At 69.6% G+C, this 57,671-nt stretch carries 36 protein-coding genes (2 of these 36 cut by a window edge); 21 read left to right on the forward strand and 15 right to left on the reverse strand.

The window, feature by feature from the left end:
- The 5 genes from ACH4SP_RS18065 to ACH4SP_RS18085 all read left to right on the forward strand — a co-directional run.
- Window positions 1-503 carry the 3' portion of a DUF262 domain-containing protein gene (locus ACH4SP_RS18065; protein ID WP_398415893.1) on the forward strand. The gene continues 2,089 nt to the left of window position 1, outside the view, so the window shows 503 of its 2,592 coding nt (coding positions 2,090-2,592); the start codon falls outside the window, past its left edge; its stop codon occupies window positions 501-503.
- 129 nt (window positions 504-632) lie between these two features.
- Entirely contained in the window at window positions 633-1,136 is a 504-nt protein-coding gene (locus ACH4SP_RS18070) for a DUF4365 domain-containing protein (protein WP_398415895.1), read from the forward strand.
- The gene (locus tag ACH4SP_RS18075; RefSeq protein WP_398415897.1) at window positions 1,133-2,320 is read left to right on the forward strand and encodes a hypothetical protein; all 1,188 of its coding nucleotides are present in this window, start codon (window positions 1,133-1,135) and stop codon (window positions 2,318-2,320) included. The genes ACH4SP_RS18070 and ACH4SP_RS18075 overlap by 4 nt, the downstream gene beginning before the upstream one ends.
- 149 nt (window positions 2,321-2,469) lie before the next feature.
- A complete protein-coding gene (gene drmD, locus ACH4SP_RS18080) occupies window positions 2,470-5,745 on the forward strand; it encodes a DISARM system SNF2-like helicase DrmD (protein WP_398415900.1) in 3,276 nt (1,091 codons plus the stop codon).
- The gene (locus tag ACH4SP_RS18085) at window positions 5,742-9,962 is read left to right on the forward strand and encodes an Eco57I restriction-modification methylase domain-containing protein (RefSeq protein WP_398415902.1); all 4,221 of its coding nucleotides are present in this window, start codon (window positions 5,742-5,744) and stop codon (window positions 9,960-9,962) included. Before drmD ends, ACH4SP_RS18085 begins: the two co-directional genes overlap by 4 nt.
- Window positions 9,963-10,040: 78 nt before the next feature.
- On the opposite strand, the gene ACH4SP_RS18090 is transcribed toward ACH4SP_RS18085, so the two are convergent.
- Window positions 10,041-10,262, reverse strand: coding sequence for a DUF397 domain-containing protein (locus tag ACH4SP_RS18090; protein ID WP_398415904.1), 222 nt, complete (start codon window positions 10,260-10,262; stop codon window positions 10,041-10,043).
- Window positions 10,259-11,149: a helix-turn-helix domain-containing protein gene (locus ACH4SP_RS18095; RefSeq protein WP_398415906.1), complete on the reverse strand. Its 891-nt coding sequence runs from the start codon at window positions 11,147-11,149 to the stop codon at window positions 10,259-10,261. The genes ACH4SP_RS18090 and ACH4SP_RS18095 overlap by 4 nt, the downstream gene beginning before the upstream one ends.
- 170 nt (window positions 11,150-11,319) lie before the next feature.
- Between ACH4SP_RS18095 and ACH4SP_RS18100 the strand changes: the two genes are divergently transcribed.
- Genes ACH4SP_RS18100 through ACH4SP_RS18110 form a run of 3 tightly spaced genes read left to right on the forward strand, consistent with a single transcriptional unit; the run spans window position 11,320 to window position 13,667 of the window.
- Window positions 11,320-11,829, forward strand: a complete 510-nt coding sequence (locus ACH4SP_RS18100) for an ATP-binding protein (RefSeq protein WP_398415908.1) — start codon at window positions 11,320-11,322, stop codon at window positions 11,827-11,829.
- Between the two features lie 50 nt (window positions 11,830-11,879).
- Complete coding sequence (locus tag ACH4SP_RS18105; RefSeq protein ID WP_398415910.1) at window positions 11,880-13,190, forward strand: AAA family ATPase; 1,311 nt, start codon at window positions 11,880-11,882, stop codon at window positions 13,188-13,190.
- A gap of 3 nt (window positions 13,191-13,193) precedes the next feature.
- Window positions 13,194-13,667, forward strand: coding sequence for a hypothetical protein (locus ACH4SP_RS18110; protein ID WP_398415913.1), 474 nt, complete (start codon window positions 13,194-13,196; stop codon window positions 13,665-13,667).
- Here the strand turns inward: ACH4SP_RS18110 and ACH4SP_RS18115 are convergent.
- A complete protein-coding gene (locus ACH4SP_RS18115) occupies window positions 13,579-17,730 on the reverse strand; it encodes an Eco57I restriction-modification methylase domain-containing protein (RefSeq protein WP_398415915.1) in 4,152 nt (1,383 codons plus the stop codon). The two genes, ACH4SP_RS18110 and ACH4SP_RS18115, sit on opposite strands and share 89 nt — an antisense overlap.
- 366 nt (window positions 17,731-18,096) lie before the next feature.
- Between ACH4SP_RS18115 and ACH4SP_RS18120 the strand changes: the two genes are divergently transcribed.
- The 4 genes from ACH4SP_RS18120 (at window position 18,097) to drmC (ending at window position 26,972) form a co-directional block, all read left to right on the forward strand.
- Window positions 18,097-20,352: a hypothetical protein gene (locus tag ACH4SP_RS18120; protein ID WP_398415917.1), complete on the forward strand. Its 2,256-nt coding sequence runs from the start codon at window positions 18,097-18,099 to the stop codon at window positions 20,350-20,352.
- A gap of 88 nt (window positions 20,353-20,440) precedes the next feature.
- Window positions 20,441-24,301 (forward strand): DISARM system helicase DrmA, encoded by a 3,861-nt coding sequence (gene drmA / locus ACH4SP_RS18125; RefSeq protein WP_398415920.1) that lies wholly within the window; start codon window positions 20,441-20,443, stop codon window positions 24,299-24,301.
- Window positions 24,298-26,208 (forward strand): DrmB family protein, encoded by a 1,911-nt coding sequence (gene drmB, locus ACH4SP_RS18130; protein ID WP_398415922.1) that lies wholly within the window; start codon window positions 24,298-24,300, stop codon window positions 26,206-26,208. The genes drmA and drmB overlap by 4 nt, the downstream gene beginning before the upstream one ends.
- Window positions 26,205-26,972, forward strand: a complete 768-nt coding sequence (gene drmC / locus ACH4SP_RS18135) for a DISARM system phospholipase D-like protein DrmC (protein ID WP_398415924.1) — start codon at window positions 26,205-26,207, stop codon at window positions 26,970-26,972. The genes drmB and drmC overlap by 4 nt, the downstream gene beginning before the upstream one ends.
- 37 nt (window positions 26,973-27,009) lie before the next feature.
- Here drmC and ACH4SP_RS18140 read toward each other — a convergent pair whose 3' ends face one another.
- The gene (locus tag ACH4SP_RS18140; protein ID WP_398415926.1) at window positions 27,010-30,471 is read right to left on the reverse strand and encodes an AAA domain-containing protein; all 3,462 of its coding nucleotides are present in this window, start codon (window positions 30,469-30,471) and stop codon (window positions 27,010-27,012) included.
- A 235-nt stretch (window positions 30,472-30,706) separates the two neighbouring features.
- Between ACH4SP_RS18140 and ACH4SP_RS18145 the strand changes: the two genes are divergently transcribed.
- A complete protein-coding gene (locus tag ACH4SP_RS18145) occupies window positions 30,707-35,773 on the forward strand; it encodes a DUF3320 domain-containing protein (RefSeq protein WP_398415928.1) in 5,067 nt (1,688 codons plus the stop codon).
- Window positions 35,774-36,310: 537 nt separating this feature from the next.
- Window positions 36,311-38,104, forward strand: a complete 1,794-nt coding sequence (locus ACH4SP_RS18150) for a hypothetical protein (protein WP_398415930.1) — start codon at window positions 36,311-36,313, stop codon at window positions 38,102-38,104.
- On the opposite strand, the gene ACH4SP_RS18155 is transcribed toward ACH4SP_RS18150, so the two are convergent.
- The 5 genes from ACH4SP_RS18155 to ACH4SP_RS18175 form a co-directional block, all read right to left on the reverse strand.
- A complete protein-coding gene (locus tag ACH4SP_RS18155) occupies window positions 38,063-39,862 on the reverse strand; it encodes a CDP-glycerol glycerophosphotransferase family protein (protein ID WP_398415932.1) in 1,800 nt (599 codons plus the stop codon). The genes ACH4SP_RS18150 and ACH4SP_RS18155 overlap by 42 nt on opposite strands.
- A 146-nt stretch (window positions 39,863-40,008) precedes the next feature.
- Window positions 40,009-41,451 (reverse strand): MFS transporter, encoded by a 1,443-nt coding sequence (locus ACH4SP_RS18160; protein WP_398415935.1) that lies wholly within the window; start codon window positions 41,449-41,451, stop codon window positions 40,009-40,011.
- 117 nt (window positions 41,452-41,568) lie between these two features.
- Window positions 41,569-42,243 carry a DUF2293 domain-containing protein gene (locus ACH4SP_RS18165; protein WP_398415937.1) on the reverse strand — a complete coding sequence of 225 codons (675 nt, stop codon included), beginning with the start codon at window positions 42,241-42,243 and terminating at the stop codon, window positions 41,569-41,571.
- Between the two features lie 93 nt (window positions 42,244-42,336).
- The gene (locus ACH4SP_RS18170; RefSeq protein WP_398415939.1) at window positions 42,337-42,735 is read right to left on the reverse strand and encodes a MerR family transcriptional regulator; all 399 of its coding nucleotides are present in this window, start codon (window positions 42,733-42,735) and stop codon (window positions 42,337-42,339) included.
- Window positions 42,736-42,778: 43 nt separating this feature from the next.
- Window positions 42,779-43,657 carry an SDR family NAD(P)-dependent oxidoreductase gene (locus tag ACH4SP_RS18175; protein WP_398415942.1) on the reverse strand — a complete coding sequence of 293 codons (879 nt, stop codon included), beginning with the start codon at window positions 43,655-43,657 and terminating at the stop codon, window positions 42,779-42,781.
- 98 nt (window positions 43,658-43,755) lie between these two features.
- Between ACH4SP_RS18175 and ACH4SP_RS18180 the strand changes: the two genes are divergently transcribed.
- Complete coding sequence (locus tag ACH4SP_RS18180) at window positions 43,756-44,400, forward strand: uridine kinase (protein WP_398415944.1); 645 nt, start codon at window positions 43,756-43,758, stop codon at window positions 44,398-44,400.
- Window positions 44,401-44,455: 55 nt separating this feature from the next.
- Here ACH4SP_RS18180 and ACH4SP_RS18185 read toward each other — a convergent pair whose 3' ends face one another.
- On the reverse strand, window positions 44,456-44,755 hold the full coding sequence (locus ACH4SP_RS18185; protein WP_398415946.1) for a GlsB/YeaQ/YmgE family stress response membrane protein: 300 nt from the start codon (window positions 44,753-44,755) through the stop codon (window positions 44,456-44,458).
- Window positions 44,756-44,927: 172 nt separating this feature from the next.
- Here ACH4SP_RS18185 and ACH4SP_RS18190 point away from each other — a divergent pair, with 172 nt between their 5' ends.
- Both ACH4SP_RS18190 and ACH4SP_RS18195 read left to right on the forward strand, forming a co-directional pair.
- A complete protein-coding gene (locus tag ACH4SP_RS18190; RefSeq protein ID WP_398415948.1) occupies window positions 44,928-45,419 on the forward strand; it encodes an SRPBCC domain-containing protein in 492 nt (163 codons plus the stop codon).
- Window positions 45,406-45,777: a cupin domain-containing protein gene (locus tag ACH4SP_RS18195; protein WP_398415950.1), complete on the forward strand. Its 372-nt coding sequence runs from the start codon at window positions 45,406-45,408 to the stop codon at window positions 45,775-45,777. The genes ACH4SP_RS18190 and ACH4SP_RS18195 overlap by 14 nt, the downstream gene beginning before the upstream one ends.
- 33 nt (window positions 45,778-45,810) lie before the next feature.
- Here the strand turns inward: ACH4SP_RS18195 and ACH4SP_RS18200 are convergent, their stop codons facing one another.
- The 3 genes from ACH4SP_RS18200 to ACH4SP_RS18210 all read right to left on the reverse strand — a co-directional run bounded on the left by ACH4SP_RS18200 (window position 45,811) and on the right by ACH4SP_RS18210 (window position 48,985).
- Window positions 45,811-47,082 (reverse strand): MFS transporter, encoded by a 1,272-nt coding sequence (locus ACH4SP_RS18200; RefSeq protein WP_398416320.1) that lies wholly within the window; start codon window positions 47,080-47,082, stop codon window positions 45,811-45,813.
- 310 nt (window positions 47,083-47,392) lie between these two features.
- A complete protein-coding gene (locus tag ACH4SP_RS18205) occupies window positions 47,393-47,950 on the reverse strand; it encodes a methylated-DNA--[protein]-cysteine S-methyltransferase (protein WP_398416322.1) in 558 nt (185 codons plus the stop codon).
- A 162-nt stretch (window positions 47,951-48,112) separates the two neighbouring features.
- Window positions 48,113-48,985: a glycerophosphodiester phosphodiesterase gene (locus ACH4SP_RS18210; RefSeq protein WP_398415952.1), complete on the reverse strand. Its 873-nt coding sequence runs from the start codon at window positions 48,983-48,985 to the stop codon at window positions 48,113-48,115.
- 278 nt (window positions 48,986-49,263) lie between these two features.
- On the opposite strand from ACH4SP_RS18210, the gene uvrB reads away from it, so the two are divergent.
- The 4 genes from uvrB (at window position 49,264) to ACH4SP_RS18230 (ending at window position 55,643) form a co-directional block, all read left to right on the forward strand.
- A complete protein-coding gene (uvrB, locus tag ACH4SP_RS18215; protein WP_398415954.1) occupies window positions 49,264-51,393 on the forward strand; it encodes an excinuclease ABC subunit UvrB in 2,130 nt (709 codons plus the stop codon).
- A gap of 169 nt (window positions 51,394-51,562) precedes the next feature.
- Entirely contained in the window at window positions 51,563-52,141 is a 579-nt protein-coding gene (locus ACH4SP_RS18220) for a TerD family protein (protein WP_398415957.1), read from the forward strand.
- 160 nt (window positions 52,142-52,301) lie between these two features.
- Entirely contained in the window at window positions 52,302-54,371 is a 2,070-nt protein-coding gene (locus ACH4SP_RS18225; RefSeq protein ID WP_398415958.1) for a TerD family protein, read from the forward strand.
- Window positions 54,372-54,629: 258 nt separating this feature from the next.
- Window positions 54,630-55,643, forward strand: a complete 1,014-nt coding sequence (locus ACH4SP_RS18230; RefSeq protein ID WP_398415960.1) for a TerC family protein — start codon at window positions 54,630-54,632, stop codon at window positions 55,641-55,643.
- 291 nt (window positions 55,644-55,934) lie between these two features.
- Here the strand turns inward: ACH4SP_RS18230 and ACH4SP_RS18235 are convergent, their stop codons facing one another.
- Both ACH4SP_RS18235 and ACH4SP_RS18240 read right to left on the reverse strand, forming a co-directional pair.
- Window positions 55,935-57,218 (reverse strand): MFS transporter, encoded by a 1,284-nt coding sequence (locus ACH4SP_RS18235; protein WP_398416325.1) that lies wholly within the window; start codon window positions 57,216-57,218, stop codon window positions 55,935-55,937.
- A 106-nt stretch (window positions 57,219-57,324) separates the two neighbouring features.
- On the reverse strand, window positions 57,325-57,671 hold the 3' end of the coding sequence (locus ACH4SP_RS18240; protein ID WP_398415962.1) for a carcinine hydrolase/isopenicillin-N N-acyltransferase family protein. The gene runs 700 nt beyond the window's last position; 347 of the gene's 1,047 nt are visible here — the last part of the coding sequence; its start codon lies off the right edge, out of view; its stop codon occupies window positions 57,325-57,327.

A 57,671-nucleotide genomic window follows, 5' to 3' on the forward strand; every position in this document is an offset into this window, starting at 1 on the left:
CACCGGCCCCGAACGGCGAGCCGCAGCCAGCGGCAGCCCGCTTCGAGACCCAGCTCCGTGACAACCAGACACCGGCAACCGTCCAGGGTGTCCTGTCGGTCCTGCGCTTCTGGGAGCAGCAGGGCGGCTACCGGGCCTACGGCCGGGCGAGCGAAACCAGCTGCTTCCCCACCCTGGATGCGGGCGACGCCTTGCACACCCGCACCCTCTGGCCCCTTGCCCTCTACCCCGTCACCGGCACGGTCGAGGTCGTCTTCCAACACCTCAAGCGCCGCCCGCCCTTCGACGACGAACCGCGCCGCCGCGAACTGATGGCCCGCCTCAACGAGATCGACGGCATCGAACTCGCCGAGGCGAAGCTCGACCTCCGCCCGTCGTTCCCGATTGAGACCTTCGCCGAACACAGCGACGAACTGGCCGCAGTGCTGGAGTCGTTCGTGCACACGGTTGCGCTGGCGGAGGCGCGGCGGCCGGTGGGGGACGGCGAATCCGCCATGTTCTGAAGCCGACCCTGGCCGGAACCCGGCCTTCCTGGCCGATCAGTGCTCGGGTAGCCTGCGCGAACAGTGATCGGCATGTCACTCCGGGCGCAGGTTCGTGACGGGTGGCCTGCGACCGGAGCGCGGGGGCGCATGGAGCACAACAACCACCAGGGCTGGTACGGAGAAACATTCGTGTCAGCCATCGCGGCAGCGGCCGGATTCCAGGTTGCCGTGCCCTACCCGGACATCGGCAAGGACCTGATCCTGGGCCGTGATCATGCGGACCCGGAACTGGATGTGCAGATTGCACTCCAGGTGAAGTCGCGCCGAGTCGGAGAGTTCACCATGGCGGGCGACGACTTCGGCATTTCGCTCCCCGTGGAGCAGTACAAGCGGCTGCGAGGTCGCAGGCAAGTCCCTTGCTACCTGGTGATGGTGGTGGTTCCGCAGGACCCGGGGCAGTACATCAGGGTGGAGCAACAAGCCCTGACCCTGTACCACTCGGCGTACTGGCTGTCGTTGGAGCATCACACGATGCCCGTTCAGCAAGGGCGAAAGTACGTGACTGTCAGTGTGCCGCGAGACAATCTGCTCACGATCGATGTTCTGCACGAATTCTTCGACCGGGCGTGTGAGGAGGTGCCCGCGCCATGACCGCAGCCGGAGTGTCCGAGCACGAACTGGCGCGGCTGCGCCCGCACGATGTGGCGCGCTATCTGAGCAGCAGGGGCTGGCAGCAGGGCGGGCGGGTCCGCTACAGCCGTCGCTGGGAGCTGGAATGGGGCGGGCAGCAACACCGTGTGCTGCTGCCGATGGACATGGAGCTCGCGGACTACCCGGACCGCATGGCCGACCTGCTTGGCGCGCTTTCCGCCGTCGAAGGACGTCCGCCGGCTGCGGTGCATCAGGACCTGGCACTGACGGGCCTGGATGTGCAGTACATCAGGACCAAGCCGAACACCCCGTCGGGCACGATCCCCATGCAGGACGGAGTGCTGGCCGTCACCAGCGCACGTGATCTGCTGATGGCGGCAGCCTGCGACACCGTGGCGACCGTCCACCGGCTGGTGCAGCCTCGGCGTAAGCCGACGAAGGCGAAGGCGTTCGTGGAGGCCGCGAGGTTGGGGCCCAGCACGCAAGGCAGCTACATCCTCAGCATCCAGGTACCGCTGCCCGAGTCCCCGTCCGTCGGCTCGCTCTTCGAGGATGCTCCCGAGCTGGACATGGCACCGGAGCCGTTCGCACGCAAGGTGTCGCGCAGACTGTACGAAGCAGTGACGGCGGCCCGCGCAGCGGCAGAGAAGGCGGCTAGGTTCGACGACTCGGGCCCTCTCGCCCGAGCTGTGAGCGACGGCGTCTCGGCCGATTTGTGCGAGGCGCTCGCAGGGATCGGCGGAACCGAGAGCCGCGAGGGGCGCGAGCCTCGCCCCGGCCATGCCTTCTCGCTCAGTTTCGCCTGGTCCCCGCGCTGGCCAGTGCCCTATGCGACCACTCCCACGGAATTCCCCCGGCGTCTGGTGCACGTGCTCAGGGAAGGTGCGCAGGACCTCCGGCGGCAGGAACCGGACGAGGGGGTCACCATCGTCGGCCGCACCACCAAGCTCAAGCGCACGGGCGACATCGGCCCCGGCGAGGTGACCGTGGAAGGACGGCTGATGAGGGAAAACGGAGACCTCGTCGGCCAGCAGCGACAGATCCACCTCCACCTCAGCGAGGAGGACTACGACCGCGCGACCGAAGCCCACCGCGACCGGCTGGACCTCAGGATCGAGGGCGATCTCACCCGGCGCGGCAACTACCAGGAACTGATCAACCTGACGGGCTTCGACGTGCTGTGACGAAGCCTGTACGGCTCGCGTCGGCCGGTGCCAGAGTGGGCGCTGTGCAGGAGCGGGCACAGCCCCCGGCTGGACCGGGATGCATGTTTGAATAGTCGAGTTTGTTGTGGTTCGCCCAGGGTGGGGCGGCAGAGGAGCACGGAGGGCCGATGACGACATCGCCGACCACCGACCTGGCAGGTGTGGCCCAGCGGGCCGCCCGTCGCCGTGGGGACGCGCAGGACCCCACCGCCGTGCCGGAGATCAGCGACCTGGTCGAGGTACGGGGCCAGCGCTGGGTGGTGGCCGACGTCGACCATGCCGAGCCGCAGCAGGCGCACGACCACGCCGAGCCGCGGCGGGAGCGCGGAGACGGCCCGACCTCGGGCACCACCCTGGTCACCCTCAACAGCGTCGAGGACGGCCGCTACAACGACACCCTCTCCGTCATCTGGGAGGTCGAGCCCGGCCGCCGCAGGCTCCCGTCCGGCTCCCTCCCCGAAGTCACCGCGAACAGCTTCGATCCGCCCGAACGGCTCGCCGCCTTCCTCGACGCGGTCCGCTGGTCGGCGGTCACCTCCGCCGACGTACGTACGCTCCAGGCGCCCTTCCGCTCCGGTGTCGCCGTCGAGCCGTACCAGCTGGAACCCGTTTCCCGAGCCGTCGCTGCCCCTCGCGTCAATCTCCTCCTCGCCGACGACGTGGGTCTCGGCAAGACCATCGAGGCGGGCCTCGTCGCCCTGGAGCTGATCCTCCGCAACCGCGCCCACAAGATCATGATTGTTTGTCCGGCCGGCCTCACCGTGAAGTGGCGGGACGAGATGGCCGAGAAGTTCGGCCTGGACTTCACGATCATCGACTCCGAGCGCAGCGCCGAAGTCCGCCGCAGCCACGGCAGCGCCGCGAACCCCTTCAACATCTACCCACAGTGCATCGTCAGCCTGCCCTGGCTGCGCGGCCCCAAGGCCCAGCGCCTGCTCGCCGAGGTTCTGCCCGTCCAAGACGGTGACGCGACCACTCCCACCAAGCGCGCCTTCGACCTCCTCATCCTCGACGAGGCGCACCACGTGGCGCCCTCCGCGCCCAAGCAGCTCTACCCGGTCGACTCCCAGCAGACCAAGCTGATCCGCCGCCTCGCCCCGCACTTCGAGCACCGGCTGTTCCTGTCCGCGACCCCGCACAACGGCTACCAGGAGTCGTACACCGCACTGCTGGAGATCGTGGACGGCCAGCGTTTCGCCCGCGGGGTGGAGCCCGACCCGGAGGCCGTCAAGGACATCGTCGTACGACGCCTCAAGACCGACATCCGCGAACCGGACGGCACCCGCCGCTTCCTGGAGCGCACCACGCTCGCCCTCCCCGTCGAGTACACCGCCGACGAGCGCCGCATCCACGGCCTCCTCAAGGAGTACGCACAGCTGCGCCGCACCAAGCTCGGCACTCGCTACAAGGGTGGCCGCAAGGCGGCCGACCTCGTCACGCTCCTCCTGAAGAAGCGGTTGTTCTCCTCCCCGGACGCCTTCGCCCGCACCATCGCGGTCTACCTGGAGACCCTGCGCACCAAGAAACAGGAGGCCGCCGAGGAGGTCGAGGACTGGCAGGAGACCTTCTTCGACGACTACGCCGACTTCGACGACGAACCCCTCGCCGAGGCCGAGGACGACGCGATCTCCCGCGCCACCACCCTCCAGCCCAGCACGGACACCGACGAGGCCGGCCTCCTGGAGCAGATGGAGGAGTGGGCACTGCGTCACCAGGCCCACGCCGACTCCAAGGCCCGCGAACTCATCACGTACCTCAAGGCGGTCTGCCTGACCGCCGACGGACAGCACTGGCTCAACGAGCGCGTCGTCGTCTTCACCGAGTACCGCGACACCCAGATCTGGCTCCAGAACCTGCTCCGCGACAACGGCCTCGGCGGCGACCGGGTGGCCCTCCTGCACGGCGGCCTCAACGCCGAGGACCGCGAGGTCCTGCGCCTCGCCTTCCAGGCCGAGCCCTCCGCGAACCCCGTACGCATCCTGCTCGCCACCGACGCGGCCAGCGAAGGCATCGACCTCCAGCGGCACTGCCACCGCCTGGTGAACTACGACATCCCCTTCAACCCCAACAAGCTGGAACAGCGCATCGGCCGCATCGACCGCTACGGCCAGCGCACCGCCCCCGAGGTCGTCCACTTCATCGGCAGCGGATACGAGAAGGCCACCGACACCTACGAGGCCGACCTCGAATTCCTGGCCCGCGTCGCCAACAAGGTCGCCCGCATGGAAGAGGACCTCGGCAAGGTCAACGCCGTCCTCGCCGACGCAGTGCAGCGCCGCATGACCGGAGACCTGGGCGCCGACTTCGACGTCGAACGCGCCGAGGCGTACGCCAAACGCAAGTCCAAGCGTGGCGGCAATGTGTCGGCGGAGAAGGACGTACAGGCCCAGGCGCAGCGCCTCAAGGACCAGGTCGACGCCACCGTGGCAACCCTCGGCATCACCCCGGCCAAGGTCGCCCGCGTCGTCTCCACCGCCCTGCCGCTCGCCCGCCAGCAGAACATCCGTCCCACCCTCGACCAACGCGAAGCGACCCCCGGCTTCTACGAGGTCCCCACCCTCACCGAGTCGTGGGAGCGCGCCAGCCAGGGCCTCGCCGACAAGCTCCATCCCGAGATCCAGCGCCCCATCTCCTTCGACGCCGAGAGCATCAAGGGCCGGGACGACGTCGTCCTCGCCCACCTCGGCCACCCCCTCGTCGCCATGTCAACACGCCTGCTGCGCGCGGCAGTCTGGAACAAGGACCAGACCGGCCTGGCCCGCGTCACCGCCGTCGTCAGCGACCACCCGGAACTGGAGACCACCTTCGTCGGTGCCTTCGCTCGCTTCGTCCTGGTCGGGGCGGACGGCGTCCGCCTCCACGAAGAGGTGCTCCAGGCCGGCGGCTGGCTCCGCGACGACGCCCCCGGCGCGAAGCCCCGCTTCAGCCGCCTGGAGAAGACCACCACCGTCCGCGACATTCTCGACAGCTCTCTTGCGGGCTCCACCCCGGCCTCCTCCCTCCTCCAGACCCGGCTTGCCGACGCCTGGCCGCACATTGGCGAAGGCCTCGTCTCCTCCCTGGAATGGCGCGCCCGCAACCGCCAGACCGCTCTGGAGAGTCGCCTCGAAAACCGCCGCCGCGCCGAGACCGACCAGATCGCGGCCAACATCGACCGTTTCCGCGCCTCCCTCCAGGCGGCCCTCGGTAAACCGGCCGACGAGGAGGGCCAGTTGGAGCTCGCCTTCGACGAGGCCGAGCAGCAGGCCCGCGACCGGGAGAACTGGCAGAAGCGGTACGAAGCCCTGGAGACCGAGAAGCAACGCGAGTTCGCCTCCATCGCCGCCCGCTACGCCCAGCCCAAACCGTTGCTGTTCCCCGTCGCCGTTGTCTTCGTCGTTCCCCGCCGGGAGGCCGTGAAGTGAGCACCACCCCCGCCCGTTCCGGTACGTTCCGGGGCCGCGCCCGCAGCGGGGCGCCGCTGCCCGACGGCAGGCAGCAGCACCTGGACTGGCTGAGCCTCGTCGATGTGTCCGGCCCCTTCCTGACCCTCCCCGTCCTGCTCAAGGCCTGGCCGCAACTGGACGCCATCGACAAGCCGATGCGTACGAAACTGCGGTACGAGCACGGAGTCTGGCAGTCCGACCCGGCAGCCGGACAGGACGCCTGGACGAGCTTCCTCCTCCACGAACTCCTCGGCTGGGGCGACGCGTTGCGCGAGGACGAGACGCTGGCGGAAGCACTCGCCGTCGACGTCCCCGAGCACGACGCGCGCGTGACCCCCGCCTTCGCGCTGCTCACCCCGGGCTCCACGGCTTCCGACACCGCTTCTCTCGTCACCGACGCGCACGTCCTCGGTATGACGGTCCCTGCTGGCCAGCACCCGGCCCGCCGCGTCCCCGACTCGCCGTGGTCAGCCACACCCATCGACCGCATGGCCCACCTCTGCCGCCACCACGGCATCGAACTCGGCCTGGTCACCGAAGGCCGCTGGTGGGCCCTGGTCTGGGCGCCGCGCGGCGGCGTCACCACGTCCGCCGTCTTCGACACCGTCGCCTGGACCGAGCAGGCGGAACGCGTGGTCGTACGCGCCTTCCTCTCCCTCCTCAACCGCCGCCGCTTCTTCGCCGTGGCCGAGGACGAGATGCTGCTGCCGCTGCTGCGGGAGTCCCTGGACAACCAGGAGGACGTCACCGACGCCCTCGGCGTCCAGGTCCGCCAGGCCGTCGAACTCCTCGCCGAGGCCATCGGCCGCGCCGACATCAACGAACGCGCCCAGGGCCGCCGGGGCCTCGCCGACGTCCCCGCCCAGGACGTCTACCGGGGAGCCGTCGCCATCATGATGCGCGTCGTCTTCCTCCTCTTCGCCGAGGAGCGCGGTCTGCTCCCGGGCGACAACGAGCTGTACGTACAGGCCTATTCGGCCAGCCGCCTCACCGAGGAACTGGAGCGGCAGGCCCGCGAAACCACCGAGGAGGACCTGGAGCAGACCCGGGCCGGCTGGCACCGGCTCATCGCCCTCTTCAACGCGGTGTACGGCGGAGTCGACCACCCCAAGCTCACCCTCCACGCGTACGACGGCTCGATCTTCGACCCGAACACGTACCCGTGGCTGGAGGGCCGGGGCACGGGCGAGAACGACCCCTCCGAGCCCCTCCCGATCGACGACCGGACGGTGCTTCACATGCTCCAGTCCGTCCAGCACGTCTGGATCGGTACGGGGAAGAAGCGCGAGCGCCGGCGGCTGACTTTCCGCACGCTCGACGTCGAGCAGATCGGTTACGTGTACGAGGGCTTGCTCTCGTACCAGGGGCGACGGGCCGAGGACACGGTCGTGGGCCTGATCGGCAAGCCGGGCATGGAAGCGGAGGTTCTGCTGACCAGTCTGGAGTCGAAGGCTGCGGGGGCGGGGGGAGTGGCTGAGCTGGCGGCTCTTCTGGCGGATGAGTTCAACAAGACGACGGGTATTGGCAGTACGGCCAAGCTCGCCAAGGCGCTTGCCCCGCTGGGCGACGCGGAGCGTGAGGCGGCCCGCAGCAAGCTCCTGGCCGCGACTGGCGGCGATGTTGTTCTGGTGGAACGGTTGCTGCCTTTCCAGGGCATCATCCGCCGTGACCTGCGCGGGTTGCCGGTGGTGATCCGGCCGGGTGCCCTGTACATCACGGAGTCCTCGCTCCGTAAGAACACCGGCACCCACTACACCCCCAAGTCCCTTGCGCAGCAGGTCGCGGACGGTGCGCTGGAGCCTCTGATCTACGAGCCGGGGCAGGGCCCGCTCCAGACGGTGGACCGTGCGCTGTGGCGTCCCAAGTCGTCGAGCGACCTGCTGAAGCTGAAGGTCGCGGACATCGCGATGGGCTCGGCGGCGTTCCTGGTCGCTGCGTGCCGCTACTTGGCCGGTGCGCTGGTGGAGGCGTGGAGCAGGGAGGGTGACCTGCGGGCCATCGCCTATCTGGAGGCGGCGGACTCGCTGTCGGCTTCGGCGGTGGACGCGGAGGCGGACCCGGTGATGGTCGAGGCGCGGCGTCAGGTGATCGAGCACTGCCTGTACGGGGTGGACATCAACCCGATGGCTGTGGAGATGGCGAAGCTGTCGCTGTGGCTGGTGTCGATGGACCCGGAGCGGCCGTTCACGTTCCTGGACGACAGGTTGGTGGCGGGGGATGCGCTGCTGGGGATTACGTCGGTGGAGCAGTTGGAGGCGATGCATCTGGATCCGGCGCGGGGGCGGCGGATCCATGGGGATGGGATCGACTTCACGGGGGGTGTGCGGCGTCTGGTGGGTGAAGTCGCTGACGAGCGAAGGAAGTTGGCGGGGATCCCAGGGATAGGGCTGGAGGCGCTGGCGGAGAAGCGGGCGATTCTGGCTTCGGTGCGGGAGAAGACGCGACAGGCGGGGGTTTTTGCGGATTTGGTGGTGGGGGCGGCGTTGGTGGGGGCGGGGAAGGGGGATAAGGAGCGGGATCAGCTTTCATTCGAGGCGGTTACGGCAGCTCATGATGTGGCTGATGCGAGGGAAAGCGCGGAGGTCGCAAGGGAGGAGTTGCGACGTGTGAAGGGGGTAGCAGCAACGTGGCTTGGGTTCGGTCAACCAGAAGGGGCTTTTGATCGAGAGCCAGTACACTTGCCGTTGATTTTTCCGGAAGTGTGGGATGAGCGGGATGGTTTTGATGCCGTGGTGGGTAATCCACCATTTCTGGGAGGGAAAAAGGTAACGGGCGCGATTGGTGTGCCTTATCGTGAGTATCTGGTGAGAGAGTTGGGTGGCAATATTCGCGGCAATGCCGACTTGGTTGCCTATTTTTTGCTGCGGGCGCATGGGCTATTGAATGAACGTGGGCAGGCCGGGTTGGTTGCCACGAACACTTTGGCCCAAGGGGATACCCGGGAGGTGGGCCTTGATCAACTGCTTGCAGGCGGCGTGACGATTCGCCAGTCGGTGAAGAGTGCGCCGTGGCCCTCCCGCAGCGCGGTACTTGAATATTGTGCGGTGTGGACCAGCCGGGCCGAACTGAATGAGGGCGGGGTAAGAGTTTCGGATGGTGTCCAGGTTGAGGGGATTACTTCTTCATTGGACGTTGCGTCGAGGGTGATGGGAACGCCTCAACGGTTGGTCGAGAATCATGGGTTTGCTTTTCAAGGGGCGGTGGTTCTAGGGGTAGGTTTCACGATGGAACCCGGTGCTGCTCAGGACCTGGTCGCGAAGGACGATCGATATAGGGAAGTTTTGTTTCCGTATCTGACAGGGCAGGATCTGAATTCTAGTTCGAGCGGTGTTGCCAGTCGCTGGATTATCAATTTCCATGGTTGGAGCGAAGAACGTGCCTCTGAGTATTCGGAGGCATTCGAGCAGGTGCAGCGGCTCGTGAAGCCTGACCGTGATAAGGCTAATCAGAGGGAGTACCGAGACCTCTGGTGGCAGTATGCGCGACGTGGGCTGGCTCGCATGAGGGCTGTTGAGGGGTTGGAGCGTGTTCTCGCGATCACTCTTCACACGAAGACGGTCATGCCCGTTGCAGTGAAGGCGAATCAGGTCTTCTCTCATGGGCTAGCAGTTTTTGCCACGGACGATATGGCGATGCTGGCACTGCTCAGTAGTGCCCCGCACTACTGGTGGGCTATCAGCCGGGCATCCACCATGAAGGGTGACCTCCGCTACACGCCTTCCGACGTGTTCGAGACCTTCTCGTGTCCCCAACTCGCCGCAGATCTGCGGAGCTTGGGTAGCTACCTTGATGCCCGCCGTCGCGAGATCATGCTCCAACGCGGCGGCCTGACCGCCACCTATAACCTCGTCCACGACCAGTCCTGCACGGACCCGGACATCACCGAACTCCGCAGAATCCACCGGTCCATCGACGAAGAAGTGGCCTGTGCCTACGGCTGGCACGATCTCCTCGCCCAGCCCGGCGGCCTCGACCACGGCTTCCACGACACCCGCCAAGGCCCCCGCTACACCGTCGGCCCCGTGGTCCGGCAGGAGATCCTCGATCGGCTCCTCGAAGAGAATCAGCGCCGCTACCAGGCCGAAGTGGACGCCGGTCTGCACGCCAAGAAGCAGGCCAAGAAAGCCGCCCCCGCCAAGGTGAAGAAGGTGGCCCCGCCCAAGCCCCCCGCCGAGGAGCCCCCGAGTCTCTTCTGAGCGCCATCCGCCCGGACACACGCGTGGCCCCGGTTGGGGGAGAACCCTCAACCGGGGCCACGCGCAAGGCCGTTCTGCTCAGACTCCGGTGTGCTCTCCGCCTCGTACGCCCGAGACGAAGGCCGCCCACTCCCGCCCGCCGAAGGCCAGACGCGGCCCCCGCACGTCCTTCGAGTCGCGTACGTGGACCGTTCCAGGAGTGGCCGCGACCTCGACGCACTCCGGGCCGTCGGTGCTGCTGTAGCTGCTCTTGAACCACTCCAGGCCGTCGGCGCGCTCAGCAGAGGGCTTGATGCTCATGTTTCTCCCAGTACTTTGTCGATGAACGCGAGGGACTCCCGGGGGTTGAGCGCCTGCGCGCGGATGATCCCGTAGCGGGCTTCCAGAACGCGGACGTGCTTCCGCTCGGACGTCACGCGACTGAACAGAGCCCCCTCCGCATGCGCCACCTTCGGTCCGTGGTGTGGGTCGAGCAACATGAACGAGCCCCCGCTCAACCCCGCATGATCCTCCCGATCCGTCGGCATCACCTGGATCTCCACGTTCCTCAACTGCCCAACCTCCAGCAGGCGTTCGAGCTGATTCCGCATCACCATCCTGCCACCAACAGGACGCCGCAGAGTGATCTCTTCCTGTACGAAGCTGAGGAAGGGAGCGGGGCGCCGCTCGAAGACCCTCTGGCGGGCCAGGCGCGCGGACACGTTCCGCTCGATGTGGTCCTCGTCGAGCATCGGGCGGTGCATCCGGTACAGCGCCCGCATGTACTCCTCCGTCTGGAAGAGCCCGTGGATGTGATGAGCCGCATACGCCCCCATCTCTGCCGCGTCCGTCTCCAGCCGTGTCAGGTCCCGCACCTTCTTCGGGTAACGGACCTGCTCCACGTCCTTCTTGAACTCGGCGATCATGCCGTCCGCGCCCAGCGCCACATCCGAGCCGTCGAGGAACGCCGGTTTCGGGATGCGCCTGCCGCGCTCGACCGCTTCGACCTGGTGCTCCGTGTAGCCGATCTGTTCGCCCAGTTCGGCCCGGCTGAGCCCGGCCCGTTCCCGCCACTTTCTGAGATGACGGCCGACCGCTTCCAAGGTCTCCGACGTGCCCTCGTCCCAGTCCTGCTCCTCGACGCCGTCGTCGTCGGGCTCTTCCGCACCCGTGACCGCGCCCGCGTCTGCCGTACCGCCTGCTGTCATGCCGTACCACCTTCCGGCCGTACCCGTCCCCGCCACTGTGCCCGACGACGCACCACCCCGTCCGGTTACGCCGGACAGCCCGGCCAACTGCTCCCGGGACGCGCGACAACTACGATCCGTATCGACGCCGTCACTTTTCACCGTACGGCGGACCGGCCACGCTCGGTGACATGAACCAGCAAGTCGCCAGACAAACCTCCCCGCCCCAACTCGCCCCGCCCACACAGCACTTCACCTTCACCGTCCAGCTCAGCCCCACCCGCCGAGGCGCCCGCCTCGCCCGCCGCCTTGCCGTGCAGCGGCTCGCCGACTGGGGCATCCCGTACGGCGGCGAGACCTCCGACGCCGTCGCCCTCCTCGTCGCAGAGCTCGCCGCGAATGCCGTACGGCACGGTGCCGTTCCCGGCCGGGACTTCCGTCTCGCGCTCGCCCTGCACCCGGCAGAGGAGCCCCCGGCCGCCCTCCTCCTCCGTATCGAGGTCTCCGACGCCCGCCCCGAGAAGCGGCCCCGGCTGTCGCCCCCGGCCGAAGCCGAGACCGACGTCGCCACCTCCGGCCGTGGCCTGCTCCTCGTCGACCACCTCGCCACCCGCTGGGGCGCCACCGACCGGCACCAGGTCGGCAAGACCGTATGGGCGGAACTCGACCTGCCCGCCGCACCCGGCACCGGCCCGGCCTGATCGACGTACGCACCAGGCCCCCGGCCCTGGCCTGCGGTAGCTTGGCCGGTGTGACTGCCCAGGCCATCGAAGAGGTCCGCCTCACCGCGTTCAAGAGTTTCCGCGGTGAGGCCTTCCAGCTCGCCCCCCTGACCGTGCTCATCGGCCGCAACAGCAGCGGCAAGTCCAATGCGCTCGACGGCCTCGAAGTGCTGTCCAGACTGGCGCGCGGGGAGGACATCGGGGAGGCGCTGGAGAGTCGGCGCGGCCCGGCCGGCCCTGTACGCGGCGGGCTCGCGGGCTGTGTGCCGCACGGGTCCGACAGCTTCTCCCTCGGGTGCAGTGTGAGTACGGAGTACGGGCCCATCCACCTCGACGTCACGGTCCAGGTGGAACCCGAGGTCCAGATCATCGAGGAACGGCTCTCGGGGCCCACGAACAAGGGGCACCGGGACGTTCTGGTGAGCGGGGAGCCCAGCCCGCACGTGGGCGATCTTCATGCGGCCTGGCACAACGGCAAGCGGGGACCCAACCCGAGCGCACCGTTCCGCAGCTCCAGGCTCCTGACGTCACAGTTGCCGTTGCGCGTGGGGGGCGAGACCGAGGGGGAGCGGGACAGTATCTGGTGCGCGGAGACCATGCTGTCCGCGCTCGCGAGCGTCTTCCACCTCGATCCGGTGCCGCATCTGATGCGCCAGTACGTACCCGCACGGGACGCCAATCTCCGACGTACCGCGGAGAACCTGTCGGCGGCAGTCGGGATGATCCAGCGCCGGAGCCCGGAACTGTTCGATGTGCTGGTGGACCTGCTGCGCGGGCTGGCGGACCACGACATCGTGCGGCTCACCGTCACCAAGTCCGACCTGGGCGATGTGATGCTCGCCCTGGACGAGGGGGCTCTCGGGCGGACGCCCGCCCGGGAGATGAGCGACGGGATGCTGCGCTTCCTGGCCATCGCCACCTCGCTGCTCGCAGGCGGGGAGCGCCTCGATCTCGGGGCGCCCAGTTCGGGTTCCGTCGACGGCGCGCTGACGCTGGTGGTCGAGGAACTGGAGAACGGGCTGCACCCCTCGCAGGCGTCCCAGGTCCTCGAACTGGTCAGGAACGCCAGCGCGGACGACCGGGCCCAGGTGCTCATCACCACCCACAGCCCGGCCCTGCTGTCCGCACTCGACAGCGCGGATCATGAGGGGGTCGTGGTCTGCTCGCGGGACCGGAGGACCGGGGCGAGCAGGCTCACCAGGCTCACCGAACTCGACGGGTATCCGAAGGCCATGGCGACGGGACCGCTGGGGGATGTCGTCACCCAGGGGCGGCTTCAGGGCGAGGCACAACAGGACCGTGATTACACGGAGTTCGACCGGTTGCTGGGGATTGGGTGAGGCGTGGCACGCAGGGTTGAGTTCGTGGACACGTCGATCCTCTGCAATCTGCTGGAGGTGCCCGGCAAGAGCCAGGACCGGGAGAAGGTCGTCGAGGAGCTGAAACGCAAGCGGGGAGAGGACGCGTGCGACCTGCTGCTGCCGGTGACCGCGGTCATCGAGACGGGCAACCACATCGCTCAGCTGCCGAACGGCTATGACCGGCGGATCTGCGCGGAGAGGTTCGATGCGGTGCTGCGCATGGTGGTGGAGGGCAAGGCGCCGTGGGCCCTCAATGAGGTGGAGTGGGACGCGGCGCATTTGAGTGCGCTGTTGGAGGGCGGGAGTACGGGCAGCAGCCTTGTGGAGCATGCCTCGAATCAGCTCGGCTGCGGCGACCTCAACATCCTCATCGAGCGGGACCGGTATCTGGCGCGTACGTCGGGTGTGGTGGCGAAGGTGTGGACGCTGGACGGGCTGCTGTCGGCGTACGCGTGAGGGGCGGGGTGTCCGTCGGCTGAGTGGGCAGTTCGGCTTGTACACCGGCGGGGGATGCCGACTGCTCGGCTGCGTATCGGCGTTGGTTCTCTTCGAGGAGGCGGTCGAGGATTTCCTGACGTATGAGTGGGCCGACGGTGTAGCGGGGGCCCTGGCGGGTGTCGTGGAAGCCGTGGTCGAGGCCGCCGGGCTGGGTGAGGAGGTCGTGCCAGCCGTAGGCGCGGGCTACTTCTTCGTCGATGGCGCGGTGGATTTCGCGGAGTTCGGTGATGTCGGGGGCTGTGCAGGTGGCGTCGTGGACGAGGTTGTAGGTGGCGGTGAGGCCGCCGCGGTGGAGCATGACTTCGTGGCGAAGAATGTCGAGGCGATCACCCAAGTGACGGAGTTCTTCAGTGGGGTCCATACGTGGAAATGTCTCGAACACGTCAGAAGGGGTGTACCTGATTCGGGTTTCTAATGTTGAAGAACGTTCAATGGCCCACCAGTAATGAGGTGCGCTGCTGAGCAACGCCAGCACCGCTGTGTCGTCCGTGGCGAACACCACAGTCGATTCACTCATCACCTGCCCCGTCGACACCATGACGGGCATGACCACCTTACTCACTCGCGTAATCACGAGAACCTTCTCAAGTCCCGCAACTTCCCGAAGCATAGCCGGACGCTTCTCGCCGTACTGCCACCAATAGTCCCGGTAGACCTTGCGGTTGTTCTTGTCCCGCTCAGGCTTGACCAGCCTGCGTACTTGTTCATATGCCGCTGGATATTCTTTGGCACGCTCCTCGCTCCAGTCATGGAAGTTGATGACCCAACGGCTAGCCGTCCTGTCCGGGCGGGAATTGAGATCCTGCCCGTTGAGGTAGGGGAACAGCACCTCTTTATATCGCTCCTCCTTGGCGATGAGTTCCTGAGCTGCCTCGGGGGTAATCGTGAAACCCAAGCCGAGAATGATGGAGCCTTGGAAAGATACTCCTCCGTTCTCTTTGAGTCGTTGAGCCATTCCCGTCGCGCGAGATTCCACGTCCAACGACGTGGTGATCCCCTTGGCCGGCTCCCCGTCGGCGAATCGCATTCCTCCTGCTGCGACCTCGGCTCGACTCGTCCATACCGCACAGTACTCAAGTGCGGCGCTCTGTGACGGCCACGGTTTGCCCTTCACTGATTGCCTGATGGTGACCCCGTCCGCCACCAGCTGATCGAGACCCACCTCCCGGGTGACTCCCTGAGCCAGGGTGTTGGTGGCGATCACTCCTGTCTGGCCGTGCTCGTTCAGTAACTCGTGTGCTCGCAGCAGGAAGTACGCCGACAGATCGGCGTTCCCCCGCACCTCACGGCCAAGAACATTGACCAGGTACTCCCGGTACGACACCCCTAATGACCTTGTGAGCTTTCCGCCTCCCAGGTAGGGGGGATTGTTCACGACGGCGTCGAACCCTCCCCGCTGGAACACCTCGGGGAACCGATAGGGCCAGTGGATCGGACCGCACCCCTCGGTTCCTTCCAGGTTTGCTTGGCGCTGCCACTCAGTGATCCTTTCGTGCGCCCTCTCCTTGAACGTTGCGTGTGTTTCCGCAGGCGAGCTGCCGAGGAGGCGCGGGAAATCGGCGGCGGAGACAGCTGCACGGTCCAGGCCTCGCGCCCCGTGCCGCGCTTCCGCGAGAGACGCGTGCGATATCAAATCGCCGAACAGGCAGAGAAGTTCAACCTCCGCCTCGGCGTCCCTGAGTACCCTTCGCTTCTCTTGGAGTGCAGCGAGTGAAATTCCGGGGATTTCGATGATGCTGTGCCGCAGATCTGCCGCACGTTTCGTGTTGGCTCCTAGACCGATTTGCTGCGGCAGGGTCGCCGTAAAGTCAACCGAAGAGCGGCGATGGACTGTTTGTTCCACCTTCGGGGCGATGTGCATGGATTCCACTTGCGCATGGGACGATACGCCCAGAAGGGAATCCCCGGCAATGAGGCGGTCGTCCAGGAAGGTGAACGGCATATTCGGCTCGACCGTTTCCAACCACAGTGCGAACTTGGCCAGTTCGACGGCAAGCGGATTGATGTCCACCCCGTACAGGCAGCGTTCTGCGACTTCGCGCCGGGCCCGGATCATCACGAGGTCGAAGCCCTTGTCACCCCGTTCCCGGAATGGCTCGTGGGGGTGGATCACTTCCGTTGCGTACTCCTCCCGGAGCCGGTATTCCGCATCCGCGCGGCATTCGATCGCACGGGCCGTGACCAACTGCTCAGCCAAGTAGCGGCATGCGGCGACGAGCAGGGCTCCTGAACCACAGGCGATGTCGGCGACCTTGAGAGCGAGGATCTCGTCACTGGACTTGGGACGCCAGGCATCGCGGTCGGCCGTGTCCAGCGGGCCGGGGGAATGGACCAAGGGCTCCAGGGCACCGCACACGATCTCTTCGGCCAGGAAATCCGGTGTGTAGTGCGCACCCGTCGACTGCCGTTGCGACGAGCGGCCGACATACAGTCCGCCGGGGAGAATCACAACCGGCAGACCGCGCAGGTCGTACCGGACAAGGCGGTAGAAGGGGAGCAGTCTGGTGGTGAGGTCCGCATCGCCTCCAGTTGCGGCGAGCAACTTCCTTTCGGCTTCCGTCCGTTCGGTGTCTTCGAGTGGTTGAAGTGCGCGCGCCACCTTCGTGGCTGCGCCAATGCCCGACTTCTTGTACGCACTGGCGAGTGCCGCGGCCAACATGGGCACAGGCTTCTTGGTGCGCGAGGACTCCGCCGCAAACCGTTCGAGTTCCGCCAGCTCCACCTGAACTTCCTGGCCCTCCTTCCCCGCGAGCCCGACCACCGCGGAGACCGCGCGCTGCCCCTCGTACTCCAGCAGCCCCTCGTAGACACGGCCGATGTCGGACGCACCGAGCGACCCGAACAACGTCCTCCGGCGTTCACGCGCACGCCCCCGCCCCGTGGTGACGTACTGGACGGACGCCAGCATGTGCAGCACCGTCCGGTCGTCCACCGGCCAGGGCGCGTGGCCTTCCCCCGGTTCGAGCCAGGGGTGGCGGGCGGGGTCGAAGAGGCTGCCGTCGTAGCCGCAGATGCGGAGGTCGGGGTGGTCGACGCCGTAGTAGATGGCGTGGAAGAGGGCGACCAGGCGGTGCCAGGCGGCGGTGCTCTGTTCGAGGTCTTCTTCACTGGTGTCCCGGGCTCGGGCTTCGAGTTCGGCGTACAGGCCGGAGGCTGAATAGGACTGCTGGTAAAGGGGGTTGTCGGCGGGGAGCAGGCCCTTCTGTTCGGCGAAGAGGGCGAAGAGGATACGCATCTGGGTCGACAGGGCGGCCCGGTAGACCTCCGTGGCGGGCCGGTCGGCGAGGCCGGGGCGTCCTGCGGCCCTGGCCGCCACGTCGGTGCGGCCGATCGAGGCCACCAGGAGCTCCACCGCTCGCTGCACCTGCTGGCCGAGTGAGTCGGTGGTGGCCTCCCGTACGTCCTCGGAGCCGGCGAGCAGGGCCGGGAGGGTCTCGTCTTCCGGCACCGCGAAGAAGCGGCGGCGGCAGAGCAGTGAGCGGAAGGCGCGGACCACGGGACGGTCCGCGACGGCGGTCCAGTCGGCGGTGTCGAAGGTGACGAAGGAGGAAGGTCCGGTGCGCGGGGCCCACACCAGGGTCCACCAGCGGCCCGCAGCGACCAGGCCGAGGCCGACGTCGTGGTGGCGGCAGAGGAGGGCGAGGCGGTCGGCCGGGGACGCGGTCCAGGTCGATCCGGGGAGCCGGGCCGTGGGGTGGGTGTCCGGGGGGAGGGTCAGGCCGAGGAGGGCGGGGGACGCGGTCCCGGGGTGGCGGAGGGCGAAGGAGGCAGTGATCGTCTCGTCCTGCCCCGGGACCTGATGGGTGAGTGCGGACAGGGAGGCGGGGGTGTCGTCCAGGGCGTCGCCCCAGGAGAGGAGGGAGCGGAGGAGGTGGTCGATCCACATCTGGTGGGACCCGACCGGGTCCGCCTGCCAGGTCCGGTGTGCAAGGCGGAGCCGCACCGCTTCCTGCTTGTCGAGGGTGTCGAGCTGAGGCCAAGTGTGGGTCAGCGTCGGCATAGAGAGGAACGGGCCGTCCACGGTGACGAGGCTCAGCCACTCCGCGTGGTGGGTACGCCCGGATGCGGGTGGCGGAGGGCGGCGGCGTCCGTGTGCTGTGGAACCGGATCGGGCGGACGGCGTACCGGTAGCCATGAGGCACCCCCGCTGAGAGACGACCCTTGAGTACGGACATCGATCTGGTTGCGTGGTGCGGACTACTGCCACCGACGGTAGCGGGGTGAACACGTTCGGAACAGGGGGCGTACGGCTATGACCTTCGGCCCTGGTCAGGGGGCAGGGGATTCGGGATTGTGGGGTCGATTGTCAGTGGGGGCGCTTACGGTCACGAAGAACGGTGCGAGAGCCCGTGCGACGTAGCCCCTTCACCCGGAGCCATACCTGATCATGACTGAGCCTGTTCCGTACGCCACCACTTCCCTCGGTGACCTGCTGCCCGCGTTGCGGTTCGCCGATCCGCAGCTTCTCGGGGCCCGACTCGACGACGTACGGCTGCCGCTCGGCTGGTGGCATGCCACCCCGCTCATGGACATCGAGAAGGTCATCGGCCCCGAGGCGCTTTCGCACCGGGTGGCGCAGACGGTGCGTGCGCTGTGGCCGCACGTCGAGCTGGGCGACCTGATGCCCGTACTGCGAATGATCGATGCGCGTGCGGAAACAGTGCACCGGACGGTGGCGCAGGTGACGCGCGAGGCCGGGGCGACCGTCGGGGACGGGGACGCCGCGCTGGCTTGCGTCGTCGGGGATCTCCTCGACAGGCTGCACGGCCGGGGCGGGGCGGAGCAGCGGCTCGGGGCGCGCGAGGCTGTTGCCGTGATCGCGCGCTGGCTGCCTGCGGACGCACCCGAGGAAGTGCGTGCGGCGGTGGCGGTGCTGGTGGAGGAAGCGGGGGAGCCGGGAGGCGGGCTCGGGGCAGAGCCTGCGGCCGCTTCCGCGGTGGGGGTCGTGTCCGTGGTCGCGGTGGGGCACGTGGTTTCCGTGCCGGCTCTCGTGGGCGACGTAGGTACGGAAGGCCCTGAGGGGACGGGCGAGGAATCGCCTGAGGCGGGCGGTGTGCCGATCGGGGCGGAGGACGGTCCGGCGGGTGCTGCCGACCTCGATGGTGTGGTCGAACCCGTGCTGCTGGAGGACCCGTCGGCCGCTTTCGAGGAGCTCGTCGCCACGTGGGAGGTGCGCGAAACCGCGATTGCTGGGCAGCGGATCTTCGCGGAACAGCCGGAGCGGCTGGCCGAGTTGGGGGAGCGGTTCTCGGTGAGCCGTGAGCGCGTTCGCCAGCTGGAGCAGAGCGTTGTCGCGACGATCGCCCGATGGCTCGCTGCGGACGGTCGTGCGTTCGCCGGTCATCTTGCCGCCGTTGCCGGGCAGTTGGGCACGGTCACGCGCACCACTGAAGTGCGGGCGGCGCACCCGGGCCACCAGCGCGTTGTCGTGGTGCTGGGCGTGCCCCTGGGGGAAGTTGTCGCGCGGCTGCTCCCCGACCGGACTCTGGCGGACGGCTGGATCGTCGCGGGAGACGCCGAGGAGCTCCGCACCGCCATGAACGAAGAGCTCATGGCGGCCTGCGGGGACAAGCCGCTGCCCTGGGACGAGGCCTGCGCACTTGGTGCCCGGTACGGGATCAGGGGAGAGATCCTCGCGGACTGGGTGGCCGAGGTGGGGCGCTTCAGGGCGATGGACGGGTTCCTGGTCTTCTGGGGGCGGACGGTCAACGACCGGGCGGCCGCGGTGCTTGCCCTGCACGGCGGGCCCCTTCCGGCGGAGGACGTGCACGCGAAGCTGGAGGACGGTACCGCGCTGGTGAGCCTGCGTAATCAGCTGTGGACGGACGAGCGTTTCGTACGGCTCGACCGCGACCTCTACGGGCTGCGTCAGTGGGGCGGCGAGGAGTACCTCGGCATCCGCGAAATGATCATCCGGGACATCCGGGCAGCAGGCGGAGAAATGGAGATCCCGGCTCTCGTGGACGGGCTCACCAGTCGCTTCGACGTGTCCGCGGCCTCTGTCCGTACGAACCTGTCCGGGCCGGACTTCGAGAGGTCCCGCCGGGGCTGGGTGCGCGTCGCCGACCGTGACAACAGCACGCCGTACGTGCCGAGGAGCGACGTCTTCGGGACGCGCCGGTGCTTCCTCGGGGGCGACGGCCGTTGGTGGTACCGGCTCGAAATCACCGGTGACCACCTGCGGGGCTCGGGATTCCCGGTGCCCGCAGGGTGGGGCGCACATGTCGGGGCAGTACCCAGCTGTGAACCCATCCCGCTGCGCCACGACGCGGGGGAGACGGTGCTCCAGTGGCGCAGCCAGCCTGTCCTGGGCTCCGTACGGCCCCTGCTGGAACACATCGGGGCGCTCGCGGGCGACCAGGTGTTCCTCAACATCACGGACGGAGAGCTCAACGCGCTGCGGCTCCCCGCCGATACGGACGGCACCCGCCCCGAGCAGAGCGCGGCCCGGCTCACGGGGTGGACCGCGCCCGTGACCGCCGAGGAGGCTGTGGCGGTGATCGGGCGACGGATCGGCATGGAGTCGGCCCAGGAGTCGGCTCCGGAGACCGCCGCGCTGCTGGTCCGGCTGGCCGAGCGCGGGGACAGGGACATTGCGGAGCACTTGGAGCGGGCACTGGGCCGGGCGGCTGCCGCCTGCTGAGTGTCAGAGGCGGCCGTTAGCATCCAGGCATGACACATCGTCATGATCGTTGTGGCGTCTGTACCGAGGTGTGAGAGAGGGAGACCTGATGCCGAGCCAGTCCGCGGCGGTACCGTCCGGCTCGTTGGAGGAGGACCTCCTCCAACGCGTCCGCGAGGTGTCGCAGAGTTTTGCCCCGGCCTCGTCCTACGAAGTACGGGACGATCTGGGCAAGCTCATCAGCGACGACCTGCTCGGCCCCTGGGACGGGCCGAACGAGGAGCTCGACTATCGGTCCTCCGGTCCTCGTGACCGCTACATCGTGGGCCGCCTCGGACCCAAGCGCACGCTGACGACATCGCTGGCCGCAGCGAGCGAGCAGGCCGATGAGGACGCCGACGGCGAAGGGGACGGGAGCGACCAGAATCTCCCCGAGAAGCTCACCACGCAGAACGCGGGCCGGATGTGGGCCTCGTCGATGGGGCTCATGTTCGCCGTGCCGGCGGACGGTTCCGTGTCCGCCGTCGCCGTGCGCGTCCGCTGGGGCCGCTACGGCAAGACGGAATTCCTGACGGACGAAGGCACCACGCGTTCGTCGTGGACCCGGGAGCAGATCGAGATTCCGCACGAACTGCGTCTCGACGGCCCGGCCCGGCAGGTTGTCCCACTGACCGGCGGGGACCCCGATGCCGCCGGGGTGCGGCTGGTGGCGGAGGTGCGCGAGCGGCCGGGCGGCGGAGGCCCCGCCCGGGTCGTCGAGCTGTCGCTGGTGAACGCCCAGGACGAGCCCGTGAGTTCGAAGGACACGGCCTGGCTGTTCCAGGCGGAGCTGCACGTCACTGCTCTGGACGGGGCGGCTCCCGTCTTCCTGCCGATCTCCGACCCGCTGGAGGAAGCTGGGGCAGAAGTGGACGCGTTCGGTGCGGTGGACCCGGAGGAGCAGCACCTCGACCTGCTGTACCGCAACCAGCTCAAGCACGCCGCCGGCCGCAATGTCGCCGTCGACGTGACGATCGATGAGGGGCAGCGGCGGGCCCGCTCCCTCACCACCACGTGGCTGCCGGTCCATGATGTACCCGCCACCATCGCCCCTTCGGGGGGCGAGAACACCGCGCTGGCCGGCCTTGAACTGTCCATGGACGTGCTGGCCACCGCGGACCCCGCTCAGCTTGCCTCCGCACTGGCGCCGTTGGCCGATGGGTACAGCGCCTGGCTCGACGCCCGTGAGGTGCAGGCTGCCGGGCTGCCTCCGGCCCTGCGCGACAGTGCGCTGGCCGCCGTGGACAAGGCCCGGGACGTCTCTGTACGCATCACGCTCGGAGTGGATCTCCTGACGGACCCGGACCGGCCCGACGCGCTGGAAGCCTTCCGCTTCGCCAACCGGGCCATGGCGCTCCAGCGTCGCCACACCGCCATCGCGGCCCTCCGGGAACGGGAGGGCATCGGGTACGAGGAAGCCCACCAGCGCATCGCGGAGCAGGGCCCTGCAGCTGCCTCCTGGCGCCCCTTCCAGCTTGCCTTCGTACTGCTCAATCTGCGCTCCCTCGCCATCCCGACCCTTACCGAGCGTGAAGCGGGCGCCGACGCCGTCGTCGACCTGCTCTTCTTCCCGACCGGTGGCGGCAAGACGGAGGCGTATCTGGGGCTTGCGGCCTTCACCTTCGCCATCCGGCGCCTTCAGGGAACGCTGGGCAGCGGCGACGACGCACGCAGCGGAGACGCGGGCGTCTCCGTCCTGATGCGCTACACGCTGCGCCTGCTCACCGCACAGCAGTTCCAGCGTGCCGCAGCCCTGGTCTGCGCGGCGGAGGTGCTGCGCCGGGAGGCGTACGACAGCGGGGACACCCGCTGGGGCGAGACGCCGTTCCGGATCGGGCTGTGGGTCGGCGGCGCGGTCTCGCCGAACCGTTACGAGGAGGCGGCGCAGCAGGTCGCCGAGGCGAAGGAGGCGGGAGACGGCCGGGGCGCCAAGGTGTTGCAGACCCTGGTCTGCCCCTGGTGCGGTACGGCTCTGAGTGCCCAGCGTGATCTCCACCCGGACGACGACCTCCGCCGGATCCTGCTCTTCTGCGCCAACGGGGAGGGTATGGCGCCATGCCCGTTCTCGCAGCGCGGCACCCGCCCCGACGGCCTGCCCATTCTCACCGTCGACGAGGAGATCTACCGGCTTGCCCCGAGCCTGCTCATCGCCACCGTCGACAAGCTCGCCCAACTGCCCTGGCGGGGCTACGCGGGCATGCTCTTCGGCCGTGTGTCGCAGTACTGCCCCCGGCACGGCTACCGCCACCCCGACCTCGACGCCCGCACCAAATGCGGGGACAAGCACAACGCCAAGGGCAAGCACGAGGCGGTGAAGAGCAAGGAGGTGACCCGGCTGCGTCCGCCGGACCTGATCATTCAGGACGAACTGCACCTGATCTCAGGAGCGTTGGGAACCACGGTGGGGCTCTTCGAGGCGGCGGTCGACGAGCTGTGCACCTGGCCCACACCGGACAGGGACGGCAATACCGCCCTCGTCGGGCCGAAGATCGTGGCCTCCACCGCGACGACCAAGCGGGCCGCCGAACAGATCCTGGGCGTCTTCGCCCGCAAGGCGGCAATCTTCCCACCCCAGGTGATCGACGTCGAGGACACCTTCTTCTCGCAACAAGTCGCTGTCACCGAGAAGGCCCCGGGCCGCCGCTACCTGGGGATCTGTGCTCATGGCGTCAGGATGAAGGCTGCCGAGATCCGGGTGGCGGAGATTCTCCTGATCGCCGGGCAGACGCTCTTCGACCGGCACGGCGCGCCGGCCGATCCGTATATGACGCTCGTCGGCTACTTCAACGCCACCCGCGAACTCGCCGGAATGCGCCGCTTCCTGGACGACGACATCGCCACCCGCGTCCGCATGCATGGCAGCCGCAAGGGGCTCTCGAACCGGCTCCTGCGCAGGACCGAGATGCTCTCCGTGCAGGAACTGACCTCGCGCATCTCGTCCGGGGACATCACCGAGGTGCTCGCCCGCCTGGACATCGGCTTCGACGAGGAGATGGACACGACGGTCCGCAGGCAGGCCGTCATCGACGAACTGCGCGCTGCCGCACAGCACAAACAGCGCCTCGACCCGACGAAACTGTCGCTGCGCAACGAGGGGCACGGCGCGGTCGACGCAGTGATCGCCACCTCCATGCTCCAAGTCGGCGTGGACGTCTCGCGGTTCGGTCTGATGCTGGTCACCGGCCAGCCAAAGAACACCGCCGAGTACATTCAGGCGTCGTCCCGGGTCGGCCGTGACGCCAAGCGCCCCGGCCTCGTCGTCACCCTCTACAACTGGACCAGGCCGCGCGACCTCGCTCACTTCGAGAACTTCCGGCACTACCACGCCACCTTCTACCGCGAGGTCGAAGCGCTGTCCGTGACCCCGTTCGCCCGCCGCTCGCTGGACCGTACGACTGCCGCGACCTGGATCGCGGCCGTACGCAACGCGGTCGAACCGCACTCCCGCAACGCTGACGCGTACGACGTCGACCTCGACGGCCCCGTAGCCCGGCGGATCACCGAACGGTTCCTCCGGAGGGCCGAGACCGTGGGGGGTGAGCGGGCTCGCGACTACCTCTCCGAACGCATCGAGACACTCAAGGACAGCTGGGCGCAGCAGAAGCTGGGCACCGCGCGGCTCGGCTACGAAGAGGGCAAGTGGCAGAAGCAGCAGCTCGTCGGGCTGCTCAACCGGGCCACCGGCGCGGTCTGGGACGAACTCACCGTCTCCCAGTCGATGCGTGAGACGGAGAACGAGATCAACCTGTTGCTCCCGGGCAGCGGCATGTTCGACGTGGTGGGCGGAGCGCCGTCCTGGAACTACCCGGGCGGAAGTCCGGCGGCGGAGCCCGACGACAGCGACTCCTCCGAGGGCGACGAGCTGGGGCTCGTACTCGACAACAAAGCGGCTGCTCCGGGCGGGCGCAACGGGAAGAAGGCGCAGGCATGACGGAGAAGGCCCAGTACCGCCGGCGCGTGGGCTCGGCGCGCCCCAGCCACCTGATGTTCACCGGTGGCGTCGGCTCCCTCGTCGACCTGCCGAACTTCGCCGTCCTCGTGCGCGGGATCGACGACTGGAACTACGACTCCTTCGAGTGGGCGGACCTCAAGGAACCGCGGCTCCTGCGTGCTGTGAACAGCCTGCTCGGGGACGCGCACGGAGCCTCGGTCACTCAGCTCCGGCCGGCGCCCTGGACGGACGGCACCGACTCGGACCCGAACGGTCCGGCCGCCCGGGTCGGCGTTCCCGTCCTGCCCTTCCCTCAGTGGCTCCGGTGCACCGCCTGCAACGAACTCGCCGCGCTGGATTCGAAGGTCTTCAAGTTTGAGAACGCCTCACCTCGCCGACCGGACAAGGCACGTTTCCAGCACGAAGGATGTACGGCAAAGCGATCGGGCAAGCGCCCGCTCGCGGTGGCCGCACGTTTCGTGATGGTCTGCCAGAAGGGGCACCTGGACGACTTCCCTTACACGAGTTTCGTGCACCGGGGAGCGGAGTGCACCGAGGTCAGCCACCCTCGGCTGCACATGCTTGACCACGGTGGCAACCAGGCGGCCAACGTCAAGATCAAGTGTGTGAGTTGCAGCAAGGAACGCAATATCCGGGACTCGATGGGACCGCGCGGCGAATCCAGCCTGCCGCGGTGCCGGGGCCGCTACCCCCACTTGGCCACCTTCGACTCGTCCGGCTGTGACGAGCAACCGAAGCCCTTGGTGATCGGCGCTTCGAACCAGTGGTTCGCGCAGACACTCAGTGCGCTCGCCGTGCCCCCGACCAGCGGGAACGCCCTCCACGGGAAGGTCGAGCAGCTCTGGGAAACGCTGCAGAAGGTGGACGCTCCGCCCATGCTCGAACTCCTCTGGGACCTCCCGCAGTTCAAGGCTCTCCATCAGTGGGGCAAGAGCGAGGTGTTCGACGCGATCCAGGGCCGGCGGGCCACGATGGACGCCGTACCGAGCACCCAGACGCCGTCCTACCCCGATCTTCGTACCCCGGAGTGGGAGATCTTCGCCAGCGATCAAGTCCCTGACCCTGACGAGGACTTCGCGCTGAGGGCGGTCGATGTGCCCCCGGCCCTCTCCGGGATGTTCTCGCACATCGTCCAGGCGGAACGGCTGCGAGAGGTGCGGGCCCTGGTCGGCTTCACCCGGCTCGACGCTCCCGACCCCGAAGATCCCGACATGGTGATCCGGGCTCCGCTCTCGCGGGCACGGGTCCCTTCCTGGGTGCCGGCCAGCGAAGTGCGGGGCGAAGGCATTTTCCTGCGGCTGCCGGAGACCTTGGTGGCGGCCTGGGAGCAGCGGGTACAGGGCTCCGCCGCGCTGGCGGCGCACCGGGACGCGTACATCGAATTCCGCCGCAACAGGTACTCCGGGCGCATCCAGGGCAACGACGATCCGCTGCGCGGCTGGCCCGGCGCACGGTACATCGCCCTGCACACCCTCTCTCACATGCTCATCCGTGCCATCTCCCTGGAGTGCGGCTATTCCTCCGCGAGCCTCTCCGAGCGGATCTACGCGGGCAGCGAGGACGACCCACGCACGGGCATCCTTATCTACACTGCGGTGCCCGACGCGGAAGGTACGCTCGGCGGCCTCGTTTCCCTCGCCGAATCCGAGTCGATGACCCGCATCGTCCGCCGGGCTCTGCTCGACGCCTCCCGCTGTTCCTCCGACCCGCTGTGTGCGGAACGCCTGCCGCACCCGCCGCACGAGGACTTCCTGCACGGCGCCGCCTGCCACGTCTGTCTCTTCGTGTCCGAGACCACCTGTGAACGGGGCAACCGCTTTCTGGACCGGCGCTTCATCGTTCCCATCGACGATCCCGACCTCGTCCTGCTCCCGGGAGTGAAGTGACGGACAGGGAGCAGGCATTCCGGCAGGCGGCAGCCGACGCCCAGACAGCAGTGGGTGCGGAGTCGGTCAGGACGATTGCCGAGGGGATCGCTCAAGGGCGTTCCCGGGTTTCGATGCTGACTCTTCGTACCCAGCCAGGGTTCGCCGAAGCTGCCACGCGCATTCTGGACGGTATGGCCGTCGAAGGGGTGCCCGATGCCGAGGCGTCGGCGTATCTCCGGGGACTCGCGGACGGTTATGCCCTGCGGGCGGACGAGCAAGAGGTGTCCCTCGTCTGGAGCGGTCCGTCCTCGCACCGGGTTCCCGTGCGGTCGACGTCCCGCGTACTGATCCAACTCGTCGAAGAGGCCCGGCAGGAACTGCTGTTGATGACCTACTCGGCGACCCGCTACCTCCCGCTGGAGGAAGCGTTGCAGGCCGCGGTCGGCCGCGGTGTGGTTGTCGACGTGGTGGTGGAAACCCTGCAAGGTGCGGGGAGCGCCCTCACCGGTACGGAACCCGCGTCAGCGTTCGCGAGGGTGGAAGGCGCCCGGATCTGGCACTGGCCACCCGACAGACGGTCGGAACCAGGGGCCAAAGCCCATGCCAAATTGGCAGTTGCCGACCGGCGGGCACTGCTCACCACCAGTGCCAACTTCACACAGTCGGGCGTGGGAAAGAACATGGAGGCCGGGATACTGATCCGGGGTGGGCCGGCGCCGGTGCGGGCTGCGGAACACATTCAAGAATTGCAACGCACAGACGTACTGCGCCGGTATTGGTGATCCGTCCCTTACCTGGTTCTCCAGCCGCGGCCGGTTCTCAGTCCCGGGACGCCTTCGGCACGAACGAAGCGTCCCCCGGGTATACCGCGCGCTCATGACCGCACTCGGTGTTCTTCCCGGTCTTCGGATCGAGGCGTCTCGTCGGGCAGACCCAGGCCCAGTAGTGGTTTTTGGGTCGCTTCTTCTGCCGGATCGCGCGCTTGCGCAGTTCTCTGTCGGTTCCGCACTTCGGGCATGCCACCGGGCGGGAGAAGGCCTCCGCGTGTTCGTGGTCGAGGAGGGACCGCGCGAAGCTCCTGCCTCGGAAGTGGACCATGACTTCGCGGCGGGCGGTTCCCGAATTGGGGCTGTGGGAAAGGGTGTTGAGGCTGCCGAGGAACGTGGTCCGTTCGTCGACGACCAGGATCTTCTGGTGCATGTTCTTGATCCGTACGACCTGGCTGACCGAGGACTGCAATTGAGGGAGCCGCTTGGCGGCGTCGGCGGCGGCGCGGGCGCTGCTGCTGTGGAGCTGTTTCTGTAGCCCCTGGTCGGAGTCCTCTACGACGAACACCACCACACGTACACCTCGAAGGTACGCGGAGTGCAGGTGGGGCAGGACCTCCCAGAGGCGTGTGTAGTACCAGGGGGCCCAGAGCCAGACGGATTCTTCGGCCCTGTCGATGGCGTCGAGGGCCGCGGGGAAGTATGCGTGCTCGTCGAGGATGTTCTCCCAGTGGACGTGCTTCCCCAGGGCCTGCCAGACTTCCCTCTGCAACTCGGTTGCTGTGTCAGGGAGTTCATCCTCCGGCAGGCCGAGGAACTGCTGCGCCCGTATGCCGAGGACGCGTCGCTCGGGGCCGGGTTGCGCCAGGGCGGCGACGTGGTGGAGGACGGTGCCGGCCTTCGCCCCGTTCACGGCGGACCAGGCGGCGACGATGTAGACCCGCCGTCTGGCGCGGGTTGCGCCGACGTTGAAGAGCCGGGCGCCGGTGTGGGCGTGGTCCCAGGGGTCGTTCATCCTGCCGTGGCTGGTCCAGCCGGGATGGCCGCCGTCCTCGACGAGATCGAGGATGACGACGTCGAACTCCCGGCCCTGGAAGCTGTGGGCCGTGCCGACCTCCACGGTGGGCGTTCGGTTCAGATGGTTCTGATCGGCGAGCCAGTCATGGGTGATGTTCGCCTGGGCCTTGTACGGGGTGACGATGCCCACCGACTCGCCCTTTTCGTGGTGCTGTTCCGCCAGGGCCTGGGCGATCACGCTGCCTGCAGTCCACCACCGGCCCGAACCGGTGCGCGGGGTACGGACGACACCGAGGCCGTCGTCGAGCCTGTCGGTGGTAACCAGCACGATCTCGGGGTCCGCTTCCCGGTCCCGGGGCTTCACCTCGGACACCAGCCGCGGGCCATCCGCCCGGTCGCTGCCGTACGCGATGCGGTTGACCAGTTCCGTGATATCGGGGCCGAACCGGTACGTGGTGAGGAGGGCTGCACAGCCCGGGTGGCCGACCGCGTCGTCCGGTGTTCTGATGCCGACCTGGGTGAAGCAGTCGCGGGTGAGCCAGCGGGAGAGGTGTTCCTCCCGGGGCGTCTTCTTGTGCTCGATGGCGCCCAGCTGGCAGAAGTCACCCAGCAGTACGGCCGTCTCGCCCGCCTTGGCGAGGGCGACCACGAGCTCCGGCAGCGATGCGGCGCCCGCCTCGTCCACCAGCACCACGTCGTACGGGCCCTCGGCCACCGTTTTGTGTATGTGCATGCGGGCCAGCGTGGTCGCCACGACTTTGGCGCCGCGGATGATCTCCGGCTCGGCCTGTGACCTGAGCCGGGTGAGCTCCTTGAGCTGCTGTTCGTGGCTCTGTTCGAGCTGGCGGCACTGTGCGAGTACCGGCTCTGCCTCCTTGCGCAACTGGTCGCGTTGCTCGGCGAGGCGGGGCAGGCCTGCGCGCTCGGCGCTCTCGACAGTGTGCCGGTCCGTGGGGAGCGGGCCGGGGAACTCACCGATCGCCAGGTTGAGGTCCTTCTCGGCGGCCGACACCCGAAGCTTCGCCGCGGCCAAGTCGGCCTGGGCGGCGGCAAGTTGAACGCCCGCCTCTGCGGTGTCTTCTGCCAGCTCTGCCAGCATCCGGTCGTCGACCGGATGTGCGGCGTCACGCAGGGCCCGGACCTTCGGCCCGACGAGTTGGCACTGCCGTGCGTACTCGGCTGCGGCCTCCTTTGCCTGGGCGGCGAACAGTGTGCTGGTCCGGGTGAGTTCCGGAAGCGCTGCTGCGAGTTCGGTACGACGTGGCTTGCTCCGGCGACGGGCCTTGAACCCCTTCTCCCGGTCGAGGCCGTCGAATTCCTGCTGTGCCAGCTCCAGGGAACGTGCTGTCTTCCGGGCCGAGGTCCGGGCCTGGATCAGATCCTGTTCCGTCTCGTCGAGCAGCCGCTGGTTCTGATCAGCCTTGGCCAGTAGTTCCCGGTGAGTGGCGACGGCGTCCTCCGCGGCACGGCAGTGTGCGAGGTCCTTCGCGCACAGGTCGACCTTGATGGCGGCGGACGTCCGGTCGTCGCGGGCCTGCGTGTGCGCTTCCGCCAGCCGGTCGTGGCGCCGGCCGTTGGCCATCCGGGTCCGTGCCTCGCGGTGCGCGTCCGGGTCGTAACCCGACAGCTGGTGTTCGAGCCGCTCAAGGCCGATGAGCGGGCTCGACCGGCGCAGATTGACGAGCCTCTCTTCCGTCTTTGCCCGGCGCTTCTCGGCCTCCTCGACCCGTGCCCTCACCAGCAGCGGCAGACTGACCTTTGGGTTCTCGGCGATCGACTTCAGGTGGGGGGCACCCACCCTGATCAGATCGCCCGCACGCAGGCCGCTGCGGGCCCGGACGGCCCCTTCGAGGGCGTTGTCGACGGCGATGTTCGTGCCCGAGACGAGCAGGACGCGCTTGCCCCGGGTGACCAGGTCGTCCAGTGCCCGTTTGAGCACGGTCGTCTTGCCGGTCCCTGGCGGCCCCCAGACCAGCCGGACACCGGGAGTGGTGCAGGCTAGGTACGTCTGGGCCTGTGCGCCGCGGAGTGCACCCCGGGACGCTTCACTGGTCAGCGGGGCCACCGGATCGAGGTCGTTGGACATGAACCGGTTGGCCAGGCCTGGGTTTCCCAGCTTTTGCAGGGCCGCGTACAGGCTTTTGTCGAGGAAGTCGGCGGGCCTTCCTGTGGCCCACAGGCTGAGGCCGGTCGCCGGGGCATGGGCGCCGACCTGGAGGCGTACTCGCTCGGGCTCGACCGTGTACGAGATGACCTGGTAGCTCTCGCCGGGCCCGGACTCTTTGCGGGTGCGCAGGTGCAGGTCGGTGAGGTTGTCGGGGTCGATCTGGCGGTTGTACGTGGGGAAGGCGTACCAGCCGTCGCCCAGGCGGGTCACGTCACCGAAGTATTTGGGTCTGCGCTCGGAGGCGTCGTCCGTGCTTGCGGCCCCGGCCGGGGTGCCGCTGCCGCACAGGCGCAGCACCGCTTGCGTCATTTCGTCGAGCCAGCCCGGCATCCCCCACCGCCTTCCCCCGTAGAGCCTGAATGATCCTCTCCGGTTTGCCGGGCTGTCCAGAGTGCCGCTGGTCACGGACATGATCAGGGATTTCGGACAGGAAGGTCTTTCGGTCTGGCCGAAAGTGGAGCTTTGGCTGTGTCGTGCTGCGGATGCTGATATCTACCGTGGTACAGGGCCGTCCCTTTTGTGAGGCGGCCCTCCTCTTTTCCCCGCCCTGGAGGTCCTGCCCCTCATGAATGCCCGGACAGTCGGCGCCGACTCGCATTTCAGCAGCGACGATCCCGGGCTGGACCGGCTGAAGGCTGTGCTGGGGGCGTGGCAGGAGTCGCTGCTCGACATGGGAGGGCGCAACCGGCTGCTGAACTTCCGGCACACCCGGTCCTCCACGTTGGAGATCAGGACGCCCGGTGTGGGGGAGCTGCTGGCCGGGCTGGGGACGAGCGCAGGGCTGGGGTTCGCACCCGTTGAGAAGGCGGAAGAGACGGAAGGCGTTTCGCACGTGGATGGGGGTGACGAGGCCGGGGCTGGCCCGGAAGTCACGACCGGGACCGCCGCGGCGAGGCACGGCATTGTCACGCAGAAGGGCACACGGGCCGGCCTCGACCGGGCGCTCGCCGAGCTGCGCCGCAAGTCGGGCCAGACGTACAACGACTTCGGTCTGTGGGTGCTGTGGCTCGGGGTCGGGATGTTGGAATGGCGGGAAGAGGGCGCGCACGAGAGCAGTGCGGCGCCGCTCGTGCTGGTTCCTGTGGAACTGCGCCGGGACCGGGCCGGGGTCGTGCGGCTGCACTCCGCCGACGACCAGGAAATGATCCACAACCCGGCGATCGCGGTGAAGCTCGTACAGCTCGGAGTCGGCTGGGAAACTGTGTCCGGGCTGGACTGCGGCGATGTTGACGCGGTGCTGGACGCCGCGCGAGCAGTGGCCGACGGGCAAGACGGGTGGCAGGTACGGGACGGCGGAGTACGTGACAGTGTGGTGCTGGCTCTGTTTGCCTCCCACAAAGAGGCCATGTACCAGGACCTCAAGGAGAACGCTGCGGCCGTGCTCAGCAGTCCGCTGGTCCGGGCTGTCGGGCTCGGTCCGGACGCCGGGCTGCCCGACGACCTCATCGGGTTCGAGCCGCCCTCACTGGAGCGGATCGACGAGGTCCAGCTGCCCGAGCGGACCCCGCTGGTGCTGGATGCGGACGCGTCTCAGCGGCAGTGCATCGCGGCGGCCATGGAGCACCGGTCGTTCGTGATGAGCGGGCCGCCGGGTACCGGCAAGAGCCAGACCATCACTAACATGATCGCCGCGCTGATGCATGCCGGGCGTACTGTTCTCTTCGTCAGCGAGAAGGCCGCGGCGCTCGATGTCGTACGCAACCGGCTGGCCGGAGTCGGTCTCGCAGACTTCGTACTCACGTTGCACAGCAGCGCAGCCACCAAGAAGGCGGTGGCACAGGAGCTCGGCCGGGCGCTGCTCACAGAAGTGCCCGCTTCGGGGGCAGCGGACCACGAGCTGGAGGAAGCAGCACGTCTGCGACGGGAGCTGTCCGCGTACGCCGCCGCGATGAACGAGGTGCGGGAGCCGCTCGGGAGTAGCCTGCACGAGGTGATCGGCCGGGTCACGCAACTGGAACAGCAGATGGAGCGGGAGCAGGGCGGAACGGCCGGGCTGGTGCTCTCCTCGAGCAGCGCCGACCGTGTTGCCGCGCTGAGTGCGCAGACGTTGGCGGATGTACTGCGCGCTACCCGGGCGGTGGCTCGGGCATGGCGGCCGGTGGCGGAGGGGGAAACCTTCGCTTGGAGGGGGCTGCGGGACACCGGGGAACTGGGCGGGGCTCCGCTGGGCGCCCTCGCCGATGCTGTCGATGCGTTCGACGCACTGGGCGTTGCGGTCGAGCGACGCCCGTTGGCCACCGAGGCGCCCGCGCTGCGTACGACGCGGGACGTCGAGAGGTGCCTACGGGAACTGAGAGGGCAACTGCCACAGAGGGGAGAGGCTCCGGCGGCCGCCCTGCTCTCGGACCCGTCGGTACAGGTGGCGCAGCTCGCCGACGATTTCGGCCTCGACAAGCCGGACGGTGCTGCGGGTGCACTTGCACTCTGCGCCCTCGCCGACCTCGCCGAGGCCGAGCACCGGCCGGTTGCCGGCTGGTTCGGGAGTGGTGGGCTGGTACGGGCCCGCTCGGCGGCGGAGGACCTGAGGCAGGCCGTCACGGAACTGGGTGCGGCTCGCACGGTGGCACAGGACGTTTTCGCGGAGCAGGTTCTCGCATGTGACGAAGTCGAACTGGAGGCGCTGGCAAGGCGTTTCGCTGAGGAACATCAGGGGTTCACCGCCCGTTTCAAGGGCCAGTTCCGTACCGACAGGGCCGCGGTGGCAGCCCTGTCCCGCACCGGCGTGTGGGACAGGGCGCTGGGCGGCAGGATGAGAGAAGCGCTCGCCTGGAAGCGGGCTGATGCCGCCGTACGCCGGACCGTCGAGCAGCACGCCGCACTGCTCGGACCGTACCGTCCGACCGAGATCGCCGAATTCGGTCCACTCGATGCCGCGCTCGCCACGGCGGCCCGTGTCGAGGAACTCGCCGGGGCTGCGTGCCGCGCTGAGGTCCTTGCCGCGCGGCTTGCTCACGGTGCCGACGTCGACCCCCTCGTACGGCTTCAGGCGCAAGCGGTGCGAGCGGCGCTCGCCGGCTGGTGCGATGTTGTCGAGCAGCGCAGTGCGCGCTGGTCGGACAGTGTCGCGCGGCTTCATGCGATGTTCGACACCACGCGTCAACTCCAGTTGTATCCCACCCTGATGGGTACCTTCGAGGACGCGGATCGCGAGCTGCAGGCGCTGAGGGCCGACCCTTCGGGGCCCGAGGAATGGCAGGCATACAGCAACGGACTCTCCGCCCTGGAGCGGTACGGGTTTTCGGATCTGTTCGGGCGGAGTGTCGAGCGTGGGGTTACGGCAGGGCAGTTGTCCGCCGTGGTCGAGCGCAGCGTGCTCCGGCAGCGGGCGGACGCCGTGCTGGCTGCTGATCCCCGGCTTCGTGCCACCAGGTCGGCGGAGCTCGATGCGCGAGTCGAGGACTTCCGTGAAGCCGACCGGCGGCTGGTGGCAGCCGCGAACGGCGCGGTGATCGCGGCGTGCAACGGACGCAAGCCACGTGCCTTCGGCGGTGGCAGCGCCGGGCTCATCATCCGGGAGGCGGAAAAGAAGACCCGGCACATGCCGGTGCGTGACCTGCTCGGCCGGGCGAGGGAGGTTGCGCAAGCGGTCAAGCCCTGCTTCATGATGAGCCCCTTGACGGTCAGTCAACTGCTCCCAGCTGACTACTGCTTCGATGTGGTGATCTTCGACGAGGCGTCACAGGTACGGCCCGGTGACGCGGTCAACTGCACCTACCGCGGAAGGTCGTTGATCGTCGCGGGTGACGAGAAGCAGCTCCCTCCCACTTCGTTCTTCGATGCCGCGGTCGGCGACGACGGCGACGAGTACGACGAGGACGTGCCCGATTCCTTCGAATCGCTGCTGGACGCCTGCAAGGCCGGAGCCATGCGGGCACTGCCGCTGCGCTGGCACTACCGCAGCCGCCACGAGGACCTGATCACCTTCAGCAACCGCTCGTTCTACGAGAATTCGATGATCACTTTCCCCGGTGCGCGGGACCGGGGCTCCGACGTCGGTGTCGAATTCTTCAAGGCCGCCGGCATGTACGACAAGGGAGGGCGGCGGGACAATCGCATCGAGGCCGAGCTCGTCGCGCAACGGGTACTTCACCACTTCGACACCCGCCCGGGGTGCAGTCTCGGCGTGGTCGCGCTGTCACAGGCGCAGGCGAGCGCCGTCGAACTTGCCGTGCAGCAGGCCAGGTTGATGCGTCCGGACCTCGATCACTGCTTCACAGAGGACCGACTCGACGGCTTCTTCGTCAAGAACCTGGAGTCGGTGCAGGGCGACGAACGCGACGTCATGATCATGTCGATCGGGTACGGGCCGGACGAACACGGCAGACTGGGTCTGAACTTCGGCCCCGTCAACAAGGAGGGCGGCTGGCGGCGGCTCAACGTCGCGGTCACCCGTGCCCGTTACCGCATGGAGGTCATCGCTTCCTTCCACGGCACGCAACTCAAGGACAGCGACAACGTCAGCGTTCAGCACCTGAAGCGCTACCTCGAATTCGCGGCGGGCGGCCCGGCCGTGCTCTCCCGCGAGGTAGTCCAGCAGAGCGCTGCTGAACCGGAGAGCCCCTTCGAAGAGTCTGTGCTCGGTGTGCTGCGTGGCTGGGGGTATGAGGTACAGCCGCAGGTCGGAGTGGCCGGATTCCGGATCGACCTGGGGCTTCGGCACCCGGACGCGCCTGGTTCGTATGCCCTCGGCATCGAGTGCGACGGCGCGATGTACCACTCCTCCAGGGCGGCCCGGGACCGTGACCGGCTGCGTCAGCAGGTACTTGAAGGGCTGGGGTGGACCCTGTACCGGATCTGGGGCACCGACTGGTACCGCAATCGGTCGGAGGCAGAGCGGCGGCTGAAGGCGGCAGTGGAGGAAGCGGTGGCAGAGGATCCGTTCGCGGAGGCCACTGTGCTGACCGGGGCTGTTGTGAGGTCGGCCCCGGTGAATCGGGAGGCTTCGGCAGGCCTGGCGGACCCGACCGCCCTGGCAGCATCTTCTGCTTCCGTGCTGTCGGAGACCGCCGTCGGGCGGGTGGAGCGAGTGCTTCCGGTGCGAGTGCCGGTGGACCGGGTGCCGGACCGGCCGTGGAGCGCGGTCTACCAGGTCGCCGACGTACAGGCGAGCACCGGCGCGGAGATGCACACCTTCGAGGCGCGACCCGCCCTGCGGAAGGTGCTGACCCGAATCGTCGAGGTGGAGGGCCCGGTGCAGGTGGACCTCCTGATGCAGCGGGCGCGCGAGGCGTGGGGCGTGGGACGGACGGGCAAGAGGATTCGTGAAAACGTCCAGGATGTCCTGCGGAACCTGGATGCGGAGGGCGCCGTCACCATCGACGGAGAGTTCATCGAAGCGGCGGGCCGCAGCGGCGAGCCGGTCGTGCGCACACCCGTCGATGCCTGCGTACGGAAGGTCACCCAAGTGGCACCGGCCGAGCGGCAGTGTGCGCTGGTGCGGCTCGTGGCGGAGTGTCCGGGGATGACCGAGGAAGAACTGCTGCTCCACGTGAGGGAGCTCTTCGGCTGGAAGCGAATGGGTGCCGACATCAAGACTGCGCTCGAAGCCGACATCGAGGCGCTGTATGGGCAGGGGAGGCTCGGCGAGCGAGAGGGGTTCGTTTTCGCGGTGGGGCAGGGGGGAGCGGAGTAGGCGGGCGACATAGGGCTTGGGGGCCGCCCGCGTCGAGGGGACCGGGACGGGCGCCATGAGGGAGGGATGCCCGGAGTGGGCAGTGGTAGCTCACTGACCGTCAAGTAGCTTGTGGGAACGGCTGATCCGGCGGAAGGCGTGGGTGGGATGGGCGTGCACGACGAGGTGGGTGGGGCTGCGGACGAGCCCGGTGGAAGTGTGGGCGGGCCCGGTGGCGCAGCGGGCCGGTCCGGTGGTGACGTCAATCTGTCCGGTGGGGCTTCCAACCGGTTCGGTGGGACTGCGGGCGGGCCCGTCGTGCAGGCGGGGGTGGTGTACGGGGACGTTGTCTTCCGGGGTGAGCGGCGCGAAGGGCCGGTCAGGGTGACGCCGAGGGAAGTTCCGCGTGGGCCACGGAAGTTCGTGGGAAGAGAGCGGGTGTTGGAGGCCCTCGATGCTGGTGGGGTCGTGGTGCTGAGCGGTTTGCCAGGGGTGGGGAAGAGGGGTGTGGCGCGGCGGTGGACCGAGGGGGTTCGGGAGCGGTTCACCGGGGGTGATGTGTATGTCGATTTCGCGGGTCTTGACGGCGGCGGGCCGGGGCGGGTGGGTGCCGATGTGTCCGCCGCGGTGAGCCGGTGCCTGCGGGGGCTGGGGGTGGAGGACGCCTGTCTTCCGCGCACGCTCGGCGAGTTGAGTGCGTTGTTCCGGACTCGGACCGCTGCCGAGCCGGTGCTCGTCGTGCTGGACGACGTGCAGGAGGCCGCGCAGGTCCGGGCCCTGCTCCCGGGGGCAGGGCCGAGCGTGGTGGTGGCCATCGGCCGGGGGCGGCTGGCCGGGCTCGTGATGGACGGGGCCGAGTTCGTACATCTGGATCCGTTGGAGCCGGCGCACGGCCGGGAACTGCTGGGCCACCTGTGCGGTGCGGCGCGGGTCGCGGCCGAGCCGGAGGCCGCCGCGCGGATCGTGGAGTGGTGCGGCGGGCTGCCCGTCGCGCTGCATGTGGCCGCCGCCCGGCTGGTGGTGCACCGGCGGCTGACTCTGGGCATGCTCGCCGGTGAACTGGCCGACGAGAAGCGGCGGTTGAGTGCGCTGAAAGTACCGGGGGAGAGCGTCGTGGCGGTGTTCGGGGTGGCGTACGAAGGGCTGCCGGAAGAGGTCCGGCGGGTGTACCGGCTGCTGGGGCTGTATCCGGGGCGCAGTTGGGAGGCCGGGCTCGCCGCAGCCCTCGCGGGGATCGATGCCGCATCGGCGCAGGACGCCCTGGACGTACTGGAGGAAGCCAGCCTCGTCGAGGTGGCGGACAGCGGGCGCTACTCCTTCCACGACTTGGTGCGGCTGCACGCCCGGCAGGTCGCCGAGGACGCGCGGGAGGACGCCGGGCAGGTCGTGGAGTCGGCCCTCGGGCATCTGTTGCGGCTCGCCGCCCACGCGGATCTGGCAGTGATGGGCGAGCGGTTGAGGGCCGGGCGGTATGCGGAGCGGGTGGCGGGGGAGGCTTCGCCGTTCGTGGACCGAGGCGCGGCCCTGGAGTGGCTGGAGGCCGGGCGCGCCGAGATCCTCGCCGTGCTGAGCGAGGCTGCGTCCCGTGAACTCCACCGGGAGTGCGCCGAGTTGGCCGAGGCGCTGACCGCCCTCTACCTCAACCGGCGTTACGTCGGCGACTGGCTCGCCTCGGGCGAGATCGGCGTGCGGGCGGCACAGGCGGCCGGACTGCCCGCCTCCGAGGCCCGGCTGCGCGCACTGCTGTCGCGTCCGCTCATGGACCTCGGGGAGAAGGAGCGGGCGCGTGAGGAACTGGAGACGGCCGTCGTCCGCGCGGACGAGTCGGGACGGCTGCTGCTGCGTGCTTCGGTACGGGAGTTCCACGGGCGGTGGTACGACCGCTACGCGCCCGACCGGGCAGTGGCGGTGTACCGGGAGGCGCTGGCACTGTACGAGGAGGACGGCGATCCGCGCGGCATCGCCATCGGGCTGCACTTCCTCGGGTGCGCGCAGGACGCGGCCGGGGAAGGGGAGTCCGCTCTTGCGACCTTGCGAGACGCCGGTGCGCGGTTCGCGGCATTGCGTGACGTCCGCATGGGTGCTCGTGCGCGTGCCGCCGAGGGGGACGTACTGGTCGGGCTGGGGCGCAAGGACGAGGCGGTTGCCGCGCTCACCGAAGCGGCGGCGGCCCTGGAAGAGGTCGGCGCGGTGCACTACGAGGCCGTGCACCGCGAGACACTGCACCGACTCACCGGTGACGAGGGGCAGTTGGAGCGCGCCCTGGCGATCTACGAGGCCGCGGGCAGCCCGCGTGCCGAGGTCGTGAGGTCACTGCTGGACAAGGGGTCCGAAGCCGGGGAGCAGGCGTAGCGAGACGTCCTCCTCGCGGTCCGCGACGGACACGGTGACGAAGCCTTCCAGTGGCACGCCGCCGAGCAGACAGGCGTGCACGACCGCCGCCGGGATGCCGGGATCGGGGGCGGTGCGCGGGCCGGCACCCGTGATCGCCGCCTCGACCGTACGGCCGTCGCGGACGTGGATCCGGTACGTACCGGGGGCCACCGGCGCCGCGGCCAGCACGGCTCCGGGGAAGTCCGCGAAGATGCCGCGGGCCCAGGCCGCCGATGCGGTGCCACTGCTCGGGGTGCGGCGCACCAGGACGGACGCGCTCTCCCGGAGCGACCGGTCGCGTTCGTCGTCAGGGCAGCTGAGGTGGTGTTCGTCGGCGGGAGCGGGGGGTGTGGCGACGGCCGCAGGGATGCGTTCGACACGGACGTGGGGGCTCGCGTCGCCCTGGCTGCCCGGCCGGTTCTCCAGCCGGGTGGTCACCGAGAACGCGGTGCAGAGGTACGGGGCCGGGACCGGACGGGGATCCTCCGGAGCGAGGGGAGCGGGTGCGGGCGAGGCCGGTTCGGGGAGCCCCATCAGGCCGTACGCCGTCGCGCGCAGACGGCGCAGCGCGTGCCCCGGGTCGGCCAGCGCCGTCGAGCCCAGCTTGCGCAGCCGGTCGGTGTCCGGAGCGGCGAGGGCCTCCTCGATCTGGGGGCGCAGGGGTGCGTACGGGTCGAGGCGCGGGGCCAGGCGACCCAGTTCGGCCATGGGGGTCCCGGCCACCGCCTCCTGCTCGCTGAACGCGCCGAGGAGTACGGGGACGCCGAGCGCGGCCCCGTAGAAGGTGACCGAACCGTGGTCGCCGATCAGCAGATCGGCGGCGAGCAGCGCGGCCTGCCAGCCGGACTCGGGTGGTACGCGGATCAGGCCGGCCGCGCGGGCCGAGCCCAGTACGTGTTCCAGCTGGCCGGAGCCGTGCGCGGACACCACGTTGGGGTGGGTGACGAGCGCGACCGCGTACGCGTCGGCGGGCAGCGAGGCCAGCAGACGGGCCGGGAGCGACGAGTCCTGGCCGAGCGCGGACTCGTCCCGCCAGGTCGAGCTGATCAGGACCAGCCGCCGGCCGGGCGGCACCCCGAGGGCCTCACGGTAGCGCGCCCGCGAGGCACGTCCCGCGGCGAGCAGCGAGTCGTAGCAGGGGTCGCCGACGAGCAGGGGGTGGGCGGATCCCGGCAGCTGGGCCGCCTGGTCGGGGTGCGAGACGGCGGTGCGCACCCTCCCGGTGGCCAGGAGCTCGCGGGGAACCAGGCCCGCGAGACGCTCGCCGGGGCCGCGTGCGTCCGGTACGTACTTGTGGAAGCCGACACCGTGGGGGAGGACCAGTACGGGGGCGGTGTGCCCGGTGTCGGTGAGGACCGCGTTCTCCGTCGCGGTGACGACGAGGTGGGGGCCGCTCGCGCGGAACTGCTCCCAGGACATGACGAGTGCGCCGCGTTCGCGGAGGTACGCCAGGACGCCTTCGCCGAAGGCGGAGCCCGGGTCGTACGCGAAGACCAGGCTGACGCGGGCGTCGTCGCGGAGCACGGGGGTGAGGACGTCCAGGACGCGGACGGCGGAGGTGACCGTACGCACGACGGCGACCAGGAGGCGGTCACCGTGGAAGGTCAGCCAGCGGTCGGCGTCGGGGGAGACGGGGGCGGGGAGGCGGCGGGGAGGCCCAAGGACCGGAGCGAACCGTGGACCGCGCGTCCTTCGCGGTTCGCGGTTCGCGGTTCGCGGTTCGCGGTTCGCGATCATGGTCCGGATAGCGCGTATCACTCGGGCCCACAACCCCCTGGTGTCAGATCGTTTCGCCGTCCCCCGGCCACGACACGGTATGACATCGCACCGTACGACAGTGGCCGGAGTGCGGCCCCGGATCTCCGGAGGGCCGGGAACCGGTCTCAGCCTCCCGAAGTCGTCACCTCCTCCTTCGTCTCCGGTGCCCACGCCACCGACGCCACCGTGCCGATCAGCAGCACCCCCGCCAGCCAGTACATCGACCAGCTCAGGCCGATCGACTCCAGACTCACCGGCAGGACGAACGTGCCGACCGCCGACGCGATGCGGCTCGTGCCGTTGAGGAAGCCGACGCCGGTGGCGCGCAGGTGGGTGGGGTAGAGCTCGGCGGGATAGACCTGGGTGAGGTTCGAGGCGCCGGCCATGACGAAGGTGTAGACGAGGAACGGGATCATCAGGGCCGTCGTCGAGGCATGGGTGAGCGCGCCCATGAGAGCGAGGGCCGCCGTCATGATGCCGAAGGTGACGATGACGAGGGGGCGGCGGCCCGTGCGCTGCAGGAACCACAGGCCGGTCACTCCGCCGGCGAGGAGGAAGAGGTTGAGGAGGAGATTCTGGAGGTCGGCGTCCTCGACGTTCAGGGCGAGGAGGATCGTCGGCATGAAGGTGTAGATGGCGAAGTAGGGGAGGACCTGCGCGCTGTAGAAGACCAGGCCGAACCAGGTGCGGCGGGCCTGTCCGGGAGCGAAGAGCTCGCGGTACGCGGCCCAGGAGGTGGTGGATGGGCCTGCCCGCTCCGCCCTGGTGGGAGGGCCTGCCCGCCCCGCCCCGGTGGGAGGGCCCGCCTGCCCCGTCCTGGTCGAGGGGCCAGCCTGCCCCGTCCCGGCCGAAGCCCCCTCCGCCACCTCCCCCAGCTCGCTCCTCAGATACCTGCGCGCGATGTCCCTCGCCTCCTCCACCCTGCCCTGGCTGACCAGCCAGCTCGGTGATTCCGGGGTGCCGATGCGGAGCAGGAGGACCAGGAGGGCGGGCAGCGCGCCCGTCGCCAGCAGGACGTACGCCGTGTCCTCCGTCTTGCCCAGCCAGGTGCCCAGGATGCCCGCGAGCACGTACCCGACCGTCCACATCACCGTGAGGGAGCCGAGCAGCAGTCCGCGCAGCCGCTTCGGGGCGAACTCGGACAGCATCGTGGGGCCCACCGCGTAGTCCGCGCCCAGGCCGAAGCCGATCAGGACGCGGAGGGTGAACAGGACCGCGGGGTCCTTCGCCCAGAACTGGAGGGCGGAGGCGACGGTGATGAGGACGAAGTTGTAGATGTACAGCTTCTGCCGGCCGATGATGTCGCCGACCCGGCCCAGCACGATGCTGCCGAAGAAGAGGCCGATCAGGGCCGAGGCGCCGAGGAGCCCCTGCCAGACACCGGAGAGGTGCCGGGCGTCGGTGAGGGTCGCCAGGACCGCGCCGATCATGCCCAGCGCGTAACCGTCGGAGAAGTTCGCGCCGAACGTCGTCGCCGTCACCCGCAGATGGAAGGGGCGCAGGGGTGCGGCGTCGAGCGAGGGGGCGAGCGCCGCCCCGTCGCGGGGACGTGCGGCAGGGGTGGGCATCGGCTGAACCTCGCGTGGGTGTCGTGGGTGTCGTGGGTGTCGTGGGTGTCGTGGTGTCCACGTGTCGTGGAATCTCCGTGTCGGAGAACAGCCATCCTGCCCCGGTACGACCGTTTGTCACGGCACCTCGGGGGTGGTGTGCCACACCTCCAGGACCCTCTCGATCGCCTCCGCCACCCGGGTGCGCGCCTCCCGCCTCGGTACGCCCGCCATCAGCAGGGCGTCGTACGGGGTGTCGTCGTGCCGTACGGAAGCCCGTACCGCCGCCGTCACCGCGCCCTCGTCCAGCGCGCGCCCCGCCGCGCTGCGGCCCACCCGGCCGCTGCCCCTGACCGAGGCGTGGGCGGCGATCGCACGGGCCCGCTCGGGCGGGCAGCCGGGGAAGAGGGCGCTGACGGCCGCGGTGAAGGCGGCCGTGAAGCGGGTGTCCTCGACGGTGCGGCGGTCCGCGTCCCGGGCGCGGCGGCGGGCGCGGGCGTCGGCGTCCGCGAGGCAGGCGGACTCGGCGCGGGCGAGGGCCGCCTCCTCGACGAGCAGGCCCTGGCGCTCGTACCGCTTGCGGCGCTTGTGGTGCCGGATCACGACCGCCCACAGCGAACTCCCCTCGCGGGCCCGGCGGGTGAGGGCCGCGTCGCCGCGCGGGAGGAGGACGAGGTGGCCCAGGTCGGCGCAGTCCAGACAGCGCGGGGCGTTGTATTCGAGGATCAGGAGGGGGAGCGGGCCCTGCCGGCACTCCGCGCAGCGCACTCGGCGCAGGGGTTCGACGACCACGAGGGGAGCCACGAGGTTCATGGGGAGGGGATACCGCCGATTCCGTGCAGAGCATAGAGGAAATGACGATTCTGTTGAGTGTTCGGTTTTCGTTTGTGTGCATGACGACGGCATTCACAGGGCTCGGGGGCTGGCCAAAACCCCCGAGTCCGCTCCGGCGTGTCCGGCCGCGTGCGTGAGTGCCGCGGTCAGCCGGTCCCTCGCCGCCGTCTGCGCCGCGATCCGCGCGTTCAGTACGGCCAGCCTGTCGCGGGCGATCCGCAGGGCCCCGTCGGACGGACCGGCCGCGAGCACGTCCCCGTCCAGGCACGGACCGAAGGCCTGTACGTCCTCCAACGTCAGCCCCACGTCGAGGAGTTGACGGATGTTGCGGACGCGTGCGACCGAACCTTCCGGGTCGTAGACCCGGTAGCCGTTCGCGGCCCGGTGCGAGGTCAGGAGGCCCGCCTGCTCGTAGTGCCGCAGCGCGCGGGCCGTCGTGCCCGTCGCCCGTGCGAGTTCCCCGATGCGCATGCCCGTTCCTCCCCGTGGTCTTCGGGGCATGCGTATCACGCGCTCAGGCGACCACCGCACCCCCGTCCACCGCCAGCACGGTGCCCGTCACGAACGACGCGGCGGGCGAGGCGAGTTGGGTGATCGCCCAGGCCACCTCCGCCGGGCGGCCGATCCTGGCCAGCGGGGTGTGCGCCACCTGCCAGCTCCGTACGGCCGTCTGTTCCTCGGGCGACAGGCCCCGGTGCTCGCCGATCGGGGTGTCGATCGCGCCCGGGGCGACGGCCACGACGCGGATGCCGCGCGGGGCGAGTTCCACCGCCCAGCTGCGGGTGAGGAGTTCGAGCGCCGCTTTCGTCGATGCGTACACGGAATTGCCGGGCCAGGCGCGTTGGCCGACGGAGGTGCTGACGTTCACGACCACGCCGCCGCGGTCGCCGAACGCGGGTAGCGCGGCCTGCGTCAGGAGCACCGGGGCGACCAGATTGGTGGCGAACTGCGCCTCGATGCCGGTACGGGTGAGCGTGCCGAGGGCGCCGGCACCGACGATCCCGGCGTTGTTGACGAGCACGTCGAGCCGTCCGTACGCCCCGGTGGCCTCGCGCACGAGTGCCTCGGCGGTTCCGTCCGCCGTGACGTCGGCGACGAACGGGACGACGAGTGAGGGGTGGGCGGCGCTCGCCGCCGTCTCGGCCAGGGGCTCCGGGCGGCGGCCCACCGCGATCACCCGCGCTCCCTCGGCGGCGAAGGCGTGGGCGGTGGCCCGGCCGATGCCGGTGCCCGCACCGGTCACGATGACGACGCGGGGGTCCGGCGCGGTGGCTGCGGGGGCCGTGGGCTGTGTGGTGGTGCGTGCGATACGGGCGGTGTGCGTGGGCTGCGCGGTGGTGCCTGCGGTGTGCGTGGGCTGCGCGGTGGTGCCTGCGGTGTGCGTGGTGTTCATGGGGTGATGCTCCGACCTTGACGCCAGTGGCAAGGTCAAGCGGGCCGCCGCACCGGACCGGCGGGCCACGTGCCGGACCCATCGGCGACCATGGCCGTATGCAGCTCCGACCGATCACCTGGGAACGCCTCGGCGACACCCTCGCCGACCACCTCGACGCCCGGGTGCCCGGCGACGGCAGCCCCTGGCTCAAGGTCGCCGTGGACGGGGCCCCTGCGGCGCGTACCGGCGAGTTCGCCGGGCGGATCGCCGCGGGGCTGCGGCTGCGCGGGCGTACCGTCCATGCCGTCGACACCTCGGGATTCCTGCGGCCCGCCTCCCTGCGCTTCGAGTACGGCAAGCAGGACCCGGACACCTACTTCGACGGCTGGTTCGACACCGGCGCCCTCTGGCGGGAGGTCTTCGGGCCGTTGGAAGCGGGGGGCAGCGGCCGTGTGCTGCCCGACCTCTGGGACCCGGCCACCGACCGCGCGACCCGCAGTCCGTACGTTCAACTACCGCCAGGGGGCGTGCTGTTGGTGCACGGTCCGCTGCTGCTCGGCCGGTGGTTCCCGTTCGACCTGACGGTGCACGTGCGGCTCTCGCGGGGCGCTCTCGCCCGCCGTACCGAAGAGAGCGAGCAGTGGACGCTGCCCGCCTTCGTACGGTACGAGGACGAGGTCGGGCCGTCGGAGGCCGCCGATGTGGTGGTACGGGCGGACGATGCGCGGCATCCGGCCTGGGCCGGGCTGCCGTCCGCCTGAGCGGGGGCGGGGGCCGGGGTGCCGGGCCGGGGCGGCGCGCGTCGCTCTTACCGGCTTACCGGTCGCTGCGGCTCCGGTGGTGGCTCCGGCCACGGTCGCCGGACTTGAAGCGGTCCAGGGCGGCGACACCGATCGCGGCGAGGCCGATCTGGATCAGCCACTCGATCCAGTCGACGCCCTTGGTGTCGTTCACGCCGAACGCCTCGGCGATCGCCGCACCCGCCAGCGCCGCGACGATGCCCACGACGATGGTCCACAGGATGCCGATCCGCTGGCGGCCCGGGACCACGAGCCGGCCGAGCACACCGATGATGATGCCGATCACGATCGCGCTGATGACGCCCGAAATCTCCATGGCCGTAGCTCCCTGTAGAGGCTCATGCCCTTGTTGGTGTCCTGGCTTGTGCCCCTCGTACGCCGGGGCACGCGCTGCCTGGATTGCCGGTTTCCGCCGCCTCGGCGAACATCTGGGGTGTATGCGGCGTGAGGCTACGGGCGTCCGCCGCCGGGTCTGAAGGGACACCGCCATGGCCAGTGCGCCGGGTATCGATCTGCACCGTGTCTTCGATGCGCCGCGGGAGTACGTGTACCGGGCGTGGACCGAGCCCGAACGGTTCGCGGCGTGGTTCGGGGCCGCCCTCGACGTACCGGTGGACGGGGTGCTCCTGGACGTCAGGGCCGGCGGCGCCTGGCACGCGACGATGTTCGAGCCGGACGGCGGGGAGGTGCCGTTCTGGGGCGAGTACCAGGAGGTCGTGCCCCCGGAACGGCTGATGTTCACCCTTGCCGACCGGAGCTCCGACGACGGCGCGGAGGGGGAGCTGGTGAGCGTCACCCTCACGGAACTGGGCGACGGACGGACCGGGATGAGGTTCCAGCAGCTCGGCGGGAACCTCACCACTGAGCAGTACGCCGCGGCGGAGTCGGGCTGGTCCGGCTTCTTCGACCGATTGGCTTCGGGCCTGGCCGAAGAGGGGCGAGGCAGCGGCGCTAAGGTGACCGGCCATGACGACAATTGATCAAGTTCCCGCCGCGCCCGCCTCCTTCGCGGTGCACATCCCGGACGCCGAGCTGGAGGCCGAGCCGCTCGACCCGGAGCAGATCGTCTCCGGCGAGCCCGTGGTCACGGGCAAGGTGCTGTGGGAGTCCGAGGACGGCAAGCAGCTGCGCGGAATCTGGCAGATCACGCCGGGCGTGGTGACCGACACCGAGGCCAACGAGCTGTTCGTGGTGGTCAGCGGTCGCGCCACCGTCGCGGTGGAGGGCGGCGCGACCCTGGAGATCGGTCCCGGCGACGCGTGCGTGCTGCGCGAGGGCGACCGGACGACGTGGACCGTCCACGAGACGCTGCGCAAGGCGTACCACATCAGCCTCTGAGGGGTGCCGGAACCACGGGAGCCCCCCGGCGGCTCACGCCTGCTTCGTCGTACGCGCAGTGAACAGCGCCAGCGCCGCCATCGGCACCAGCAGGAGGGCGCCGGCCGCGTTCAGCCACCCGTAGCCCGCCTGCGCGACGATCAGCCCCGCCGCCGCACCGCCGACGGCCGCCGCCGAGTTCATCGTCAGGTCGGACAGGCCCTGCACGGCGGCGCGCGCGGGCTGCGGCACGGAGTCCGTGAGCAGCGCGGAACCCGAGACCAGACCGGCCGACCAGCCCAGGCCCAGTACGAAGAGACCGGCGGCGGTCTGCCCGTGGCTGCCGCCGGAGGTGCCTGCGAGCAGGGCGGCGACCGCCAGCAGTCCGCCCGCGAGACCGATCACGGACAGTCGCCCGAGCTGGTCCGCGAGCCATCCCATGACCGGGGAGAACGCGTACATCCCCGCGATGTGGCCGCTGATCACCAGCCCCACCAGTTGCAGGCCTGCGCCGTGGTGCCCCAGGTGCACGGGCGTCATCGTCATGATCGACACCATCGCGGTGTGCGTGACGGCGACCGTCACCAGGGCGAGGCGGGCCCGCGGGGACGCCTTCACGGCGGCGACGCCCGCCTTCAGCGAGCGGCTCGCGGCCGTGTCGTCCTCCTGCGGGGACAGCGCCCGCGCGGTCAGCAACGGGTCCGGGCGCATCAGTACGGCGACGACCACCCCCGTGATCAGGAAGATGCCGGCGGCCCACACGAACGGGGCCGCCGTCACGGGTATGGAGGTGCCGGAGAAGAGGCGCCCGGCCGGGGCCGCGATGTTCGGGCCGAGCACCGCACCGATGGTCGTCGCCCACACCACCGTGGAGATCGCCCTGGCACGCCGGTCGGGGGTGGCCAGGTCGGCCGCGGCGAACCGGGCCTGGAGATTCGCGAGGGATGCCGCACCGAACCCGGCCATGCCGAGCAGCAGCAGCGGGAAGCTCTCCGCGAGAGAGGCGACCACGACGAGGGCGGCCCCGAGCGCTCCGATCAGGTACGCGAGGACGAAACCGGGCCGCCGTCCGCGCTGCGTCATCAAGGAGGCGAGCGGTACGGACAACAGCGCCGTGCCCACCACGGAAGCGGTCGGAGCCAGCCCGGACACGGCCTCGGTGCCGCCGATCTCCGTGGCGAGGACGGGCGCGAGGGTGATGCCGATGGGGACGCCGAGGCCGCCCAGGATCTGGCTGATGACCAGTACGGCGGTGGTACGGCGCTGGAGCGCGGGCAGCTCGGCTGCAGTCACCGGGGGTGGCGTCGCCGGCGGGGGCACCGGCACGGTGTCCGCGACCAGGCCTCCGGCAGCGGGGTCGGAGTCGCCGGTGCCCGGCACGCCCTCGGCTTCGGGGCGCCCGGTGGCCCCGACGGCCCCGGTGTCCTCGGGGCGGTCGTTCCTGTCCGTGGTGCTCACTTCGTACACGCCTCTCCGCCGAGGGCCCCGGTCACCGAAACGGGGCCAGATGTGTACGTGTACTTGTCAAAGAATGTCGTCACCGCCGCAGTGTGCCAGCCCGTACCCCCCAGGGCACCAGATAATCGAGCCCCTCGCATCAAGGGATCCGGACCGCGCCCCTCCCGAGCGCCCGGGCTCAGAACAGCGGCTGCGGCAGCACCCCCTCCAGCGCCAGCAGGACCCGCTTGGTCTCCAGGCCGCCGCCGAACCCGCCGAGGCCGCCGTCGCTCTCCACCACGCGGTGGCACGGCACCACCACGGGCAGCGGATTCGCCCCCATCGCCGCCCCGACGGCCTGCGCCGCGCCCGGCTGCCCGACCCTGGCGGCCAGGTCGCCGTACCCGACGACCGCGCCGTACGGAACGCCGTCGTTCAGTTCGCGCAGCACCTGCCGGTTGAAGCCCGAGATCAGCGACCAGTCCAGCGGGAGGTCGAACTTCCGCAGCGTGCCCGCGAAGTAGGCCGCGAACTGGCGGACCGGCTCGGCCAGCCGGCTCGACGCGGGTATCGGCTCGGGCACCTCGACGAGCTCGGCCCCGAGCCGCGCCGCCAGCATCTCCAGGGCCTTCCCGCGGACCTTCTCGTCCGCGTGGAAGACCACGCTCACCAGTCCCGCGTCGGTCGCGGCCAGCAGGAGCGGGCCGATGTCGCTGTCGACGACGGCCCACTCGACACAACTCGTACGTGGCTCCATGCTGTTCACGTCCACCACCGTACGACCGGGCACTGACAACGGGCCCCGGCCTGCGGAAAGAGGCTGGTGAGCAGCTGGTCGGCGCGGCTTCCCCCGGCCCCTCACCCGCTCCTCGGCGGTCCCTCACCCGCTCCTCGACGGCACCCGCTCCTCGGCGGCCGCTCAGCGGCGCGTCGCGTCCCGTACGACGTCCGGCTTGTTGCTGATGATCCCGTCCACGCCGAAGTCCTTGACCTTCTTCGCGTTCACCGCGTCGTCGACGGTCCAGGCGTTCACCTTCAGCCGCTTCCCGTGCGCGCCCTTCAGCCGGTGCACGGCCGCCACGTACTCCTTGGTGATCGTGCCGTGCTGCGGGTTGATCTGGTCGGTGTACGCCGCGTACTTCGGCAGGTCGGCGACGGCGGGCGTGCCGAGGAACCCGGTGGTCAGGTCGGACCGCTGCCGGTGGACGGCCTGCACGCTCGCCGCGTCGAAGCTCTGCACGACCAGCCGGGACCGCACGTGGTCGCGGTCCAGCCAGCCCTCCTTGCGCAGCACCTTGAGGACGTCCTTCTCGATGCCGGGGTAGAGGGCCGGGTTCTTGACCTCCATCAGCAGCTTCTGCCGGTTCTTGTCGACCCGCTTCAGATACTGCTTCAGCGTCGGCACGCGCGTGCCCGCGTAGTCCGCGCCGAACCAGCTGCCCGCGTCGAGTCTGCGGATCTCGGCGGCCGTGAAGTCCTTGACCTTCCACGGGGCGCGCCCCGGGAAGACCTGCTCCACGTCGGTGGTGCGGGCCAGGGAGTCGTCGTGGACGATCACCAGCTCGCCGTCCCTGGTGCGCTGGACGTCGTTCTCCACCCAGTCGATGCCCAGCCGGTCGGCCCGGTCGACGGCGGTCAGGGTGTTCTCCGGCGCGTACGCGGAGGCGCCGCGGTGGGCGAACACGACGGGGCCGGACGACGTCGTTCCGACGGGGCCCGCAGCGGGCTGGACGACACCGGCGGTACCGCCCGCGAGCGCGGTGAGGGTGGCGGCGACAACGAGTGTGAGCATGGAGTTCTCCTTGCGCGAGACGGCCCGGGCGACCGAGCGTGACATCTGCGCGCCAACGCGGAACAGGGGAAGAATGGCCATGCGGTGAACGATCGGACGCACCCGGACATTACGCCCCGTGACAGATCCGGTACGGAGACACAACTTCGGCGGACTGGGCGAACGGGCACGCGCGCCGGCCCCGCCCGGGACCCGCCGGACCTCTTCCCGGCCCCGCTGTGCCCGCCCCGGACCCGCGGTCGCCGCGTGATGTCAGTGGTGGGTCGTACGGTGGTTGCATGCGGCCCGTTTCCAAGATCGAACGTACGGTGGCGCCCTTCGAGGTCGTCAGTCCCTACCAGCCCAGCGGTGACCAGCCGGCGGCCATCGCCGAGCTGGAGAAGCGCATTCGCGCAGGTGAGAAGGATGTCGTCCTGCTGGGTGCGACCGGCACCGGCAAGTCGGCGACGACCGCCTGGATGATCGAGAAGCTCCAGCGCCCCACGCTCGTCATGGCGCCCAACAAGACCCTCGCCGCCCAGCTGGCGAACGAGTTCCGCGAACTCCTGCCGAACAACGCGGTCGAGTACTTCGTCTCGTACTACGACTACTACCAGCCCGAGGCGTACGTCCCGCAGTCGGACACCTACATCGAGAAGGACTCCTCGATCAACGAGGAGGTCGAGCGGCTGCGCCACTCCGCGACGAACTCGCTGCTCACCCGCCGCGACGTCATCGTGGTCGCCTCCGTCTCCTGCATCTACGGCCTGGGCACGCCGCAGGAGTACGTGGACCGCATGGTCACTCTCAAGGTCGGCGAGGAGATCGACCGCGACGCCCTGCTGCGCCGCTTCGTCGACATCCAGTACAACCGCAACGACATGGCGTTCGCCCGCGGCACTTTCCGGGTGCGCGGCGACACCATCGAGATCTTCCCGGTGTACGAGGAACTGGCCGTCCGCATCGAGATGTTCGGCGACGAGATCGAGGCCCTGTCCACGCTGCACCCGCTCACCGGCGAGGTCATCAGCGAGGAGAGCAGCCTCTACGTCTTCCCCGCCAGCCACTACGTGGCGGGCCCCGAGCGCATGGAGAAGGCGGTCAACGGCATCGAGAAGGAGCTGGCGGACCGCCTCGCCGAGCTGGAGAAGCAGGGCAAGATGCTGGAGGCCCAGCGGCTCCGTATGCGCACCACCTACGACCTGGAGATGCTCCGAGAGATCGGCAGCTGCTCCGGCATCGAGAACTACTCGATGCACTTCGACGGCCGTGAGCCGGGCACCGCCCCGCACACCCTCCTCGACTACTTCCCCGAGGACTTCCTGCTGGTCCTCGACGAGTCGCACGTCACCGTCCCCCAGATCGGCGCGATGTACGAGGGCGACGCCTCCCGCAAGCGGACGCTGGTCGACCACGGCTTCCGGCTGCCGTCCGCGATGGACAACCGGCCGCTGAAGTGGGAGGAGTTCCAGAAGCGGATCGGCCAGACCGTCTACCTGTCCGCCACCCCGGGCACGTACGAACTCTCGCGCGGCGACGGCTTCGTGGAGCAGATCATCCGCCCGACGGGACTCGTCGACCCGGAGGTCGTCGTCAAGTCGACCGAGGGCCAGATCGACGACCTGGTGCACGAGATCAGGAAGCGCACCGAGAAGGACGAGCGCGTCCTGGTCACCACGCTCACCAAGAAGATGGCCGAGGACCTCACCGACTACTTCCTCGAACTGGGCATCCAGGTCCGCTACCTGCACAGCGACGTCGACACCCTGCGCCGCATCGAGCTGCTGCGCGAACTGCGCGCCGGTGAGTACGACGTCCTGGTCGGCATCAACCTGCTCCGCGAGGGCCTCGACCTGCCCGAGGTGTCCCTGGTGGCGATCCTCGACGCCGACAAGGAGGGCTTCCTGCGCTCCGGGACCTCCCTGATCCAGACCATCGGCCGCGCGGCGCGCAACGTCTCCGGCGAGGTCCACATGTACGCGGACCGGATCACCCCGGCGATGGCCAAGGCGATCGACGAGACCAACCGCCGCCGCGAGAAGCAGGTCGCGTACAACAAGGAGCACGGGATCGACCCGCAGCCGCTCCGCAAGAAGATCAACGACATCGTCGCGACGATCGCCCGCGAAGAGGTCGACACCGAGGAACTGCTCGGCACCGACTACCGGAAGCCGAAGACGGGCAAGGACGCCAAGGCCCCGGTCCCGGCGCTCGGCGGCAAGGCCGCGAAGGCGGCGAAGGGCAAGAAGGGTGCCGAGGTCCTCACCGACCGCCCGGCGGCCGAACTGGCCCAGCAGATCGAGGAGATGACCGACCGGATGCGGTCCGCCGCGGCGGAGCTCCAGTTCGAGGTGGCCGCCCGGCTGCGCGACGAGGTCGGCGAGCTCAAGAAGGAGCTGCGGATGATGAGGGAGGCGGGACAGGCCTGACGGAGGAGCCGGGCGAGGGCTCCGGTGCGTCGTGCGGCGGTCGCGTCGCGGAGTGTTGCAGGACCGACACAAAACGCACCGGAGTTGCGACCCCGTCGGGCGGACTGCGTAGGGTGCTGCACAACCGCACACACGGGCGGTCGGGTGAGTTTGTGGAGAGGGGTAGCGCGTGACGGTCAACATGACCAAGGGCCAGGCCATCAGCCTGCAGAAGAGCGACGGGGGAACCCTGACCGCGGTGCGGATGGGGCTCGGCTGGCAGGCGGCGCCGCGCCGCGGTCTGTTCGGCTCGCGCACCCGCGAGGTCGACCTCGACGCGTCGGCGGTGCTGTTCGCCGACAAGCAGCCGGTGGACGTCGTCTTCTTCCGGCACCTGGTCAGCGACGACGGTTCCGTGAAGCACACCGGTGACAACCTGGTCGGCGGCGCCGGCTCGGGCGGCGACGACGAGTCGATCCTCGTCGACCTCCAGCGCGTCCCGGTGCACATCGACCAGATCGTCTTCACGGTGAACTCCTTCACCGGCCAGACGTTCCAGGAAGTGCAGAACGCGTTCTGCCGCATCGTCGACGAGACCAACGGCCAGGAACTGGCCCGCTACACCCTCGACGGCGGCGGCCAGTACACCGCGCAGATCATGGCGAAGGTGCACCGTGCCGGTGCGGGCTGGCAGATGACGGCCCTCGGGAACCCGGCCAACGGCCGCACCTTCCAGGACCTGATGCCGTCGATCCTGCCGCACCTGTAGCACGCACGCTTCTACGGCAGCCGGTGCCACGACAGTCCGGTGCCACGGCAACACCGCAGCTCCCGGAGGCTTCCAGCCGTCGGGAGCTGCACCGCATGCACAGCACCACGCACAGCACCACGTGCACAGCAGCGCACACCGACGGCGGGGGAGAAAGACGATGACGGCCGAGCTGGTCCGGGGGCAGAACCACCCCTTGCCCCAGGCCCGTTGCGAGATCCGGATCTCGGCCGGCCAGCCGGTCGTCGCCGGAGCCACGCTCGGCGACGAGCAGGGCACCGTGCGGGGCGTCGAGCGGGTGGCCCACCCCGGCTCGCACCAGCTGCCGGGCCTCGAAGTGTCCCGGCAGGCCGCCGCCGACCACCGGCTCGCCGTCGACCTGGGCGCGCTGCCCGCTGACGTCCACCGGGTGAACGTGCTCCTCGCGCTGCCCTCCGCCGTGGGCTTCCCGGCCCGCTTCGGCGCGGTCGCCGCACCCTTCGTCGCCGTGACGGGCCTGGACGGCGCCGAGGTCGCCACCTTCACCCTCACCGGCCTTGACGCCGAGTCCGCCGTCGTCGCCCTGGAGCTCTACCGCCGGGGCGACGCCTGGAAGGTCCGGGCCGTCGGCCAGGGATACGCGGGCGGCCTCGCCGAGATGCTCGCCGACCAGGGCCTCCCACAGGCCCGCGAGCTGGCCGCCACCATCCAGGAAGCGGTCGGCCGGGGTCTCGCCCGGTCGGTGGCCGCGCCCCCGCCCCGTACCCCTGACGGGGACCGGGCCCGCCGCACCCCGCCCGCGGCCCGCCAGGGGGCGGCGCCCCCGGACGCGGTACGCCACGAGGCCGCCGGCGCCGAGCCCACCGCTCCGGCCACCGGGCCGCAGCCCACCCCTGGCGTGCCGTCCGCCTCCGGAGCACCGTCCGTCCCCGGCGTCCCGCCGGGGGCGAGCCCGCCCGAGCGGTCGGCCGCACCGCAGGACCCGCCGGCCAGGACCGGCGGTCCCGTCAACTACAGCCACCCCCGCCGCAGGCCGACGGCACAGCCGGCTCCGCCCCCGGCGGCCCCTCCCGCGCAGCCGCCCGCGCCCACCCGGCCGGACGAGCCCGGCAGGCCCCCGCGTCCCGTGGCCGGCGACGCGTCCGGCTGGTCCATGGAGGAGCGGCTCTACAACCAGGTCTGGGGCATGTTCGAGGACCTGGCCCGTACCGCCGCCGCCTACCGCAGTGCCGTCGACTTCGCCGAGTCCCGCTTGGAGCAGGAGCTCGACAAGGTCCTCTCCGACCCCCGCAGCCGCATCGGCTCCACCGGTGACCTCGCCCGCGCGAGCGCCCGCGCCAAGCGCGACGCCCTCGTCGAGCAGGCCCGCGCCGTCCTGGACCGCGACGTCGCCCAGCTCGTCGCCGAGTCCGAGGTCGTCGAGCCCGCCCTCCCGCCGTCCTTCGCGCGCTGGGACAACACCGCCTGGCAGTCCTACCGGGTCCCCATGGAGATCCCGATGGCACTGCGCATCGGCGACCTGCACCTGCCCGAGTGCCCCGAACTGCACATTCCGCTGCTCGTCAGGCTGCCGCTGGAGCGCGGTCTGTGGATCGACGCCGGACGGACCGGTTCCGAGGCGGCGATGATGATGGACACCGACGAGCTCCGCCGCCTCTCCGTGGACACCGCCGTCGTCCACGCCACCCGGCTCCTCGGGGCGTACCCGGCGGGCGAGTTCACCGTGCACGTCATCGACCCGGCGGGCTCCGCGTCCGCCGCGCTCGCGCCCCTGGTCAAGTCGGGCGCGCTGGACTCGCCGCCCGCCCTCGGGGCCCAGGGCGTCAGTGCCGTACTGGCCAAGCTGACCGAGCGCGTGGACCTCGTGCAGATGGCGATCAGGGCAGGTGCGTCCGACGCGCTGCCGCCGCACCTGGACACCGCCGAGCAGCTCCTGATCGTCAACGACTTCCCGCACGGCTTCGACGACCGCGCCGTCACCCAACTGCGCTACCTCGCCGACGAGGGCCCCTCCGTCGGCGTCCACCTCATGATGGTGGCCGACCGGGAGGACGCCAGCGCGTACGGGCCGGTGCTCGACCCGCTGTGGCGTTCGCTGCTGCGCCTCACCCCGGTGCCCGACGCGCACCTCGCCGACCCGTGGGTGGGCCACGCCTGGACGTACGAACCCCTGCTCGCGCCGCCCGCCGGGCAGCTGCTGTGGAACGTGCTCAGCCAGGTGGCGGTGGCCCGTCGGGCCCTTGGGCGCTGATTGCCAAGTTTTAATAAATAGCCTCTGACCTGGTCATTCGTTGGCTGCATCAGCAATCGCTTTACCATTTCTTGGTACTTCCTGTACTCTCGTGAGAGCGGAGGGGAGTACTCCCGGCCTGCGATGTACCCGTCAATACGGACCGCCATCGGTCCCGGGGCATCGGCCCGATGACACGCCACAGAGCGGCTCGGGTGGAAGAGACCTCCGGCAGCGACGACGCTGATTGAGTTGCCGTAGCTATCTGCCGGAGGCGCAGTGGACGTTTCATTGAGCACGTGGATCTTCACCATCCTGGCCCTTGCGGCCCTGATCGGTGTGGACTTCTTCATCGGGCGCAAGCCCCACGACGTCTCGACCAAGGAAGCGGGCATCTGGACGGTCGTCTGGATCGCGCTGGCCGTGATCTTCGGACTCGGCCTGCTGGTGTTCGGCCAGACCCAGGCGTCCGGCGAGTTCTTCGCGGGCTTCATCACCGAGAAGTCCCTGAGCGTCGACAACCTCTTCGTCTTCGTCCTGATCATGGCGAAGTTCTCGGTGCCCTCCCACCTCCAGCAGCGGGTGCTGCTGATCGGCGTACTGATCGCACTGGTGCTGCGGGCGATCTTCATCGCCGCCGGAGCCGCGGTCATCGCCAACTTCTCGTGGGTCTTCTACATCTTCGGCGCGTTCCTCATCTACACCGCCTGGAAGCTCGTCCAGGAAGCACGTGCCGGTGAGGAGGCGGAGGCACCCGAGGAGAACCTCCTGCTCAAGAAGATCGAGAAGAAGTTCGGCGTCGCCGACCAGTACCACGGCACGAAGCTCTTCATCCAGAGGAACGGCAAGCGCATCCTGACGCCGCTCATGGTCGTCATGCTCGCCATCGGCATGACCGACGTGCTGTTCGCCCTGGACTCGATCCCGGCGATCTTCGGCCTCACCCAGGACCCGTACATCGTCTTCACCGCGAACGCCTTCGCGCTGATGGGTCTGCGCCAGCTGTACTTCCTGATCGGCGGCCTGCTCAAGAAGCTGGTCCACCTCAGCTACGGCCTGTCCGTGATCCTCGGCTTCATCGGCGTCAAGCTGGTGCTGCACGCACTCCACGAGAACGGTGTGAAGGTCCCCGAGATCTCCATCGCGGTCTCGCTCTCCGTCATCTGTGGGGTCCTGGTCGTCACCACGATCACCAGCCTGCTCGCCAACAAGAAGACCGAGCAGCGGGAGGCGGCCGAGGCCGCCGCGAAGTCGGACGTGACCCCGTCGGACAAGTCCCCGATCGACTCCTGACCCTGCGCGCAACGACAAGCGGCGGGGGGGGGGGCCGGGGGGGCCCCCCCCCCCGGGGGGGGCGCCCCCGGGCCCCCCCCCCCGCCCCCCGGGGGGGGGCCCCCGCCCGGGCGGGGCGGGGGCCCCAGGGGGCCCCCCCCGCCCCCCGGGCCCGGGGGGCCCCCCCCCCCCCCCCCCCCCCCCGCGCGGGGGGGCGGCCCCCCCCCCCCCCCCCCCCCCGCCGCTTGTCTGTACGTCCGGGCCCGCCGCCGCCTCATAGAGGTGGCGGCGCAGCCTCGTGGAGGCGGCGGCTCAGGCAGGAGCCGCCTCCGCCTCGACGGTCCGGGCGGCCACCGGCCGGGTCTCCGGCAGCAGCGCGAAGCACCCCAGGCTGAGCAGCGCCATGCCCGTCAGGTACGCGGCCACGCCCCACGGCGGCCCGTCGCCCCGGGACAGCGCCGTCGCGATGATCGGCGTCAGCGCACCGCCCAGCACCCCCGCCAGGTTGTAGCCGACCGCCGCCCCCGTGCAGCGCACCCGGGGCTCGTACAGCTCCGGCAGATACGCGCCCACGACGGAGAACATCGCCGCGAACGACAGCGAACCGCCCAGGAACCCGAGGAACATCAGCAGCGGCTGCCCCGTCGACAGCAGCCCCATCATCGGGAAGATCCACAGTGCGCTGATCGTGCAGCCGGCCAGACACATCGGCCGCCGCCCGTACCGCTCGCCGACGAGCGCCGCCACCGGGATCATCGGCCCCTTCAGGAACACCGCGGCCATGATGCAGCCCAGCATCACCGTGCGGTCCACACCGAGGCGCTCCGTGCCGTACGACAGGGACCAGGTCGACATCGTGTAGACCAGCGCGTACCCCAGGGACAGCGCGCCCGCCGTCAGCAGCACCAGCCGCCAGTGGTTCCGTACGATCTCTGCGAACGGCGCCCCGGCCCGCTCGCCCTTCGCCGCCAGCTCCCTGAAGTCCGGTGTCTCCTCAAGGGACGACCGCAGCAGCAGCCCCGCGACGGCGAGCACGCCCGCCGCCCAGAACGGCACCCGCCACCCCCACGAGGTGAACTGCGCGTCCGTCAGCACGGCGGACATCGCCAGCATCACCCCGTTGGCCAGCAGGAACCCGATCGAGGGCCCGGTCTGCGGAAAGCTCGCCCACAGCGCACGGCGGTGCGCGGGCGCGTGCTCCACGGTCAGCAGGACCGCCCCGCCCCACTCGCCGCCGAGCCCGAGCCCCTGGAGGAAGCGCAGCAGGAGCAGCAGGACCGGCGCGAGGATGCCGATCGCGTCGTACGTGGGCAGACAGCCGACGGCGACGGTCGTCACCCCGGTGAGGACCAGCGACGAGAAGAGGACGGGCCGTCGGCCGAAGCGGTCGCCGACGTGCCCGAAGACGACCGCGCCGATCGGTCGGGCCAGGAAGCCGACGCCGAAGGTGCCGAAGGCGGCGAGGGTGCCCGCCAGGGGCGAGAAGGACGGGAAGAAGAGCGGGCCGAGGACGAGGGCCGCGGCCGTTCCGTAGATGGCGAAGTCGTAGAACTCGATGGCGGTCCCGGCGAGGGAGGCGGTGGCGAGCCGGAGCATGGACGGCTTGCCGGGTGGTTTCGAAGTGCGCATCCGGCCTGGTTACCCGACCCTCGGTGTCCTCAAGAGGTGCTCCGGACTAGTCGTACCGACTCGCCGGGGAAGATCACTCCATGGGGAGCGTGAACTCGTGCCGCGTACCCCAGCGCTGCCCCGTCACCAGCGTGACCCTGCCGGACTTCATGCCGTACACGACGGACCACTGGGTGTGCGACTGGGCGACGGTGCGCAGCAGGCCGACCGACTGGTCCGTACTGAGCGCGCCGCGCGCCTCGTTGAGGGATTTCGCCGCGGCGCCGTACCGGGGGTCGTCCAGGCGCCGTGCGGCGGGGGTGTCGGCGAACGTGAAGTTGACGGCGCCGTTCCAGGGCCGGCGGCCGCGCTCGGCGACCAGGATCTTCCCGCCGACGAGTTCGACCACGGCCGAATCGCCTGTCGCGTCGGCGAGGAAGT

Source organism: Streptomyces sp. NPDC021093 (assembly GCF_044333135.1).
GTDB lineage: Bacteria > Actinomycetota > Actinomycetes > Streptomycetales > Streptomycetaceae > Streptomyces.

Excerpts from the sequence above, each read along its gene's own strand:
- ACH4SP_RS18070 (WP_398415895.1), top strand. The coding sequence starts at position 633 with ATGGAGCACAACAACCACCAGGGCTGGTACGGAGAAACATTCGTGTCA.
- ACH4SP_RS18075 (WP_398415897.1), top strand. The coding sequence starts at position 1,133 with ATGACCGCAGCCGGAGTGTCCGAGCACGAACTGGCGCGGCTGCGCCCG.
- drmD (WP_398415900.1), top strand. The coding sequence starts at position 2,470 with ATGACGACATCGCCGACCACCGACCTGGCAGGTGTGGCCCAGCGGGCC.
- ACH4SP_RS18090 (WP_398415904.1), bottom strand. The coding sequence starts at position 10,262 with ATGAGCATCAAGCCCTCTGCTGAGCGCGCCGACGGCCTGGAGTGGTTC.
- ACH4SP_RS18095 (WP_398415906.1), bottom strand. The coding sequence starts at position 11,149 with ATGACAGCAGGCGGTACGGCAGACGCGGGCGCGGTCACGGGTGCGGAA.
- ACH4SP_RS18100 (WP_398415908.1), top strand. The coding sequence starts at position 11,320 with ATGAACCAGCAAGTCGCCAGACAAACCTCCCCGCCCCAACTCGCCCCG.
- ACH4SP_RS18120 (WP_398415917.1), top strand. The coding sequence starts at position 18,097 with ATGACTGAGCCTGTTCCGTACGCCACCACTTCCCTCGGTGACCTGCTG.
- drmA (WP_398415920.1), top strand. The coding sequence starts at position 20,441 with ATGCCGAGCCAGTCCGCGGCGGTACCGTCCGGCTCGTTGGAGGAGGAC.
- drmB (WP_398415922.1), top strand. The coding sequence starts at position 24,298 with ATGACGGAGAAGGCCCAGTACCGCCGGCGCGTGGGCTCGGCGCGCCCC.
- ACH4SP_RS18140 (WP_398415926.1), bottom strand. The coding sequence starts at position 30,471 with ATGCCGGGCTGGCTCGACGAAATGACGCAAGCGGTGCTGCGCCTGTGC.
- ACH4SP_RS18145 (WP_398415928.1), top strand. The coding sequence starts at position 30,707 with ATGAATGCCCGGACAGTCGGCGCCGACTCGCATTTCAGCAGCGACGAT.
- ACH4SP_RS18155 (WP_398415932.1), bottom strand. The coding sequence starts at position 39,862 with ATGATCGCGAACCGCGAACCGCGAACCGCGAACCGCGAACCGCGAAGG.
- ACH4SP_RS18160 (WP_398415935.1), bottom strand. The coding sequence starts at position 41,451 with ATGCCCACCCCTGCCGCACGTCCCCGCGACGGGGCGGCGCTCGCCCCC.
- ACH4SP_RS18165 (WP_398415937.1), bottom strand. The coding sequence starts at position 42,243 with ATGAACCTCGTGGCTCCCCTCGTGGTCGTCGAACCCCTGCGCCGAGTG.
- ACH4SP_RS18170 (WP_398415939.1), bottom strand. The coding sequence starts at position 42,735 with ATGCGCATCGGGGAACTCGCACGGGCGACGGGCACGACGGCCCGCGCG.
- ACH4SP_RS18175 (WP_398415942.1), bottom strand. The coding sequence starts at position 43,657 with ATGAACACCACGCACACCGCAGGCACCACCGCGCAGCCCACGCACACC.
- ACH4SP_RS18180 (WP_398415944.1), top strand. The coding sequence starts at position 43,756 with ATGCAGCTCCGACCGATCACCTGGGAACGCCTCGGCGACACCCTCGCC.
- ACH4SP_RS18185 (WP_398415946.1), bottom strand. The coding sequence starts at position 44,755 with ATGGAGATTTCGGGCGTCATCAGCGCGATCGTGATCGGCATCATCATC.
- ACH4SP_RS18190 (WP_398415948.1), top strand. The coding sequence starts at position 44,928 with ATGGCCAGTGCGCCGGGTATCGATCTGCACCGTGTCTTCGATGCGCCG.
- ACH4SP_RS18195 (WP_398415950.1), top strand. The coding sequence starts at position 45,406 with ATGACGACAATTGATCAAGTTCCCGCCGCGCCCGCCTCCTTCGCGGTG.
- ACH4SP_RS18205 (WP_398416322.1), bottom strand. The coding sequence starts at position 47,950 with ATGGAGCCACGTACGAGTTGTGTCGAGTGGGCCGTCGTCGACAGCGAC.
- ACH4SP_RS18210 (WP_398415952.1), bottom strand. The coding sequence starts at position 48,985 with ATGCTCACACTCGTTGTCGCCGCCACCCTCACCGCGCTCGCGGGCGGT.
- uvrB (WP_398415954.1), top strand. The coding sequence starts at position 49,264 with ATGCGGCCCGTTTCCAAGATCGAACGTACGGTGGCGCCCTTCGAGGTC.
- ACH4SP_RS18225 (WP_398415958.1), top strand. The coding sequence starts at position 52,302 with ATGACGGCCGAGCTGGTCCGGGGGCAGAACCACCCCTTGCCCCAGGCC.
- ACH4SP_RS18235 (WP_398416325.1), bottom strand. The coding sequence starts at position 57,218 with ATGCTCCGGCTCGCCACCGCCTCCCTCGCCGGGACCGCCATCGAGTTC.